This window comes from Amycolatopsis sp. NPDC024027 (genome assembly GCF_040638975.1).
Taxonomy (GTDB): domain Bacteria; phylum Actinomycetota; class Actinomycetes; order Mycobacteriales; family Pseudonocardiaceae; genus Amycolatopsis.
Window position 1 is genome coordinate 1 of record NZ_JBEZYY010000009.1, and the last position, 56,370, is coordinate 56,370.

Here is a 56,370-nt window from a genome sequence, read left to right on the forward strand (position 1 = left end):
GGCTCGGGCGACAACATGACGATCAACGGCGCGAAGATCCTGTGCGGCAACATCCCCACCAAGAACGCCACGGTCTTCGTGATCGACAAGGTGCTCACGCCGGGCACCAACAAGTAATCAGCGTCCCAGCAGCGGGCCGAGGCGTTCCGCGATGTCGGTGAGGATCTGCACGTAGTCTTCGTGTTCAAAGGTGAACGGCAGAGCGAAAGCCACCTCGTCGATCTCGCGGAACGCCTTGTGTGCGTGCAGCCGCTCGGCGATTTCCGCGGAGGTGCCGACGAAGTCGGGCGAGAACAGCATCCGCGCGGGCCCCTGGGGTTCCGCGGTGCGGGGCAGCCGTTTTTCGGCGTAGGCCTCGTACTTCGCCCGCTGCTGCGGCGTCGCGCTGTCGGTGGGGATCACGACCAGGCCTTGCGAGATGCGGCCGGCGGGGTGGTGCTCGCGGAACGTCCGGACGTGCGAGAGCTGGATCTCGGCGAAGTCGGTGCTTTCGCCTTCGGCCTTGACCACGCTGCTGGTCAGGAAGTTCATCCGGTGCCGGCCGGCCCACTCCGCCGAGCGCAGGCTCGCACCGCCGTACCACAGGCGGTCGCCGAGCCCGGGGGCCTGCGGCTGGACCCGGTCGGAGAACACCTCGAAGCCCGCGGTGCCGCTGAACTCCGTCGCCGGCTCGCCGCGCACGAAGTCCAGCAGCCGTTGCACGCGGTCGTAGGAGAAGTCCTCGGCGTCGGCGGTGTCCGGATAGAGGGCGTGCTTGACTTCGTCCCAGCGCATCGGCGGGCCGACGCTGAGGCCCGGGTTGAGCCGGCCACCGGAGAGCAGGTCGACGGTGGCGAGGTCCTCGGCCAGCCGCAGCGGGTTCTCCCAGCCGAGCGGGATCACGGCGGTGCCGAGCTCGATCCGGCTGGTCCGCTGCGAGGCGGCGGCCAGCACGGCGACCGGCGAAGAGATGCCGTACTGCAGGTGCCGGTGGCGCACCCAGGCGCTGTCGAACCCGAGCCGTTCGCCCAGCTCGATGATCTCCAGCGTCGACTCGTGGCCCCGGCGCGGGTCGGCCGCGTCGAACAGGCCGATGGTCAGGAAGCCCAGCTTCCGCAGTGGTCGTGACACGGTGCCGATTCTGCCCCCGCGCACGCCCGGGTCCCACCTGGTGGGCTACTGCGCCCGCAGCCGGTCCAGGCCGTCGAGGATGACGTCGAGGCCGAATTCGAACTCGGCCTGGTCGTCGCACCAGCCCAGCGTCGAGTGCGGGTCCTCGTGGGCGATCTCGGTGAGCATCCCCACCAGGTTCGGCAGCTGCCAGATCAGGTCCACCGGCACGTCCGCCGACTCGCCGGCACTCGGGTCGAACAGCTCCTGGCTGAACCCGAGCGCGCGGCTGCCGAGGGCGTGCAGCGCGTGGTGCACGAGGTCGTAGGAGAACCCGCCTTCGCGCATCAGCCCGACCAGCGCGTCGTAGTAGCGCAGGACTTCGGTGCTCGTCGACGACCGCGTCTCGAACAGTTCCGGCGCCCAGCGGTGCCGGAGGAACACCTGCCGCGCGGCCAGGATCCGCTCCCGCACGGCCGCCTTCCAGTCCGGGGACGGCTCGACGCGGCCGACGGCGTCGTTGATCTCGCCGGCCACGACGTCGACGATGCCGTCGAGCACGTCTTCCTTCTTGGCCACGTGGTAGTAGAGCGACATCGCTTCGGCGCCGAGCTCTTCGGCGAGACGGCGCATCGTCAGCGCCCGCAGCCCGTGTTCGTCGGCCAGGCCGACCGCCGCGCGCAGGACGCGCTCGCGGCTGAGGGGCATCCGCGCGTCGGTCGTCACCCACAAGATCGTACAAGGTAAGGCGAGGTTGACGTTCTTACGTTGTACGACGTACCTTACAACGTACGACTTACGTCGTAAGAATCGCGGGAGGCGACGATGAAAGCCCTGGTCCAGCACGTGTACGGCGCGGCTTCGAGCCTGATCCTCGAGGACGTGCCGGATCCCGTACCCGGTAAAGGTGAGGTGCTGGTCCGGGTGCGCGCGACATCGGTCAACCCGTACGACTGGCACTTCATGAGAGGCGAGCCGTACGTGGCCCGCCTGATGACCGGGGGCTTCGGCCTGCGCCGTCCACCCGTGGGCGTCCTCGGGTGCGACCTGGCCGGCCGGGTCGAGACCGCCGGAACCAGGTTCGCGCCGGGCGACGACGTCTACGCGCTCCTGCCGCGGGGTGCGCACGCCGAGTACGTCTGCGTGCGCGAGGACCTGCTGGCGCCGATGCCGGCGAACCTCACGTACGAGCAGGCGGCGGCGATGCCGATGGCAGCCGTGACGGCGCTGGTGGCCTTGCGAGGAGTCGTCGCCGGGCAGCGGGTGCTGGTCAACGGCGCTTCCGGCGGCGTCGGCACGTTCGCCGTCCAGCTGGCGAAGGCGCTGGGTGCCGAGGTAGATGCGGTGTGCAGCGCGGCCAACGCCGAGGTGGCGCGCTCACTCGGGGCGGCCCACGTCTTCGACTACCGCGCGGGGGACTTCACACGCAGCGGCCGCCGCTACGACGTCCTGCTGGACATCGCCGGCGGCCGGTCGCTGTTCGCCTGCCGAAGGGTGCTCGCGCGCGACGGCACGTTCGTCGCCGTCGGCGGCCCGGCGGGGCGGTGGGTGCAGCCCGCGGGGCATGTCTTCGCCGCCCTGGCGTCCGGTCCGTTGGCGAGGAGGCGCGTGGTTTTGGCGGACGCTGTGGCCTGCCCGGACAAGGCGTCGGCCCTCGGCGAGCTGGCGGGCCTGGTGGAGCGCGGCGCGGTCACACCGGTGATCGACCGGAGCTACCCGTTCGACGACCTGCGTGAGGCGTTCGCCTACCAGGAAGCCGGGCACGCCAAGGGAAAGGTGGTGGTGACCGTCGGCGCGCCTTCCTGAGCGGCGGGCTGGATTGGTGGGCCGCGGCTCGATCGAGGGACGAGGTGAGCCGGGCCCCGTGGCTTGGCTCAGGTACTGGCCTGTGGGGGGCGTTGGCTCTGGCTGTCCGGCTTCGGGGCTCGGAGCATGCGGCTCAAGCCCCGGCCTCGGCCGCCCGGCTTCGCAGCCCGCAACCGACCCGCACACCCAGGAGGCCGGTGCGGTTGTCCGATCCGCACCGGCCCCGGAAGCCCTCGTTCGTCCTAGCCGTTGTGCGGGCAGTTGCCGCGGTAGTCCGAAATGGACAGGTCGGTCCTCGGGATGGGGCAGAGGAACTGTTCGTAGCGGGTGTCGTTGTCGATGAACCGCTTGAGCCACGACAGTGTGTACTTCGCGATCGTCGTGTTCGGCGAGTTCGGGGCGAAGTGGCTGGCCCCGCGCAGCTCCAGGTACGCGCGGTCCAAACTGGACGGGAGGCTGGTGTAGAACGGGATCGAGTGCGACGCCACCGGCGCGACGGTGTCCGATTGCGCCCCGACGACGAGCGTCGGCACCTGCAGTGCCGACCAGTTCTTCGTCAGGTTCCAGCCGGTCAGCGGCACCGCGGCCTGCAGCGACGGCCGCGAGCGCGCCGCTTCGAGGGTGCCGCCGCCACCCATGGAGTGCCCGACGACGCCGAGCCGGCTGCTGTCGATGCGCGACCGCACCGAGCTCTGCTGCGTCAGGTAGTCCAGCGAGGCCAGCAGCTGCCGGCCGCGGCTGTCGGGCTGGTCGCTGGTGGTCAGCGTGTCGATGGTGAACACCACGAAGCCCTGCGACGCCAGGCGCGGGCCCAGCCAGGCGATGCTCGACTGGGTCGCGGTGAAGCCGGGCGCGATGGAGAGGGCGCCGAACGTGCCGGCGGTGGTGGTCGTCGGGTAGTAGATGGTGCCGCCGCCGAAGCCGGAGACGGCCAGCCGCGACACCGTCACGGTGCTCGTCGCGAACGAGCCGCGGGTGGCTTCGATGCTGGCGGTGGTCGGGTCGGGACCCCGCTCGTAGGGGTTCGCGGCGGCGGGCGCCGGCGCGGCGAACCCGGTGGTCAGCGCCAGGGCGGCCACCACCACACCGGCGGCCTTGGCGCGCCACCCACGGCGGCGGGAAATTTTCTCACCCAAGCCGGACAGCGTCGGCGGGCTGGTGAGTGCGGACATGGATCGCTCTCTTTCCCCGGGCAGGCGAAAGCTCGCCCGGACACAGACGGGCGGATCGGCAGAACTGGTGCACGGCAACGGAAAGGGGTGCCGCGGGCGGGTGCGGGGTAACCGCTTTCCCGTCGCCTATGAAACACCTTGGGGAAATGTTCCACATCCTCCGAATGGGGGAGTGGTCTGACGAACTGGGCGGTCGCTCAGTGAACGCGGACCGGCTCCAGGGCCCCGCGCACGAGGGTGTCGACCAGGGTCGTCGCGACGGTCAGGTCCACCGAGCGGGCGGCGAGGACGTCGGAGTAGAGGAAGGACTCACCGAGCCGGACCACCGCGAAGGCCAGGTCCGGCAGCTCGACCAGCGGGGCCAGCCCGGCGGCGTCGGCGTCGGCGTGGAACAGCTCGACGTGCGCGTCGACCAGCCCGGGCTGCACAGCGCCGCGCGGGTCGGTCAGCACCCGCAGGGCGACCGCCGACTCCGCCTCGATCAGCTTGCGCATGCCGTCGCTGCCGGCGACCTCGCGGCGGTACTCCTCCATGACCCACAGGCAGCGCAGCCGGCCTTCCGGCGTGCGGGCCGCGTCGCCGTGCTCGGCGCGCCAGCCGTCGAGCGCCCGCTGCCAGGTCCGGTCGGAGAGCAGCCGCAGCCCGGCGCCCATGAGGTCGTCGCGATTGCCGACGCGCCGGAAGAAGGTGGTGCGCGAAATCCCGAGCTCGGCCGCCATCCGGCCGAGGTCGAGGCGGGTCCCGGCCATCAGCAGCCGGGCCGCGTGCCGGACGATGTCGTCGGTCGAGACGGTCACCGGCCCACCCTAGCTTCGGCGCCGGACGTCCCGGCTTCTTTCGGGGGTTCCGGGTGGCGGAGCCCCCGGATGTCACTGTCCGCAGGTGGCCGCCGGTTACCTTGAAGTGCGCGGCGCCCCTTCGGTTAGCGTGGTTTCGTGCGCGTAGACATCTGGTCCGATCTGGTCTGTCCCTGGTGCTATCTCGGCAAACGCCGCTTCGAGCGGGCGGTGGCCGAAACCGGCGTCGACGTCGAGGTGGTGCACCACTCGTTCCAGCTCGACCCGTCGTTCCCCCGCGGCACTTCCCGGCCGACCCGCGAGGTGCTGGCCGAGAAGTACGGCCGGACGCTGGAAGAAGCGGACGCGATGGAAGCCCAGATGGAGGAGCGCGCGGCCGCCGACGGCCTCGAGTACCACCTCGACGGCGTCCACATGGGCAACACCGTCGACGGCCACCGCCTGGTCCACCTCGCGGAGGAGCGCGGAGTGGCCGACGCGGTCATCGACCGGTTCTACCGAGCGCACTTCACCGAGCGACGCTCGCTGTTCGACCACGATTCCCTGGTGGAACTGGCGGCCGAAGCAGGCCTGGACGCCGACGAGGCGCGAGCCGTGCTCGAGTCCGACGCGTACGAAGCAGAAGTAGCGGCGGACGGCGAGCAGGCCCGCGCCCTCGGCGCGTCCGGAGTGCCGTTCTTCGTGATCGACGAGCGGTACGGCGTGTCGGGAGCTCAGTCGCCGGAGGTGTTCGCGCAGGTGCTGAGGCGAGTCAGCGACGGCGCCGCCGCCGGGTGAACCGCGAACGGTCGGTGGCCACCCCGGCCAGGTGCAGGGCAACGCACAGCAGCCCGGCGGTGGTGAGGGTCCCGGTGGTGATCACCGGGCCCAGCCCGAACCCGGCCAGCTCCATGAGCAGGGCAAGCCCGAAGAGCACGGCGGCGAGAATGGCGAGCATGACTGCCTCGTTTCCGTGGGTGCGGCCGAATGGTCCACACCACTGCGACGTTCGCGGTACCGGAGATCCCGGCTTGGTGGCCGGTAATTCCCCCGCCCCGCCCGCCTGAAACGACCTTTCGCGCGCATCTCACTCCCGACCTACCCAGGCACCCGCGCGCCCACCTGTTCACCGCCGCTTCGCGCATCCGGCCGGGCGCCTGGCTCGCTTGCCGCTCGGTTCGCGTCCCCGCCCGCCCCGGCCCACTCGCCGCCCGGTTCGCGCCCCGCCCGACCGCCCCGGCCCACTTGCCGCTCGCTTCGGGCACGTGGCCAGGCGTCTCGTCCACTTGCCGCTCGCTTCGCGCACGTGGCCGGTCGCCCGCTTGCCGATCGCTTCGCACCCCATCCGGCCGCCCCGCGTGCTCACCGCCTGCTGCGCCTACCAAAGCTGCATCGCCTACCTGCCGCCAGCTTCGCCCACCAGCTGCCTCGCCGGCTCGCGGTCCGTTTCGCGCTCCCACTCGGCCGTCTCGTCTGCTTGCCGGTCGCTTCGCAGCCCACCCGGCCGCCCAGTCCACTCGCCGCTGGTTGCGCACCCTCGGCCGCTTGGCTCACCTGAACCGCGCGCATCCCTTGCACCGGCCAAGTCGGCTCACCCGCGCGAAGCGGCCCTCGCCGCGCCGGTCATTCGGCTCGCGTGCCCGCCCCATCGGCCCCCTCGAAAGCCGCCGCGCACGCCCGCTCCTCGTTCCCGGCCTTGGTCGCGTACCCAACCGGTCGGCCGGCGTACCCAGAGGGTCGGTCCGCGTACCTGAACGGTCGGTTCGCCCCTCGGACGCGAGCGATGGCCGACCGGGCACGGGTGAAGCCCCGTCCAGACACGACAACCGGCAACGGCGACCAATGACCCCGGCCCGCGGGGGCGCCCCCGTTTTCCACGCTATCAGCGGGCACCGACAATTCCGGCTCAAGCGCGAGGCGGGGCGGTGCTCGACCGGATGACCAGCTCCGTCGGGAGCAGCACCGGCTCCCCGGCCTCGGCGCCGGTCTCGATTTCGGTCAGCAGGGCCTCCACCGCGTGGCGGCCCACCGCCTCGAAGGACTGGCGGATCGTCGTCAGCGGGGGCCAGAAGTGGGCCGACTCCTCCATGTCGTCGAAGCCGACCACGCTCACCTCCGACGGCACCCCGCGACCGGTCTCGTGAAGCGCGCGCAGCAGGCCCAGCGCCATCTGGTCGTTGGCCGCGAACACCGCCGTCACCGCCGGGTCCGCCGCCAGGCGCAAGCCCGCCTGGTAGCCCGATTCCGGCGACCAATCCCCGACCACGACCGGGGGTACCGTGCGGCCCGCCCGCTCCAAAGTGGCCTGCCACGACTTTCGGCGGCGCTCGGCCGAATAGGACTGCGGCGGGCCCGCGATGTGCCAGACCGTCGAGTGTCCCAGCGAAAGCAGGTGGCTGGTCGCCCTGGCGGCTCCGTCGGCCTGGTCGTTGTCCACCACCGGGTAGTCGTAGCGGGCGCTGGAATCGATCACCACCACCGGGAGCCCGTGCGGCAGTTCGATCTCGCTTTGGTCGAGCTGGTGCTGCTCGATCAAGATGATGACGCCGTCGACGGCCTGCTCGTTCAACGTGCTGAACGCCCCCGTCACCTCGCCCTGCGTCGGGCGCGTCACCGGCATCAAGATGATCGAGAAGCCCTCCGGGACGACCGCGGCCGCGATGGCGTCGAGCGTGCGGCTGTTGCCGAACGTCGGCAGCGCCGAAATGATCACGCCGATGCTGCGGAACTGGCCGTTGCGCAGGGCGCGGGCGGCGCTGTTCGGCCGGTAGCCGACCCGGCGCATGGCGGCCAGGACGCGCTCGCGCGTGGCGTCGTCGACGTTCGTCTTCCCGTTGGCGACCCGGGAAACCGTCTGGCCCGACACACCCGCCTCGCGGGCCACGTCCGCCATCGACGGCCCCCGGCGCCGGGCGGCGTGGCCGGATGCGGACGAGGTCGCTGTCTGGCGCGGCACGGTCACTCCTCGGTGTCCTGGACATGTTTACGTCAACAAGTTACTCTGCGGCCGTTCAATGTTGACGTAAACATCCCGCCGGGTCCAGTGCCCGGCGCAGCGATCACTCGGAGAGACGATGACGTCCACAGCGGCTCCGCCCGCCCCGGTGCCGGCGCGCCGGGCGCCCGCGGCCCGCCGGCCGCGGCGGAAATGGCGGGGCTGGCTCTTCGTCGCCCCGTTCATGCTGGTGTTCGCGCTGACCTTCATCGCGCCGGTCGTGTACGCGTTCGTGCTCAGCCTTTTCCGCGATCAAGCCTTCTTCGGCGGCACCGTGTTCGTCGGCGCCGACAACTACGTCCAGGTCTTCGGCGACCCGAAGTTCTGGGAGGCCTTCCGGCGGGTGCTGGTGTTCCTCGCCGTGCAGGTGCCGATCATGCTGGTGCTCGCGCTGATCGCGGCGCTGGCGATCGACAGCGCCCGGCTGCACGCCGCCGGGTTCTTCCGGATCGTGATCTTCCTGCCGTACGCGGTCCCCGCCGTGGTCGCCGCGCTGATGTGGGGCTTCATCTACGGTGACCACTTCGGACTCGCCGCCGACCTGAACCACCTGCTGGGCACCGCTGTCCAGCCGTTGTCGCCGAGCTGGCTGCTCACGTCGATCGGCAACATCGTCACGTGGGAGTTCGTGGGCTACAACATGCTCATCTTCTACTCCGCGCTGAAGGTGATCCCCAAGGAGCTGTTCGAGGCGGCCGCGATCGACGGCGCCGGGACGTTCCGCACGATCGTGTCGGTCAAGCTCCCCGCGATCCGGGGCGCCATCGTGGTCGCGACGATCTTCTCGATCATCGGCAGCTTCCAGCTGTTCAACGAGCCGAACATCATGCGCAACCTGGTGCCGAACACGATCGGCACCTTCTACACGCCGAACATGTACGCCTACAACCTCTCCTTCAACGGGCAGCAGTACAACTACTCCGCCACCGTCGCGATCGTGATGGGCGTGATCACCGCGGTCATCGCCTACGTCGTGCAGCTGCGCGGCTCCCGGAAGGAGATGTGACGTGGCCGCATTCTCGGTGACCAACCCCCGCAAGTCGCGTGTCCTCACCGGCTTCATGGCGCTCTACCTGCTCTACACCCTGGTTCCCCTGGTGTGGCTGGTGATCAACGCGAGCAAGACCCAGCCGGCGCTGTTCTCGACGTCGGGGCTGTCCCTCGGCGGCACCTTCGCGCTGTTCGACAACATCGGCCAGACGTTCACCTACAACGGCGGGATCTTCTTCCGCTGGCTCGGGAACACCCTGCTCTACGTCGTGGTCGGGGCCGGCGGCGCGACGATCCTCGCCACGGCCGCGGGCTACGGGCTGGCCAAGTACCGCTTCCCCGGCCGCCGCTCGGTGTTCGCCGTCGTCCTCGGGGCCGTGGCCGTGCCGCCGACGGCGCTGGCCGTGCCGACGTTCCTGATGTTCAGCAAGGTCGGGCTGACCAACACGCCGTGGGCGGTGCTCATCCCGTCGCTGATCAGCCCGTTCGGGCTGTACCTGATCTGGGTCTACGCCGCCGACGCCATCCCGGACGAGCTGCTGGAAGCCGCGCGGATCGACGGCGCCGGGGAGATCCGGATCTTCCTCACCGTGACGCTGCGCCAGCTGGTCCCCGGGATCATCACCGTCGCGCTGTTCACGATGGTGCAGACGTGGAACAACTACTTCCTGCCGCTGATCATGCTCAGCGAGCCGAAGTGGTACCCGCTGACCGTCGGGCTCAACCAGTGGAGCGCCCAGGCGAACGGCGCCGGCGCGCAGCCGATCTTCAACCTGGTCCTCACCGGGTCGTTGCTCACCATCATCCCCCTAGTCGTCGCTTTCCTGCTCATGCAACGGTTCTGGCAGTCCGGGCTGAGCGCCGGCAGCGTCAAGCAGTAAGAAATCCGCCGTCACACCGCCGTGAAGGGACATTCGATGTCAAGATTCCGCACCCGCGCCAAGGTGGCCGCGGCCATCGCGCTGGCCGCCGCACTGGCGGTGGGCTGTTCGTCCGGGGGCGGCTCGTCCTCCGCGCCCGCCGCCGCCACCGGCACCCAGGACTCCGTCGACGCCGCCCTGAAGGCCGGCGGCGAGATCACGTACTGGAGCTGGACCCCGTCGGCCAAGGACCAGGTGGCCGCGTTCCAGAAGGAATACCCGAACGTCAAGGTCAACTACGTCAACGCGGGGACCAACAAGGAGGAGTACACCAAGCTCCAGAACGCGATCAAGGCCGGCTCGGGTGCCCCCGACGTCGCCCAGATCGAGTACTACGCCCTCCCGCAGTTCGCCTTGACCGATTCGCTGGCCGACCTCAACCAGTTCGGCTTCGGCTCGTTCGAAAAGGACTACAGCGCCTCGACGTGGGCGCAGGTCAAGAACGGCAACGGGATCTACGGCCTCCCGCAGGACTCCGGCCCGATGGCCCTGTTCTACAACAAGGAGGTCTTCGACAAGAACGGCATCGCCGTGCCGAAGACCTGGGCCGAGTACATCGAGGCGGCGAAGAAGCTGCACACCGCCGACCCCACCAAGTACATCACCTCGGACACCGGTGACCCCGGGGCCGTGCTGAGCATGATCTGGCAGGCCGGCGGGCACCCGTTCACCGTCGACGGCCGGAACGTGAAGGTCAACCTCGCCGACGCGGGCGCCAAGAAGTGGACCGCGATGTGGGACCAGCTGATCCAGGGCAAGCTGCTCGCCCCGGTCAAGGAGTGGTCCGACGACTGGTTCCGCGCCCTCGGTGACGGCACCATCTCGTCCCTGGTCACCGGGGCCTGGATGCCGGGCAACTTCATCTCCTCGGTGCCCGGCGGCAGCGGCAAGTGGGCCGTCGCGCCGATGCCGACCTACGACGGCAAGCCGGTGACCTCGGAGAACGGCGGCAGCGCCCAGTCCGTGGTCAAGCAGAGCAAGAACCCGGCCCTGGCCGCGGGTTTCGTGCGCTGGCTCAACCACGCCGGCGGTGTCCAGCCGTTCATCAAGAGCGGCGGCTTCCCGTCCACCACGGCCGACCTGACCTCGCCCGCCTTCGTCGACGAGGCCGTGCCGTACTTCGGGGGCCAGAAGATCAACCAGGTGCTGACCCAGGCGTCGAAGGACGTCGCCCCGGGCTGGACCTACCTGCCGTACCAGACCTACGCCAACAGTGTCTTCAGCGACACCGCCGGCAAGGCCTACCTGAACGCCACTCCGCTCGACGCGGGGCTGGCGGCCTGGCAGCAGGCCATCGTCGACTACGGCAACCAGCAGGGCTTCACGGTCAGCGCGGGATGACCGTCCACATCGAAGGCGACGCGGGCCAGGTCATCGGCCCGGTCCCGCGTCGCCTCTTCGGCTCGTTCGTCGAGCACATGGGCCGGTCCGTCTACACCGGACTGTACGAGCCGGGCCACGCCACCGCCGACGAGCGCGGGTTCCGCGCCGACGTGCTGGAGCTGGTGCGGGAGCTCGGTCCCACCGTGCTCCGCTACCCCGGTGGCAACTTCGTCTCCAGCTACCGCTGGGAAGACGGCGTCGGACCGGCCGGAACCCGGCCGGTCCGGTTGGACCCGGCGTGGCACAGCGTGGAATCCAACCGCTTCGGCCTGCACGAATTCGTCGCGTGGGCCGAAGCCGCGGGTGCCGAGGTGATGTACGCCGTCAACCTCGGCACCCGCGGCATCCAGGAAGCGGCCGACGTCCTGGAGTACTGCAACCACGCCGGCGGCACGGAACTGAGCGAGCGGCGGCGCGCGAACGGCGCCGACCGCCCGTTCGGCTTCAAGCTGTGGTGCCTGGGCAACGAGATGGACGGCCCGTGGCAGATCGGCCACAAGACGGCCGACGAGTACGGCCGCCTGGCCGCCGAGACCGCCCGCCTCATGCGGATGATCGACCCGGGCGTCGAGCTGGTCGTCGCGGGCAGCTCGCACGCCGACATGCCGACGTTCGGCTCCTGGGAGCGCACGGTGCTGCGCCACACCGCGGAGCTGGTCGACCACATCTCGCTGCACGCCTACTACCAGGAGCTGCACGGCGACACCGACAGCTACCTGGCCAGCGCGGCCGCGCTGGACAACTACATCGCCACGACGGCCGGGGTCATCGACGAAACCCTCGACGAGCTGGGGCTCGACAAGAAGATCGGGATCAGCGTCGACGAGTGGAACGTCTGGGACCTGCGCCGCTGGAACGAGGTCGACCAGGCGGAACTCGCCGCGGGCGGCTGGCGGGAGCACCCGCGGATCATCGAGGACACCTACACCGTCACCGACGCGGTCGTCGTCGGCTCGCTGCTGAGCTCCCTGCTGCGCAACGTCGACCGCGTCACCATGGCGAACCAGGCCCAGCTGGTGAACGTCATCGCGCCGATCCGCTCCGAGCCCGGCGGCCCGGCGTGGCGGCAGACGACGTTCCACCCGTTCCGGCAGGTCGCCACGCTGGCCGGCGGGGCGAGCCTGCGCCTGGCCGTCGAAGGCGAGCGGCTGCGCACCGCGCAGCACGGCGAAGTCGACCTCGTCGACGCCGCCGCGACGGTCGAGGAGTCCGGGCGCGGCGCGGTGTTCCTGACCAACCGCGCCACGGCGTCCCCGACCGAAGTCCGGATCCGCCTGCGCGGCGCCCGGTTCGGCGTCTACGCCGCCGAAACCCTGACCACACCGGACGGCGAGAACCGCCACACCGTGAACACCGCCGACGCACAACCGGTCCGGCCGGTGCCGCTACCCGGCACGGTCGCGACGTCCGATCCCGGGGGGACCACCATCACCGTGACACTGCCACCCTTGTCCTGGACCGTGCTCCAGCTGACCCCGCAGGCGGCCCCGAATGCCTGAGTTCGCCATCGGGGAGCACGACTTCCTGCTCGACGGGCGCCCGTTCCGCATCCTGTCCGGTGCCCTGCACTACTTCCGGGTGCACCCGGACCTGTGGGCCGACCGGATCGACAAGGCCCGGCGGATGGGGCTCAACACCATCGAGACGTACGTGGCGTGGAACGCGCACGCCCCCGAACCCGGCGCGTTCGACCTGTCGGGCGGCCTCGACCTCGACCGCTTCCTGCGGCTCGTCGCCGACGCCGGGATGTACGCGATCGTGCGGCCCGGCCCGTACATCTGCGCCGAGTGGGACAACGGCGGGCTGCCGGCGTGGCTGTTCCGCGACCCGTCGGTCGGGGTGCGCCGGTACGAGCCGAAGTACCTGGACGCCGTCCGCGAGTACCTGACGAAGGTCTACGAGGTCGTCGTCCCGCACCAGATCGACCGCGGCGGCCCGGTGCTGCTGGTCCAGGTGGAAAACGAATACGGTGCGTTCGGCGACGACAAGCGCTACCTGAAAGCGCTTGCCGAGCACACGCGCGACTCCGGCGTCACCGTGCCGCTGACCACAGTGGACCAGCCGACGCCGGAGATGCTGGAAGCGGGCAGCCTCGACGGGCTGCACCGCACCGCGTCGTTCGGCTCCGGCGCGCAGGCGCGGCTGGCGATCCTGCGCGCGCACCAGCCGACCGGGCCGCTGATGTGCAGCGAGTTCTGGAACGGCTGGTTCGACCACTGGGGCGCGCACCACCACACGACCTCGGCCGCGGACTCGGCGGCGGAGCTCGACGCGCTGCTCGCCGCGGGCGCGTCGGTCAACCTCTACATGTTCCACGGCGGCACCAACTTCGGCCTCACCAACGGCGCCAACGACAAGGGCGTCTACCAGCCGCTGATCACGTCCTACGACTACGATGCGCCGCTGGACGAAGCCGGTGACCCGACGCCGAAGTACCACGCCTTCCGCGACGTGATCGCCCGCTACCACAAGGTCCCGGACACCGTCCCGCCGCCGGCCCGGCCCGCGCCGACGCCGCAAGGGATCCTCCGCGACCCCGTCCGGCTGCTAGACGCGCCGGACCGCTGGGGCACCTGGGAGTTCCACGAGGACCTGCCCGCGTTCGACGACCTGACGCCGATGCCGCAGCTCGCGCTGCTGCGCACGACCGTCGAGGGGGAGCGGCCCGGTGTGCTGACCTTCGGCGAGGTCCGCGACCGCGCCACGGTGTTCTTCGACGGCGACCTGGTGGGCACGCTCAGCCGGGACCACCACGAGCGCGCGATCCCGCTGCCGCGCGCCCGCGGCGAGCTGCTGGTGCTGGTCGAGGACCAGGGCCGCGTCGACTACGGCCCGCGCATCGGCGAGGCGAAGGGCATCATCGGCGGGGCGGCGCTGCACGGCGAGCCGCTGACCGGCTGGGACGTGCTGCCGCTCGACCTGGCCGCGCTGCCGTCACTGCGGCCTTCGTCGCCGGAGTCCGTGGTGGGCCCGGTGGCCGGGCCGGTGGTGCTGCGCGCCGAGATCGATGTCGACGAGCCCGCCGACCTCTTCCTCGACACGGGGGAGTGGGGCAAGGGCGTCGCGTGGCTCAACGGGTTCGCGCTCGGCCGGTACTGGCGGCGTGGTCCGCAACGGACGTTGTACGTGCCGCGCCCGGTGGTCCGGGCCGGTGCCAACGAACTCGTCGTGCTCGAACTCGGCACGATGCTCGACCCCGCGGCCCGGTTCGTGCCGCGGCCGCTGCTCGGCCACACCGAGGCCTGAGAAAAGTCCCCACCGCACCGAAGGGCAGTTTCGACGATGAACCTGCGGCGTTTGCTCACCGTCCTTTGTGTACCAATCGTGACGACCGGGCTGGCGGTCGCGCCGGCGGAAGCGGCCACCGGAGTGACGGTCAAGCCGGACCCGACCTACCGGCAGCAGCCGTTCGACGGCTGGGGTGCCAGCCTGGCGTGGATGGCCGAGGCGACTGGCGGCTACCCCGACGCCGTCCGGAACAAGCTGGCGGACCTGGTCTTCGGGCCCGACGGGCTGAACCTGAACATCGCCCGGTTCAACGTCGGCGGCGGCAACGCCCCCGACGTCCCGTCGTACCTGCGTCCGGGCGCCGCGGTCCCCGGCTGGTGGAAGGCGCCGGCCGGCACCACCCGTGCCGACAAGGACTGGTGGACTCCCGGCAACGCCGCCGAGTTCGACCCGAAGGCCGACCCGAACCAGCGCTGGTGGGTCGACAAGATCAAGAACCGCGTCACGAAGTGGGAGGCGTTCAGCAACTCGCCGCCGTACTTCCAGACCGTCTCCGGGTACGTCTCGGGCGGCTTCAACGCCACCGACGAGCAGCTGCGGCCCGACAAGATCGGCGATTTCACGGCCTACCTGACGCAGGTCGTGCGGACCCTCGAACGCGCGCACGGCATCAAGTTCGCGTCGGTGAACCCGTTGAACGAGCCCAACACGAACTACTGGAAGACCACGCTCGGCGCCGACGGCAACCCGACCGGCGGGCGGCAGGAAGGCGCGCACATCGGGCCGTCGGTCCAGTCGCAGCTGATCCCGGCCATGGCCGGGGCCCTCAAGGCGGCCGGCTCGCGGGCGATCGTCTCCGCACCCGACGAGACCAACCCGGACATCTTCGCCGCGGACTGGGCCGGCTGGTCGGCCGACGCCCGCGCGGCGGCGGGCCGGCTCAACGTGCACACCTACGGCACCGGCAACCGGCCGGTCCCGCGGGACCTCGCCAAGGGCGGCGACAAGCCGTTGTGGATGAGCGAGGTCGGCGGCAGCTGGCTGGACCGGCAGGACTTCACGGACATGGACCCGGGCCTCGGCATGGCCAAGCAGATCACGGATGACCTGCGGCTGCTCGAGCCGAGCGCGTGGGTCAGCTGGCAGCCGATCGAGGACTACAACAACATGAAGCCGGGCGGGGAGTCCGCGGCCGGGATGAACTGGGGCGAGATCCAGGTCCCGTTCGACTGCCCGAAGACCGCCACCCTGCGGACCTGCCAGGTCAAGACCAACACGAAGTTCAACACCATGCGCAACTTCACCCACTACATCCGGCCGGGTGACCGCCTGGTCGGGGTGAACGACACCGCGTCGACGGCCGCGATGCGCGGCGACGACCTGGCGACGGTCGTGCACACCAACGCGGACACCACCGACCAGGACGTCACGCTGGACCTGTCGGGCTTCCGCAACGTCCGGAACGGCGCTTCGGTGACGCCGGTCGTCACCGACGTCACCGGGGCGCTGAAGCGGGGCAAGCCGGTGCGGGTGACCGCGGGCAAGGCGACGCTGCGGGTGCCGGCGCGTTCGGTGACGAGCTTCCTCGTCGACGGCGTCTCTTCGGCGGCGCCCGGCACGGGCCTCGGCTCGGGCAAGCCGGTCACCTTCGCCGGCGTGCAGAGCGGCAAGGCGCTGTCGGCGGAGAACGGCTCGCTGGTCCAGCGCACGACGGACGCCTCGGCGCCGGCGCAGCGCTGGACGCTCACCGACCGCACGGGCCGCTACGGCAACCGCGACCGGTTCACCATCACCAACGCGGGCACGGGCCAGGTGCTCGCCACGGCGGGCGGCGCGGTGACGCTGGCCGCGGCGGGCACGTGCGACCCGGCGGCGCAGTGGACCCTGTCCACGACCGGTGACGGCACCTGGACGTTCGTCAACGCGGCGAGCGGGCAGCTGCTCGACGTCACGAGCGAGTCCCGTGCGGACGGCGCCCGGATCGGCCTGTACAAGCCGACGAACGGGCCCAACCAGCGCTGGCAGGCCATCGCCGGCTGACCGGGGAACCGCTGGAGGCCACCATCGGCTGCCGATGGTGGCCTTCGGCGCGTTCGGGTCAGGCCGGCTTGAGCGGGTCGTGGCCCAGCGACATCAGGCGGTGGCGCCAGTGGGCCTCGCCGGCGGTGGGCTCCAGGTCGGCGCGGCGCTCGGAGTGCACCCGGTCGACCACCTTGCGCATCACGTCCGCGTCGCGGTCGTCCACGTCGGACCGCCGCTTGCGCAGGACACTCAGCACCTGGTGGCCCGTCGGCGGGCCCGCCTCGTCGGGGAGCGGCTCGGTCTCCGGGCCCGCGTCGCGCGTGCGCAGCCAGTCCTCCAGCTCGCGCGAGGTCATGTTCACCACCCGGTGGAACTCCGCCCACAGCTCGTCGTCAACAACGGGATTGTCCATTCTCCCGGCCTACCCGGCGCGGCCGACGTCAAACCGCCGCCGGTGGCCGGTAGAATTCCTCCGGACCCGTTGAAACGCCAGCGGTGGTCTCTGTTGACGCTGCTGGCGAGCTCGATCCCGTGCTCGCCGCTTGACGCATGGGAGGGGTGGGCCTTGCCGACCACTGGCGACGGCATGGCGGAGCGGGTCGACGAGCTGAACGCCGTGCTGGCCGATCTTGTCGGGGTCCTCGAATCGATGTCCGACACGCCCGGGCTGCTCGACGCGGTCTGCGGCGAGGCGGTCCGGGTGGTCCCGGACGCGGACCTGGCCAGCATCCTGGTGGTCCGCGACGGCGTGACCCAGACCGCGGCCTTCACGGACGAGCGAGCCCGGCGCATCGACGACGTCCAGTACGCGGCGGGCGACGGTCCCGGCCTGCTCGCGGCGCTGACGGGCGAAGTCGTGCGGGTGGCGGTCGCGGAGACGGGCGATCAGTGGCCCGAATTCGTGGCGGCGGCCAAGGAACTCGGCGTGGGCAGCTACCTGGCGGTCCCGCTGCGGGTGGACGACACCCTGGTGGGCGCGATCACGCTGTTCGGCTTCGAGGCCCACGGCTACCACGAGTTCGACACGAAGGTGTTGCGGCTGTTCACGTTGTGCGTGGAGACGGTGCTGCGGCTGACCCGCCGCTACCGCGAAGCCCGGCGCCTGGCGGACGAGCTGCGCAACGCGATGGAGACGCGCGCGGTGATCGAGCAGGCCAAGGGCATGCTGATGCTGATCCACCGGGTCACCGAGGACGCGGCGATGCACCGCCTGATCGTGGAGTCCCAGCACACGAACATCAAGCTCCGAGACGTGGCGGCCCGCTTCACGAAGCGGATGAGTTCGGCCGACGGGGGCACGGCTCGCCACTGAACAGCGTCCCAGACCGCTCTGTGCCGGCGTGGCCCCGATCGCGTCCCACACGGTGACCGCGGTCGCCGTGAGCACGGGCTTCCCCCGCCGCCCGTCCAGTTCGGCGAGGTGGGCAGAGCGGTCTCGGGGACGAGAAAGGCGGCGAAGGCGTGCTCGGTGAGCGCCCGAGCCTGGTCGCGGGCGCCGTCGAGGCCGCGGGTGAAACCGCAGCTGGAACGCGCCCAGCCGGCGACGTCCAGAGTGGCGGCAGCCGGTCGGCGGCGGGGTCGAGCCAGCGGCAGAGGGCGGCTCGACCCCGCCGCAGTCTCGGGTCGGTACAACAGGCCGCTACGCATGACCTGGGTTACCCCGAGGTGCCGGTGCAGCAGGTCGGCGGCGTCCGGCCGGCACCGGAGCTCATCGGGAGCCCAGGCCGCCGAGCTCGCCGCGCCGAACACCACGAACCAGCCCGCGCGTCTGCGGTCGAGGCGCCACTCCATGCCGGTGATGGCCGTGAGCGCGCCCAGCGGCCGTCCGGTGATCAGCCACACGCAGGCCGCGACCGCGGCCGGTTCGGCGGGCTCGTGACCGACGAGGGTGGTCTCGCCGCGGCGGTCGCCGAGCAGCAGCCCGGCCGAGCCGATCGGGACCGCGGCCAGGGTGAGCCCGGGAAGCCGGTCGAAGAGCCCGGCCACCGCGGCTCGTCCACCGGCTTCGCGGCGACGGGCCGGCGCGATCACCGCGTCGGCGAGGGTGACCCGGTCGCCGGGAGTGCCGGTGACCACCGTGCCTTCGCGGTGGCCGCAGGTGTAGTGCCACGTCGTGAGTGTCATGCCGGCACCGGATTCGGCAGCGCCACCGGGGCGACCGGCACGGCGTGCGCGGGTTCGGGAAGGCCCAGCAGCCGGTACAAGGTGCGGCGCAAGATGGGGCCGGCCTCGCCGGGCCGGGACGTCAAGAGGCGGTGGATGGTGCCGGGCAGACGAGCGGCGTCGCGGGCCGCGGCGGCGGCGCGCAGCTGGGGAACCAGTGGCCGGCCGGGCCGCCAGCGGGGCACGTGCCGGGCGAGGACCTCGGCCGGGGTGCCGCTCAGGAGCGGCTGGCCGGGGTTGTCGTCGAGAAGGATCGACGCGCCGGTGGCCGCGCCGTAGCCGGTAACGGACCCGTAGTCCCCGAGCACGTGGTCGGCGGCGACCAAAGCGGCACGCCATCCTTCTTCGGGCGGCACGAGGACGAGTCCGGCACGGAGGGCCGTCGCGAGCCAGGAGCGGACCTGCCGGGTTCCGTGGTGCGCCCAGATCGCGGGGTGCAGCGCACCGACGACCCGGTAGCCCTCCCGCGGGAGGGTGGCCAGGACGCGGTCGAACAGATCGGGGTGACGGCCGAACGCCGACCGCGGTGACCAGGTCGAGGTGACCACGACGACCTGCTGGCCGCCGGTGGCGCCGAGGGCGTGCCGGTACCGGTCGCGGTAAGGCAGGCTGGCGGTGATGCGGTCGAGGGCGATGTCGCCCGCGACGACCGCGGCGGGGAGCGCTTGCGGGCAGGCCCGGGCGAGGAGGTCGCGCTCGTGGTCGTGGACCAGCACGATCGCGTCGGCGCGGACCCGGCCTTCGCGCACCAGCTGGCCGGGGCCGAGACCGAGCTCGGGGTGGTGCGGCCGGGTGGTGGCGGGAGGGCGCCAGGGCCGGTACTGCGCGAGGCCGCCACCGTGCGGGACCAGCAGGGCCGGCGCGGTCAGGTCGTCGAGGCCGCGGGTGCTGCCGGCGAGGACGAGGTCGACGTCGCTGCGGCGAGCTTGGGCCCACGGCAGCACCGGGCCGCCCTGTGCGCGCAGGAAATCGTGCGTGGCCTGCCAGTTTTCGCCGGATTCGGGATCGGTGAACACGACCTGGACGCGGTGGTCGGCTTCGAGGAGGGGGAGCAGGTCCAGCAGCCGCGTGGCGGCGACGACGTGCGGCACCAGCACCAGGACGGATTTCGTTCCGCACCGGGTGGCCCAGTGGGCATCGGCGCGCTCGATGGGGCTGCGAACCCAGGTGGCGGCGGCCATCGCGGTCCTCCTCGTGATTGTCCAGTTGTTGTCACGAAGGTGGAGGACGGGGGTCACAAAAGGCTTTCGGCCTGCGGTTTCGTTGGTTGACAATCGATCAACAATCGCCATTTCCGGGCCGCCGAACCGGCGCTGACGTGGTCTTTTGCGGGCAACAATGGAAAAATACCGGCGGTGGGGCGGTCGGCTGGTGGCCGAAGCTGTGGCGGAGGGGGTTTGCATGGAAATCGCGCTCGGAATTCTCGGGCAAACGGCCATGCTGCTGCACGGGAAAGTGGATGTGAAGTGGGCTCACCCGCGCTCGAGGCAGGTGCTCGCCGCCTTGCTGACTTCCCCGAACCGGCGGTTCCCGGTCGACGCGGTCGTGGACTGGGTGTGGGCGGAGCACGAGAACGCGCCGCGAGGAGCGCTGGCCACCCTGCACCAGAACGCCGTGCACCTCCGGCAAGCGCTGCAGAAGAGCGGAATCCCGGCCCGCGTCGGGGTCGGGAAGAACGGCTGTATCGTGGAAATCGACGAGGCACTGGTCGATCACCGCCTGTTCGCCCGGGGGATGGCGCGGGCGCGTGAGCTGCGTGATCGCGGCGACCACCGTCGCGCGCAGATCGAGGCGCAGGCGGCGGTGCGGCTGTGGCGGGACGATCCGCTCGCCGACTTGCCGACGCAGCGGGCCGACGACTGGCGTGTGCAGTGGATGCGCAGCCATTGGCTGCCCGCCAACGCTTTCCTGGTCGCCGAGCTGCTCGCCGTCGGTCATGGCGACGTGGCACTCGGGAGGCTGCTGGAACTCGAACACGCGCATCCGCTGGAACTCGGCCTGGCGAAACTGCGCTTGCGCGCCCTGGCCGCGACGGACCGCCCGGACGAGGTGACCGAGTTCTACTTCGCCAAGCGCCGCCAGTACCTCGACGTCGGCGAACTGCGCGCCGCGGACGAACTGCGGGCGGTGCACGACGAGGTGATCAGCGGCGACGGTGATTTCCCCCGCCAGGTCGTGCGGATTCGCGCAGTGGACGTCGAAGAGCCGGCCGGCCGGCCGGTCTGGCACGTGCCTCCGGACTGCGACGGGATCGAAGGACGGGCCGAGCTGCTGGCGGAACTCGACGCGTTCACCTCCGATTCGAGCGGCGCCTCCCGGCGCGGGGTGGTCGTGGTGACCGGTGGACCGGGCGTGGGCAAGTCCACGGCGGTCGTGCGGTGGGTGCACCGGGCCCGGCGCCGGTTTCCGCACGGCGCCGTCCTGCTCGACCTGCGAGGGGACGGTCAAGCGACCTCCGCGAACAGCGGGGAGGTCGTGGACACGTTGTTGTCCCTGCTGGATTTCCCGGTCGGCCAGGTGGTGAGTCCCGTGGCGAGAGCGGCGAAGCTCTCGGCGCTCCTGCAACGGCGGCCGGTGCTGGTGGTTCTCGACAACGTCGACAGCCGCGAGCAGATCGCCCCGTTGCTCGGTGTGCTCGACGCCTGCACGGTTCTGGTGGTTTCGCGGTGGCGGCTGCCTTCGCTGGCCGCGACGGTTTCCCCGCCGGTGGTGACCGTGCCGCCGCTGACCGAGCGGGACGCGACCGCGCTGCTCGACCGCCGGATCGGCCGGCGGGCCCGGGAAGATCGCGACGGCGTGGCCGAACTGGTGCGGGTCTGCCAGGGGAATCCGCTGGCGCTCACGTTGGTGGCCGACCGCGCCGCGGCGCGGACCGGCCTGCTCCTGTCGACCTTGGCCGGGCAGCTGGGGGACGCGGACATGCTGCTGGACCTCGGGTACGAGGGAGATGCCCTCCAGCGGAGCCTGCGTGCGGCGTTCACGGCGTCCTACCAGGTGCTGGGGCCGGGTGAGCGACGCGCGTTCGCGGTGATCGGGATGCACCCGGGAGCGGAAGTGACGACCGAAGCGGTGGCGGCCGGGGACGGGCGGCCGCTGCCTGCCGTGCGCCGTTCGCTCGACGTCCTGGTGGCGGCGCACCTGCTCGAGCACCCGAGCGATCTGGATCGCTACCGCGTCCACGACCTTTTGCACGCTTACGCCGCCTCGGTCGCCGAGCAATTGGCCGACGTCGCGGCCGTGCGGTGCCGGCTGTTCGATTTCCACCTGCAGATGGCCTATGAGGCGCATCGTCTGGTTTTCCCGTACAAACCGCCGCCGCAGCTGCCGGCGACCCGGACGCGGCCGGTGGCCGGTTTCGGCAGCGCGGCACTGGCTCGGCAGTGGGTGGTCCGGGAAAAGAACGTGCTGCTGGAAATCGCCGCTGCCGGTGGCGGTGAAAGCGCTTACCTGCCCGCGTTGTTCGCCGAGCTGATCACGGAAATGGGTTTTTACGCCGACGCGATCAACTGCCTCACCGTGGCGATCCGCCGTGTCGAAGAGGTGCTCGCCGAAGGTGGTGACTCCGCGCCGCAGCTGCGTCAGGTACTCGGGTCACACCTGAACGACCTCGCGGTCGTGTTGATGCACATGGGCGAAGAGCCGCGGGCGGAGCACCACCTCCGGCGGGCGTTGGCGCTCGCCGAGGCCGACGGGTTTCCGCTGGGCCGGCTCGTTTCGACGCTGAACCTGGCCCGGTGGCACCTGCGGGTCGGCCGGGCGCCGGAGGCCGCGGTGCTGTGCCGATTGGCGCTGCAGCTGGCCGATGAGCTGAACGAGCCGTCGTTGTGTGCCGCCGCGGCCCACCGGCTGGCGAACGCGCTGGTCGCGGCCGGCGGGTTCGAGCAGGAGGCGCTGGACCTCTACGCCGAGGCGCTGGAACACCTGTGGGAATCCGGCGACCGGACGGCGCGGTTGCAGATCCACACCGCGCTGGGTGCGCTGCTCACCGACCTCGGGCGCCTGAACGAGGCTGACGAGCAGTGCCGGCGCGCTGCGGAGCTGACCCCGGCGTGCCTCAACCTGCCGGCGGTGATGAAGCTGAACACCGTGCTGGCCCGGTTGCGGCACCAGCAGGGCAATGCCCGGGCGGCGTTGTGGTACGCGCACCGCGCGGTCGAGCTGGCCGACCGGACCCGTCACGCCACCGGCCAGGCCAGGGCGTTGTCGACGCTGGCGGTGATCCTGCGCGACCACGGGAACCGGGAAGACGCACGAGCGTTGTGGGTGCAAGCGGCGGAGCTCTACCGGGGGCGGGCGCGGACCAGGCGTGCGGCGGAGATCGATGAGCTGCTCGCCGAGCTGGATGCCTCGGAGCCGGTCATCCCGGCGGCCCGCGACGGTGAGCGGGACACCGTGGCGATGCTGCCACCGCGGTTGCGGCGAAACCGTTAGACGTCACCCGATACGGCATTTCCCTTCTCGTGACCGGCGCGGATCCGCTACAGAAGACGCGCGAAATCGTTGGCAGGGAACGTCTTTCGGCGCACGATCGTCCACAGTGGCTGACACCTCAGCCGGCCGCACCGGCTGAGCGTTGGCGGGCTCCGGGAGCGGCAACCATGCTGGGTGCATGCGCCTGATCCGCCCGAGCCGACAATTCGGCTTTTCGGGCGCGCGTGTAACGACCGTCATACCTGTGCCCACCAACGTCACGATCGTCGGACCTGGTGGTCCAACTCATGGACAGGCACACCGCACGGGGAGCGGAACCAGCCATGAGCGCATGTGACGAACGACGGCCACTCGGTTGGCGGTGTACCCGCCGACATCGATGTCGTTGGGTGGATGTGGACCGCGTGACACGCGAGCCAGCGACCGGGGCCGCGTTCCCACGCACACGGATCAGCTGGTCGGGGCGGCGATGATCTGGTGAGCGACGATCACAGAGACACGGGTCCTCCCGGGCCGGTTCCCGCCGAGATCCCGGCCGAACTCGTCCAGGCCCTCGTGGAGCGCTACGCCGCCGGGGAAACGATCGAAAGCCTGGTCGCGCGGCACCCCTACAGCTACCGCAAGATCCGGGTCGCCCTGCTCGACGCCGGCGTCACCCTGCGCCCACCGCGGATCCCGCTGCCGCCCACCCCGCCCGGGCTGGTCAACGCCTACCTCGACGGGCGTTCGATCCGCCAGCTCGCCACCACCTACGGCATGTCCTACAACCAGACTCGCAACGTCCTCCTCGCAGAAGGTGTCGAACTCCGCCGCCGGGGGCAGCCGTGACGCCGGTTGCGCCGGGTTTCGCGGCTTCGGCCGCGAGACCCGGCGCACCTAGCACCCAGTAGGGTGGTTTCAGGCGTTCAGGCCGCCATGATGATCCACCAAAGCGGCATCAGGTGCGTCAACGACTTCTCCTTCCATCGATCAGGACCGGGAGCCGCACGCTCCGCAGGTGGACGAGGTACCATCTTTGCTCCCGTGCGGAGTGCGGTGACCAAGGCGTGAGCCTCGTTCGGTGGTCATTCGGTTGGGTGGCACAAACCATATCTGTGCCGGATCAGGTCCAATCACCGGGGGTGCGATTTGGTCGTGCACCACTTTCGAGGAAAACTGCGCGATTGCCTGACCAGGCGAATTCGCTCCGAATTCGACGGGCTGTGGCACTTTCCGCAGTCTACTGTAGAGCTTCGGCGGAGGCTGGATCGGGTGCACGGCAACGCATTCGAGGAGCTGTCGTCCGGTTACATCGCTCCTCGGCCTGTAACTCACGAAAGGAAAACTGAAATAATTTCACTCGAAAGAGTGGCGCTGCCGCTACCAGTTCCGGACCGCCGGCGCGTACCCCGCCGGCTTGTCGCCGATCTTCAGGTCCGGGCTGACGATCCAGTTCTGGTACGCCGGGGTGAACATGCGGTACACCGACTCCGGCGGGACCGCGCTCGCCTCGTCGAGCAGGATGCGGAGCTCGGCCGGGATTTCGAAGTCGAGGGCCGCCATGCTCTTGCCGAGCTGGGCGGCGCTGCTCGCGCCGACGATCGCCGCCGCGATGCCCGGCTGGGTGGCCACCCAGTTGATCGCCACCTGGGCCATCGTGACGCCCAGCTTGTTCGCGACCTCTTCGAGGGGTGCGAGCACCTGAGGGGTGCGCTCGGTCCAGGCGGGCCCGTCGCTGAGCCGTCCCGCGCCGCCGTCGCGGTACTTGCCGGTGAGGACGCCGCCGGCCAGGGGGCTCCACGCCGTGACGCCGAGGCCGAGGTGCTGGGCCATCGGGACGTGCTCGGTCTCGATCTGCCGCTCGACCAGCGAATACGGCAGCTGCAGGTTGACCATCGGCGCCAGCGAGTGCGCCTCGGTGAGGCTCTGCGCCCGCGCCGCGTACCAGCTCGGCACGTCGGACAGGCCGGGGTAGCGGATCTTGCCCGCGCGGACGAGGTCGTCGAACGTGCGCACGACCTCCTCGACCGGGGTGTTCCGGTCCCAGGTGTGCAGCAGGTAGACGTCGACGTAGTCGGTGCCCAGCCGGCGCAGCGACGCGTCGAGGGCGCGGATCAGGTGCTTGCGCCCGTTGCCGCCGGCGTTGGGGTCGGCCGGGTCGACGGTGTTGGTGAACTTGGTGGTGAGCACCAGCCGGTCGCGGGAGTGCGTTTCGGCGATGAGCCGGCCGAGGATCGTCTCGCTCTCGCCTGCGGTGTAGAAGTCCGCCGTATCCACGAAGTTGCCGCCCTCTTCGACGTACTTCCGGAAGGTCGGGCGGACTTCGTCCTGGGTTTTGCCGTAGGCGGCGTGGAAACCGCCGGTGCCGAAGTTCATCGTGCCGAGGGCGAGCCGGCTGACGCGCAGCCCGGAACGGCCGAGGAGGTAGTACTGGTCGAGTGCCATGACTTCAGCGTGCCGAGCCATTTTTGGACCCGCAAGTCCAGTCCGCGAGCGCCGCGATCGGCGCTCGCGGACCGGGCTCAGCGGCAGCGGTAGCTCGACGCCGTGGCCGGGTCGCCGCCGGTGTAGCGCGAAACCCGCGGGTACGGGCACAGGTTGCGCGTCTTCCCGTCCGCGGACGCCGCCGCGAGGGTGGCCGGCGCCTTGCCGTGCTCGACCCAGTCGACGAGCGCGCCCAGCGCGTTCGTCGGCTCCGGGCCGCCACCGCCGAAGCAGTGTTCGACACCCGGCGCGAGGAACAGCCGGTAGAAGTCGTTCACCCGCTGCGGGCCGCCCATCGTGCGTTCCACCTGGGTGCGGTAGGACAGCGTGCCGCCCGGCGGGATGAGCTGGTCGTTCGCGCCGACGAACGTGATCAGCTTGCCGCCGGCGCGGCGGAACGCCGACAGGTCGGGGTCGGACGTGCCGATGACGTCGTCGTACTCAAGCACCGACTGGCGGAACAAGGCGGTGAACTGCGCGTAGGTGAGCTTCGAGGTGTCGAAGCCGGCCTGCTTCTCCAGGAACGACTGCACCCACTTGACGGCGACCGGGAAGCCCGGCGCGGTCAGCGTGCCGTCGGGGCCGGGCTGGGTGCCGGCCAGCCACGTGAAGTCCGCGCCCTTCGGCAGCCCCGCCCACAGCCGGCGGCCGCGCTCGTCCGTGGGGCCGGCCCAGATCTTGCGCACGACCTCGGCGTCCGCGGCCGTGACGGTCACCTCGTGGCCGTCGCAGACCACCTTCGTCCCGACGAGGCCGCGCGGGTCGTAGCCGCACTCGTCCGGCCGGTCGACGATGCCGTTGGTCACGCCGTCCTGCGCGTCGCACGCCTGGACCGCGGCCGTGCGGAACGCCGAAAGCACGCAGGGGCTGGGGAAGTCGTGGCCGGAGTTCATCACGATCTGCGGCCAGAGGGTCGCGACCGCGAACTGCGTCCAGTCGACGGCGGGGGCGTTGGCCAGGACGCCGTCGAAGTCCGTGGGGTAGTTCTGGGCTTCGGAGTAGCCCTGGCGGCCGCCGGTCGAGCAGCCGGTCCAGTAGGAGTACGAGATCGGCCGCTGGTAGTACCGCTGCGTGACGGCCTTGCCGAGGACGGCTTCTTCGTGCACCGAGCGGGTGGCGAAGTTGGTCAGGAGCGTCTGGTCGACCTGGCCGTCTTTGAGCGCCCAGGACGTGTCGAGGCCGTCCAGGGACACGCCCGCGTCGGTCGTCACGGCGCTGTAGCCGTCCTTGACCGCTTGCGGGAGCGCGTCGAAGTTGCCGGCGGCGTAGGCGCTGCCGCCGAGGGCCTGGAGCCGGCCGTTCCACCCGGTGTCCGGCAGGGCCACGGCGACCTTGACGTGGTCGGCGCCGGTGTGGGTGAGCGTGACGGTGATCAGGCAGTACGCCGGCTGGGGCGCGGCCTGCACCGACTCGATCTTCGCGCCGGGCGGGGCGGGCACCGCGACGGCGGCGCACGGGGTGGGGGTTGCTGCCGAGGCGGCCGGCTGCGTGACGGTGGTCAGCAGGAGCGGCACGGCGGCGGCGAGAAGGAGGCGTTTCATCGGTCTCTCCGGTCGCTGGTCATTTCGGCGGTGACGGTAGGTGCGGGGCGGCGGGCCCGGCGCCCGTCGGATGACGCTGCTGCCGTACGTCACTTCGGCCGTGAGCTGCGGAAACAGGGGGTGGGTAAGGTCGTTTCCATGGCGCTGAGCGGACGGGACACCGAGCTGAAGGAGCTGGGCGAGCTCGTCGACGGCCCGGAGGACCACAGCGGCGTCCTCCTCCGCGGGGAAGCCGGCATCGGGAAGTCCGCCCTGGTGGCTTCGACGGCCGCGGCGGCATCGGTCGCGGGGTTGCGGGTGCTGCGCACGACCGGGGCGGAGGCCGAGCGGAACCTGGCTTATGCCGGGCTGCACCAGCTGCTGTACCCGGTGCGCGCCGGGGTGGCGGAGCTGCCCGCCCCGCAGCGCGACGCCCTGCGGACGGCGCTGGGACTGGCAGACGGCCCTTCGCCGAGTGCGTACTTGATCGGGCTGGCAGCGTTGACGCTGCTGGCCGAGGAGGCGGCGGCCAAGCCGTTGCTGCTGGTCGCGGAGGACGTGCACTGGCTGGACCGGGCGAGCGCGGACGTCCTGGCGTTCGTGGCGCGGCGGATCGAGGCCGAGCCGATCGTGCTGCTGGCGACCCTGCGAGACGGCGCGGAGTCCCCGCTGCTCGAGGCGGGGTTGCCGTCGATGGTGCTGGACCGCCTCCCGGCGGACGCGGCGGCCGAGCTGCTGGACTCGGTGGCGCCGCGGCTGGCGCCGGCGGTCCGGACGCGGCTGCTGGCGGAGGCGGCGGGGTTGCCGCTGGCGTTGACGGAGCTGCCCTTGGCGGTGGGCGAGCTCGACGGGCTGGATCCGGTGCTGCCGCTGACGGAGCGCTTGGAGCGCACGTTCACGGCCCGGGTGGCGGCGCTGCCGGAGGTGACCCGCACCGCGTTGCTGGTGGCGGCGCTGAACGAGACGACCTCGCCGGCGGAGACGCTGGCAGCGACAGGTGCCCTGCTCGGGGTGACCGCCGATCCCGCAGTCCTCGCCCCCGCCGTCGAGGGCCGCCTGATCGAACTCTTCGCGGGGGCCGTCACCTTCCGGCACCCCCTCATGCGGTCCGCCATCCTCGCCTCCGCGACCCCGCTCGACCGCCGGCACGCCCACCTCGCCCTCGTCGAAGCCCTCCGCGACCAGCCCGACCGCCGTGCCTGGCACCAGGCCGCCGCCACCGCCGGGCCCGACGAAGCCGTCGCCGCCGAACTCGAACGCACCGCCGAGCGGGCGCGGTTCCGGGGCGGGGCCGCCGCGGCCATCGCCGCTCTCGAACAGGCCGCGCGGCTGAGCCCGAACGCCGAGGACCAGGCCGACCGGCTCCTCAAGGCCGCCGAACTGGCCGTCGAGTCCGGGCGGCGGGAAACCGCCGAACGCCTGGTCCACGCCGCCAACCCCGCCGACCCCCGCCGCCGGGCCACCGCCGGGCGGCTGCTCAGCGAGTTCGAAGACGGCGTCCGCGAAGACCCCGCCCGCGTCGCGGAACTGGCCCGCACCGCCGCCTCCGTCGCCGCCGACGGGCAGCACGACGCCGCCATGCGGATCCTCTGGAGCGCCGCCATGCGGTGCTTCTGGACCGAACCCGGTCCGGAAGCGAGACAAGACCTCCTGGACGTCGCCGATCGGCTGCCCATCCCCGGAAACGACCCGCGGATCGTCGCCGTCACCGCGTACGTCGCGCCCTTCGAACGCGGCCAAGCCGTCCTGGCGCACCTGCGGGAGCTGGTCGCCAAGACCGGCGCCGATCCCGAGGTCGACCGGTACCTGGGCAGCGCCGCGCTGCAGGTCGGGGCCTTCGACCTCGCCGCCCGGTTCTCGGCCGCCGCCGCTCCCGGCCTGCGGGCCCAGGGCCGGCTCGGCCTGTTGCCGCGGGCGCTGGCCGTCCAGGCGTGGAGCCGCGTGCGGCTCGGTGACCTGGCCGGGGCCGTGCCGGCCGCGGCGGAGGCGGCCCGGTTCGCGCGGGAGACCGGCCAGCCGTTCATGGCCGGGCTCGCCACCGCGGTCCAGGCCGAAATCGCCGCCCTGCGCGGCGAGCACAAGCAGGCGAAGGCGCTGGCCGACGAGGCCGAACGCGCCGGGCTCGCGGCCGGCGCCCGGCCCGTGCTGGCCACCGTGCAGCTCACCCGCGGGCTGACCGGCCTGAGCGAGGGCCGGTTCGAGGACGCGTTCGCCGACCTGCGGCGGCTGCTCGACCCGGCCGACCCCGCCTACCAGCTGGCCTTGCGCACGTACTGCGTCGCGGAACTCACCGAGGCCGCGGTGCGGGCCGGGCGGACGGACGCGCTGCGGGACGTCCTCGCCGAACTCGAGCCGCTCGCGGCGAAGACGCCGTCACCCGCCCTGCACATCGGCCTCCGCTACGCGCGAGCCGTGCTCGACCCGGACGACGAGCGGTTCGCCGAAGCGCTGCGAGCCGACCTGGCCGGCTGGCCCGCCGAACGCGGCCGCGTCCACCTGGCCTTCGGGGAGTGGCTGCGGCGGCAGCGGCGGGTCGTCGAATCGCGGACGCACCTTCGTACCGCCCGCAAGACCTTCGACGCGCTCGGCATGGCCGCCTGGGCCGACCGGGCGCGCCGCGAGCTGCGCAGCGCGGGCGAGTCGAGCCCGAACCGCGGGCCGGACGCCCGGGACAAGCTGACCCCGCACGAGCTGAGCATCGCGCAGCTGGCCGCCGAGGGGCTGACGAACCGGGAGATCGGGCAGCGGCTGTACCTTTCGCACCGGACCGTCGGCACCCACCTGCACCGGATCTTCCCCAAGCTGGGCGTGAGCTCCCGCGCCGATCTCGCCGGGAAGCTGAAGACCCTCGGCGGATGACGTACACCGGCTGCGTCACCTGACGGGCGCGCGGTTCACCGGACAGCTCCTAACGTGGTGAAAGTCCCACGGTCTTTCGCACAGGAGCAGCAGATGATCAGCAGGAGAAGGTTCGGGCAGGCGTTCGCGGCCGGGCTCGCGGCGACGTCCTTGGCGGCCTGCTCGTCGGGCACTCCCGCCGCCGTCCCCGCTTCGGCGCCCGACCTGCGGGCGGGGTCGGGGGAGCACACCTCGCTCGGGCCGGTCAAGCAGGCCGACGCCGGGGTGCTCACCATGGCCTACCACGAGTTCGGGCCGGCGACCGGGCAGCCGGTGGTGCTGCTGCACGGCTGGCCCTACGACCCGTACAGCTACGTCGACGTCGCGCCGATCCTGGCCGGCGCCGGCTACCGGGTGATCGTCCCCTACCTGCGTGGCTACGGCCCGACGTCGTTCAAGTCCGCCGAGACCGTCCGCAACGGCCAGCAGACGGCCGTGGCGCTGGACGTCATCGCGCTGCTGGACGCCCTCAAGATCGACAAGGCCGTCTTCGGCGGCTACGACTGGGGCGGCCGGACCGTCGACATCATCGCCGCGCTGTGGCCGCGGCGCTGCAAGGCGATCGTCGCGGTCAGCGGGTACATCGTCACGAACCTCAAGGCGAACCAGCAGCCGTTGGCGCCCCAAGCCGAGCTCGGCTGGTGGTACCAGTACTACTTCGCGACCGAGCGCGGCCGCGCCGGCTACGCGGCGAACCGCCACGACTTCAACAAGCTGATCTGGAAGACCGCGTCCCCGGCCTGGCACTTCGACGACGCGACCTACGACCGCAGCGCGGCGGCGTTCGGCAACCCCGACCACGTCGCCATCGTCATCCACAACTACCGCTGGCGCCTGAGCCTCGCCCCGGGCGAGCCGCAGTACGAGGCGTACGAAGAGAAGCTGGCCGCCGGCGCGACCATCGGCGTCCCGTCGATCACGATCGGCAGCGACTTCGACGGCGCGGCCAAGGACGGCCAGGCGTACCGCGCGAAGTTCACCGGCAAGTACGAGCACCGGATCTTCGACGGCATCGGCCACAACGTGCCGCAGGAAGCGCCGCGGCCGTTCGCCCAGGCGGTCTTGGACGCCGACCGGATGTGAAAAGGGGCCCGGTCTCCCGGGCCCCTTTCAGCGCGTCGCGCGGTGGATGACGTCGACGACGGCTTCCGGGGCCGCCGAGGCGATCGCGTGCGGCGAGTCCACCTCGGTGATCGACGCGTGGGCGCGCCGGGCCTCGAACCGTTCCGCGGCCGGGGGAATCGCCTGGTCGCGGGTCGCGACCAGGACATACTTCCGGATCCTCGCCGGTGCGGTGGCGGTGGTCTTCTCGTCGAAGGCCGCCGCCAGGATCGGGCGTTGGCCCGCCGCCGCGACGGCCGTGTCGAGAGCCGGGAGACCCGCGGCGAACAGCGAGGGGTAGCTCGCCGCGTTCACGAACAGCTCCGGGCCCACGGCGTGCGTCGTCGACGGGCCGATGAGCGACCCCGGGAACTGCGCGTTCAGCTGCCCGGCCGTCTCACCCGCTTCCGGGAGGAACGCCGCCGCGTAGACCAGCGCCCGCACGTCGGCCGTCCGGCCCGCCAGCTCGCTGATCAGCAGGCCGCCGTACGAATGCCCGACCAGGATCTTCGGTCCCTTGACCGCGTCGAGCACCCCTTGCAGCGAAGCGACGTCCGCGGCGACCCCGCGCAGCGGAACCGCGGGCGCGATGACCGGGTAGTGCTCGGCCAGCAGCCGCCGGGTGACCGGCGCCCACGCGGACGCGTCCTCGAACGCGCCGTGCACCAGTACGACCGTCGGTTTCACGGGCGCGGGCACGCCGGCGGCGCCGGGGGAGGCGGCGGTGACGACGCCCGCCCCGGCGACCGCCACTGCCGCCAGCGCCGTGATGGCCCGCTTCATCAGGCGACCGTCGCGTCGAGGGTGACCTCGATGTTGCCGCGCGTGGCCTTCGAGTACGGGCAGACCTGGTGCGCGCCCCGGACGAGCTCGTCGGCCGTGGCCTGGTCGATGCCCGTCGCCTCCAGGTGCAGCACGGCGCTGAGCCCGAACTCGCCGGCCTCGGTGTCGTGGTGCAGGGTCACCTCGGCGACCACGGCGAGGTCGTTCAGCGGCACCTTCTTCGCGCCCGCGACCCGGCGCACGGCTCCGACGAAGCAGGACGCCCAGCCCGCCGCGAACAGCTGCTCCGGGTTGGTGCCGTCGCCGGCGCCGCCGAAGGCCTTGGGCACGGCGAGGGTGACGTCGAGCGCGCCGTCGTCGGAGGTCGCGCGGCCGCCGTTGCGGCCCTCCGCGGTGGAGGTGGCGACGGCGGTGTAGGTCACTTCGGACATGGGTTTCCTTTCAGCGGGTGACTTCACCACGCTAGGAATCCCGGCGGGCCCGCGGCGACCGTCGTCCGACGTCAGCCGTGTACGTCACCGCAGCCGGCCGTCCTCGAGCCGCAGCCACCGGTCGATCCCGATCTCGGCGAGGAAGCGTTCGTCGTGGCTGACGACGACGAACGCGCCGCGGAACGCCGTCAGCGCGCTGACCAGCTGCCCGGTACCGACCAGGTCCAGGTTGTTCGTCGGCTCGTCCAGCAACAGCAGCTGGGGCGCCGGTTCGGCGAACAGGACGCAGGCGAGCGTGGCGCGCAGCCGTTCCCCGCCGGAGAGCACCCCGGCCGGCAGGTGCACCCGGGAGCCGCGGAACAGGAAGCGGGCCAGCAGGTTCATCCGCTGTGGGGCGGGCAGCGCCGGCGCGGCCGTCGCCAGGTTCTCGGCGACGCTGCGGTCGTCGTCCAGCAGGTCCAGGCGCTGGGACAGGAAGGCGATCCGGCCGTCGGCGCGGGTGAGGGTGCCGCCGTCGGGCTCGAGGTGGCCTTGCACCAGCCGGAGCAGCGTCGACTTCCCGGCACCGTTGGGGCCGGTGAGCGCGATCCGCTCGGGACCGCGGATCGCCAGGTCGGCGCCGTCGCCGAAGAGGCCCCGCACCCGCAGGCCCTCGCCGAGGAAGAGCGTCCGGCCCGCCGGGACCTCCGTCTGCGGCAGCTGCAGGCTGAGCTTCTGCTCGGGCCGCCGTTCGCGTTCCGCCTGGTCCAGCTTGGCTTTCGCGGCGCCGACGCGGGCGGCGTGCGTGCCGTCCGCCTTGGCCGCCGACTCCTGCGCGGTGCGCTTCATCGTGCCGGCGAAGATCTTGGGCAGCCCGGCGTTGCCGAGGTTGCGCGACGCGGTGCTCGCGCGGCGGGCGGCGCGCTCGCGGGCCTGCTGCATTTCCCGCTTCTCGCGCTTGACCTCCTGTTCGGCACTGCGAACGTGCTTCTCGGCGACTTCGCGAGCGGCCCGGACGGCTTCTTCGTAGGCGGTGAAGTTGCCGCCGTGGAACCGGATTTCGCCGCCGTGGAGCTCGGCGATCCGGTCCATCCGGTCGAGCAGCGCCCGGTCGTGGCTGACCACGAGCAGGCAGCCGGACCAGTCGTCGAGCACGGCGTAGAGCTTGCGGCGCGCTTCGGCGTCCAGGTTGTTGGTGGGCTCGTCGAGCAGCAGGACGTCCGGGCGCTTCAGCAGTTGCGCGGCGAGGCCCAGGGAAACGATCTGGCCGCCGCTGAGGGTGCTCAGCGTGCGGTCGAGGCCGATACCGGCGAGGCCGAGCCGGTCGAGCTGGGCGCGGGTGCGTTCTTCGACGTCCCAGTCGGTGCCGATGGTGGTGAAGTGCTCCTCGCCGACGTCCCCGGATTCGACGGCGGCGAGCGCGCGCAGAACCGGGGTGACACCGAGGATTTCGGCGACCGACGGCTCGCCGCTCAGCGGCAGGTCCTGCGGGAGGTAGCCGAGCGTGCCGTCGGTGGTGACACTGCCGGTGGTGGGCTTCAGGGCACCGGCGACGAGCTTCAGCAGCGTCGTCTTGCCGGACCCGTTCGGGGCGACGAGACCGGTGCGGCCGCTCGCGAAGGTGGCGGAGAGGTGGTCGAAGACGGGGGTGTCGTCCGGCCAGGAAAAGGACAGGCCGGACAGCACGATTTCGGACATGGCGAAGACCTCGAGGGGTGAGCGGAAATGGGGACGTCGACGGCGGCCCGCACCGGCACTGCCGGGGGCCTGCACACTCCGGAGCTACCCGGAGATGTCGACGTCACCTGCCACGACTGGTCTCCTCCGTGTGGATCTTCCCTTCGAAGATAGCAGGGTTGTCCGCCCGGACCCCGGGTAACCGGCCCGGATGCGCATCGTGGTGACCGGAGCGACCGGCAACATCGGGACCGGGGTCGTGCGCGCGTTGGGCGCGGACCCGCAGGTCGAGACCATCGTCAAGCTCGCCCGGCGGCCGGCCGAGGGGGTCGTCACGGCGGACGTCGAACGCGACGACCTCGTGCCGTTCTTGCGCGGCGCCGACGCGGTCGTGCACCTGGCGTGGCTGTTCCAGCCCACCCGGCGTCCCGAACGGACCTGGCGCGCGAACGTCCTCGGCTCGATGCGGGTGTTCGAGGCGGCGGCCACGGCGGGCGTCCCCAAGCTCGTCTACACGTCGTCGATCGGGGCCTACTCGCCGCGGCAGGACGACGAGCCGGTGACCGAGGACTGGCCGACGCACGGCTGGCCCGGGGCCGCCTACACGCGGGAAAAGGCTTATCTGGAGCGGTACCTCGACGCGTTCGAGGGCCGGCACCCGAAGCTCGACGTCGTCCGGATGCGGCCGGGGTTCGTCTTCCAGCGCAGTGCCGCGACGGAGCAGCGCCGCCTGTTCGCCGGGCCGTTCGTGCCGGGCTCGCTGGTGCGGCCGGGCCTGATCCCGGTGGTGCCGGACGTCCGCGGGTTGCGGTTCCAGATCGTGCACACGGACGATCTCGCCGACGCCGTCCGCCGCGCGGTGACGCGCCCGGTGCGCGGGGCGTTCAACATCGCGACCGGCCCGGTCGTGGACCCGCGGTTCGCGGCGGACCTGCTGGGCGCGCGCACGATCGGTGTCCCGGCGGCCGTGGTCCGCGCGGCGGTGGACGCGGCCTGGCGCCTGCACGCGATCCCGGCGTCACCGGGCTTGTTCGACGCGGTCATGCGGCTGCCGGTCATGGACACGAGCCGCGCGGAGTCCGAATTGGACTGGCGGCCGGGCCGGGACGCGGCGGCCACGCTGAAGGAGTTCCTCGCGGGACTGCGGGAAGGCGCCGGCGCGGACACGGCACCGCTGGCCCCGGACCGGCACCGGCTGCACGAGATTTCGACGGGAACGGGGCGCCGGCCCTGAAGTTCAGTGGCCCTGCTTCTCCGGCTCGGGGTACTGGCCACGGGCCCGGTCGGCGGCCGTCGTCGCGATGCCCGCGGCGGTCATCGCCAGGCCGAGGCCGAGGTGCAGCCAGTCGTCGGCGTTGTCGAGCGGGAGGAAGTTGGCCGGGCTGTGGCGGTCCATCGCGAGGCCGAACACCCACAGCAGCACGTAGATCCCGCCGCCGATCATCAGGAAGGCCCGCGAACTCCCGTTGGCGCGCGCGGCCAGCACGCCGAGCACGCCGAACAGCAGGTGGACCAGGTTGTGCAGCACCGAAACGGTGAACACGCCGAACAGCTGGGCGCCGGACTCGTGCCCGGCGAACTTCAGCGCGTCGTAGTCCGCGGTGATGCCCGGGACGAACCCCAGGACGCCGACGAGCAGGAACGCGATCCCGAACAGGAGGGCGGCGCCCCGGGCGGTGCTCCGCCGAGTTTCGACTTCCGTCATGGCGCCGGGCTACCCGGCGCCGGACCGGACAAACGGCTCGTCTCGGCTACGCGAGTTCGGCCGAGACGACCGAGGGCAGCTCGCGCAGCCGGTCGAGCAGGGGGCCGGTCTCGTCGGCCGACAGCAGGACGGCGCAGACCATGCTGCTCTCGCGGACACCGTCCTTGATGTCGACGGACAGTTCGTGCACCGGCCGGCCTTCGAGGGCACCGACCAGCGCGGAGATCTCGTCGGCCCCGCCGACGAAGTAGGTGGCGATCCGGCGGCGCAGCAGCATGGCCGAGCGGGGTGCGGGAACGGCGAAGGAGGTGGACATGGCGGATCTCCCTTGTGGAGGGCGGAATGAGATCGGGGCCAGGTCCCGGAAAAGGGCGATCGCCGACGCAGCGCACCGGCGACCTGGGTTCAGCCGGCGCGCCGGGTTACGAGTCGCGAGGACAGCGTGAGGCGCAGCACGGCGACAGGCTAACACGACCCCGGAACGCTGCGCACGGCTCGGTGGCCGGGTGGGGGTGCGCCGTTGGGCCGGGCTGGCGGGGGCGAGGCGTTGTGGCCGGTCGGCTCGGGCAGCGGGGCGGCGCCGGCGCTGCAGTGGTTGCAGTGAATGACTCATTCCTGGCATCCGGCGCCAGGAATGAGTCATTCACTGCATCTGTGGCCGGCCGCCCCTCAACTCGCTCGGATGATCCCCAGACCGAGCGGCGTGATCTCGTGGATCTGCGACTTCCCGGACCGGTTGCTGCTGATCAGCCCGCTGGCCCGCAGCACCGACGCGTGCTGGCTCGCCGTGGCCGGGGAGATGCCCGTCAGGTCGGCCAGCTCGCTCGTGTTGCACCTCGTCGTCGCGATCGTCACCAGGACCTTGGCCCTCGTTTGGCCCAGCAGCGCCGCCAGGGAGGGGCCCGGCTCCGCGTCGCTGTCGAACCTCGGGTGGCTGATCGAATAGACCAGCGCCGGGGGGAGGAGGGGGTCCTTGTACGTCGTCGGCATGCCGTGGGCGAAGAACGCCGGGATCAGCCTCAACCCGCGGCCGTCGAGGTGGAGCTCCTGGTCGATCGGGAAGCGCACCCGCAGCACCGGCGGGGACCACGTCACCTCCGGGTGCAACGTCGAAAGCAGCAGCTGCGGCCCGCCGCGGTCCAGGTTGGCCTGCAGCCGGTGGCGGTCGCGGGCGACCGCGCGGCGCACCGTCGCCCAGTCCGGCGCGACGCACTGGCGGTAGTAGTCGTGCAGGGCCGCGCCCAGCCGGCGCAGCTCGTGCGGCTCGCCGTCGCCGATGCGGCGCAGCCACGCCGGGACGTGGGTGCCTTGTGCCGCCAGCTCGCCGACGTCGGCGGCCAGCACCGGTGCGGGTGTCTCGAGCACCGCCGAGATCCCGTCGCCGATCGTGCGGGCGCCGGCCGGGGTGAGGAAGTCCGGGCAGTAGCCGTACGGCGGGACGGCGGACATCAGCAGCCGGCCGGACTGCGGGACCGCGGAGCGTGATCCCCGCCGCCAGCGGCCGAAGAACGGCTCACCCTCCGGCCGCCGGATGCGGTAACTGCTCATCAGCAGCTCCCACATCGGGTCGGCGTCCTCGGCGAGGGTCACCTTCGCCAAGTCCGCTTCGGTGAAGTGAATTTTCAACATCGACGCCGGCACCCCTTTCCCGGCCGAGGGTAACGGGCACCGCCAGGGCATCCGACAGGGGTCACGCGGCCGCCGGAAATTCACGTACCCGTCCCGAATTCCGTACGGTCCGGCGAGAAGTCTTCACCCTCCGCAAGGGTAAAAAGCCGCGCCGTGGCAGTTCACGCTGTGTGATTGGTGCGTACGGGGGAAACAACCGGCATTCCTTGACAACACCGCGGTCGTCGCGGTTACGTCGTCGGCTGAATTCCGTGGAAAAGGAACCGGAAATCGTTCTCGGGCCACCGGTACGAATCGAGCCACGCCACCGATGAAAGAAGATGAACCCTCGTCCCGCCGTTCCGTCGCCTCCTGGAATCCCGGTAGCTGGCGGTTGCGCACCAAGATCTCCGTAGTCCTGTTGCTGCCCGTCCTGGTCGCCCTCCTGCTGGCGGGTGGCCGGGTGCAGGCCGAACTCGCCCGGGCGGGCGGCCTCAGCGCGGTCCGCGACCAAATGCCGGTCGTGCAAGGGATTTCCGAACTCGCCGGGCTGGTCGACGACGAGATGATCCAGGACGGCGCGGCCGCCCAGACCGCGGCGGTCGACGAGAAAGCCGCCGCCGTCCGGCACGACGCCGCCTTTTCCCAGCTCAGCCCGGACCTGTCGCGGTCATTGGAAGATCAGCTGGGTAAATTGGCCGACCTGCGGCAGCAGACCGGTTCGCCGGCCGCGAAAACCGCCGCTTACCACGACTTCACGGTCGCGCTCAGCGAACTGATCGCCGGGATCGTCGAGCAGGCCGGGAATGGTGATCTCGGCGCTTTGGCCGCCACCGCCGAATCGTTGGTGCAGCTGAGGACCAGTCTCGCCGATCAACAGGCGCTGGCCGGCCGGTCGGAAGGCACTTCCTCGGCCGCCGCCGAGCGCGCCGCGGCCGAGGAAAACGTACTCACCGGACAGATCCGGCGCGCGCTGCCCGCCGGCGCCGCGGCCGCCCGGTTCGCCGCGGCGACCAGTGCCGGTGCGGGGGCCGCCGAGGCGAAGCGCACGGTGCTCGGCACCATCCTCGCCGAGCAGGTGAAAACGCTTTCGGACGCGGTCGGCGCGCAGACCAACACCGCGCGGTCCGACGCGCTGCGCGACGCCGCGCTGGTGATCGCCTCGCTCCTCGGCGCCCTCGCCATCGCCCTCGCCGTGGCCCGGTCGGTGGTCGCCCCGATCCGGCGGCTGCACGCCGCCGCGCTCGACACCGCGCAACGCCGCCTGCCCGGCACCATCGAACGCATCCGCGAAGGCGAGGAGGTCGACTGGCGGCGGACCGCGCCGATCCCGGTCGACTCCGATGAGGAGATCGGGCAGCTCGCCCGGGCCTTCGACGACATGCACCGGCAGGCGGTCCGCCTGGCCGTCGGCGAGCAGGCCGAGATGCGGATCCAGGTCAGCGAAATGTTCATGACGCTGTCCCGGCGCAGCCAGTCGCTGGTGGAGCTGCAGCTTTCGGTGATCGAGGACCTCGAAGCCGACGAACAGGACCCGCAGCGGCTGGCCGAGCTGTTCCAGATCGACCACATCGCCACCCGGCTGCGGCGCAACGGCGAGAACCTGCAGGTCCTCGCGGGCGGCAAGCCGGTGCGCCGCGACGTCGGGCCGGTCGCGACGGTCGAGCTGCTGCGGGCCGCGACGTCGGAGGTCAAGGACTACCAGCGCGTCTCGCTCGGCAACGCGCCGCGCGGATCAGTGCAGTCCGAGGCCGCGGCGGACGTCGTGCACATCCTCGCCGAGCTGCTGGAGAACGCCATCCGGTCGTCCCCGCCGGAGGAGCAGGTCGTGCTCACCGCCGACCGCGGCTTCGACGGCGGCCTGCTGATCGAGGTCGTCGACGTCGGGCTCGGGATGACCCGCGAAGACCTCGAAGCGGCGAACGCCCGGCTGGCCGCCGGGGCCGCGGTCAGCCCGGAGACCACCCGCCGGATGGGCCTGTTCGTGGTGAGCAGGCTGGCCGCGTCGCACGGGATCACCGTCCGGCTGCGGCCCACGACCACGCGGACCGCGAGCGCCGGCATCACCGCCAGCGTGCACGTCCCGGGCGTGCTGATCCTGGTCGACCTGCCGCCCCGGGCCGTCCCGCCCACGCTCGCCCCGGCGGTCAACGGTTCGGTCAACGGGGCGGTCAACGGCACCTCCCGGCACGAGCTCGAACCGCGGTGGCCCGCCGAAGAACCGCCGCCGGTGGCCGTGGCGGACCCGCCGACGCCGATCTTCGACCAGATGCTGTCGCACTGGTTCGCCGAAGCCCCGGCGACGCCGGCCCGGCCCGGCACCTGGGCGACACCGGCCGACCAGGTCCGCCAGGCCGCGGAAGCCGCGGTCGGCACCCTCGACGACAGCGAGTTCACCGACTCGGGGCTGCCGGCCCGGACACCCGGTGCGCAGCTCGCGCCGGGCTCGGTGACCCCGCGCGCGCCGCAGCCACCGGACCCGGCCTTCCGCGACCCGGCCGCGGTGCGGAACAACCTTTCCCGGCACTACAGCGGCATGCGCGCGGCCCGGCACCGGGTCGCGGGCGAGCCCGAGGCGGAGCAGCGATGAGCACCCGGCAGGAAGGAGCGGAAGTGGCCGAGAGGTCCCGGAACTGGCTGGTGTCGGCGTTCACCCAGGAGGTGCCCGGCGTCGCGCACGCCGCGCTGGTCTCGGCGGACGGCCTGCTCGTGGCGGCGGACGAAGCCCTGCCGCGCGACCGCGCCGACCAGCTCTCGGCGATCGCGTCCGGCCTCTCCAGCCTCGCGCTCGGCACCGCCGACCTGTTCACCGCGGGGCGGGTGGTGCAGTCGGTGATCGAGATGGAGCAGGGCTTCCTGCTGCTGATGAACGTCGGCGACGGCTCGAACCTGGTGGTGCTGGCCAACCCGGGTTGCGACATCGGGCTGGTGGGCTACGAGATGACATTGCTGGTGGACCGGGTCGGGAAGGTGGTCGAGACCCCGGCTCGGCCCGCGGCCGCGCCGGGAGCGGCCCGGTGACCGAAGGCCGGCGACGCGAGGGTGGGCGGCACGCGGCGTCGCTGGCCCGCCCCTACGCGTGGACCGCCGGTCGCACCCGGCCGACGGTCGACCTGGCGGTGGAAGCCCTCGTGGAGACGACGGCGGAGGGCCGCGTGGCGCCCTTCAGCCCGACCAACCCGCTGGCCGTGGTGACGCAGCTGTGCCTGCAGCAGCGGTCGGTGGCGGAGGTCGCCGCCCACCTGGGCGTGCCGCTCGGCGTGGCCAGGGTGCTCATCGGCGATCTGCTCATCGCCGGCCAGGTGTCGATCCGCGACACGCTCACCGCGGACGCCTCCTGGGACGAACGGAACGACCTGCTCGAAAGGGTCCTCAGTGGACTACGTGCGCTCTGACAGTGTTACGCAAAGCGGTGTTTCCCCTCGCGGTGCATCCCGAAGCAGCCGGATCACCTCGGCGAAGATCGTCGTGGCCGGCGGGTTCGGGGCCGGCAAGACGACGTTCGTCGGTGCCGTCTCGGAAATCGCCCCGCTGCGGACCGAAGCCCTCATGACGACCGCGTCCGTCGGGGTGGACCGGGCCGAAGCGGTGCCGGGGAAGTTCGCCACCACGGTCGCGATGGACTTCGGCCGGCTCACCCTGGCCGACGACCTGGTGCTCTACGTCTTCGGCACGCCCGGCCAGCACCGGTTCTGGTTCATGTGGGACGACCTCGTCTGCGGTGCGGTGGCGGCGATCGTCCTGGTGGACACGCGCCGGCTGGCGGACTGCTTCGCCTCGATCGACTTCTTCGAGTCGCGCGGCCTGCCGTTCCTGGTCGCCATCAACCAGTTCCAGGACACCCGCCAGCACGGGCCCGAACAGGTGCGCGAGGCCCTCAAGATCCCGGCCGCGGTGGAGGTCGTCACCTGCGACGCGCGCTCGCCGGAGTCGACGAAGAAGACCCTCATCGCCGCGGCCGAGCACGCGCTCGCCGAGCACCACGCCCCCAGATCACGGAAAGCTTGAAGGAGCCCGGAAAATGCCCATGGACCACGAAGACTTCGCGATGGGCAACTGGCTCGTCGTGCTCGCGTACCTCACCTCGGTGGTGGGCTGCGCCCTCGGCCTGGCCTGCACGCTGCAGGCGCGCTCGACCGACAGCCCGCGCACCCGGCTGATCTGGCTGGTGCTCGCGGCGGTGTCCATCGGCGGGGTCGGCATCTGGGTCATGCACTTCATCGCGATGCTCGGCTTTTCCACACCCGGCATGCCGGTGCGGTACGACATCCTCCGCACGGCGCTGTCGGCGATCCTGTCGGTGGTGGCGGTGTTCTGCGGGCTGCTGGTGTTCGGCGTCCGCAACCGGTTCGCGTGGAAGCGGCTGCTGCTCGGCGGGCTGCTGACCGGGCTCGCGGTGGCCGTCATGCACTACACCGGGATGTGGGCGGTGCAGGTCAAGGGCGTGATCGGCTACGACCCGACGCTGGTGGTGCTCTCGGTGATCATCGCCGTGGTCGCGGCCACGGCGGCGCTGTGGTTCACGGTCGGGCTGGACAAGCTCCTGCCCCGGCTGGCGGCGGGCCTGGTGATGGGCGCGGCGGTCACCGGCATGCACTACACCGGCATGGCGGCGGTGCGCCTGCACCTGGACCCGGGTGCGCCCGACCCGTCCGGCACGGAGGTGTTCTCGTTCCTGTTCCCGGTGTTCGTCCTGGCGGCGCTGGCGATGGCGGTCCCGATCTGCGCCGTCCTGATGGCGACGTCGAGTTCGGAGGCGCCGCGGCACACCACGCTCGTCCCGTGACCGCGGGGGCAGCCGGTGACGCAGTGAATGACTCATTCCTGACCTCCCAGGTAAGGAATGAGTCATTCACTGCGTCCGGGGGCGGCGGTGGGCACCGGGAACCGATCGGCGTTGAAGTGGACCAGGATCGCCGTCGCCGTGGCGCAGACGACGTCGCCCGCTCTGAGTTCGCCCGCCGCGTGGAGCTTGCGGCCGTCGCGGCGGACGAGGCGTCCTACGGCGGTGAGCGGCACGGCGTACGGCGTCCCGCGGTGGTAGTCGACGGTCAGGGACGCCGTCATGCCCGGGAAGCCGGCCGCGGCGGTGGCGCGGCCCAGCACGTGGTCCAGCACGGCGGCGACCCAGCCGCCGTGCACGCGTCCGGGCGGCCCTTCGTGCGCGGCGCCGAGGAGGACGTCGGCGCACACCGACTCCGGTCCCACCCGCACCCACGACAGCGGTGGCGCCAGCGGGTTCCCCGGCCCTTCCAGGGGGTTGTTGATGCTCAGGTGACCCCCGCCGTCGAGGGCGGTGAGCAGCAGCGGCTGCGCGCCGCCGGCCGCGCGCAGCGCCTCGGTGACGGCTTCGATCCGGCGGGCCGCGGCGGCGAGATCGGCTTCGTCGTCGCGCACCCGGACGGAGGCCTCGATCAGCTCGCGGATCCGGGAGCCGAGCAGCGCCCGCCCGGGCGGTACGCCGTCGACGATCGGAAACGGGTTTTCGGACATCGCGCTCCCCGGGCCCGGAACTAGAACACGTTTCACTCTAGCAGGGGGAAACCGCCGGCTGACGAGATCGGCACGGCGCCTCCGGCCACCGTCAGAGCTTCCCGCCCGCCACCGGTGGCATGTCCGGGGCGTCCGCGGGCTCCGTGGCCGCTTCGCGGAACAGGTGGTTCTCGACCTCGAACAGGTTGCCGCCGGCCCGCTCGACGACGGTGAGCAGCGTGGCCATCTCCGCCACCTCCTCCACCTGTTCCTTCAGGAACCAGTGCACGAACTGCTCGCCGAGGTAGTCCTCCTCCAGCCGCGCGGCCTTCGCCATCGCCTCGATGTCGGCGGTGACCGCGCGTTCCTGGGTCACCGCGAGCTCGATCGCTTCGTGCACGCTCGAGAAGTCGTTCCGCACTTCGTCGCTGCCCGGGATGGCGACCGGCTCGTCGCGGTCGAGCAGGTAGCGCACCATCGCCAGCGCGTGGTTGCGCTCCTCGATCGACTGCCGGTAGAAGCGCTTGGCCAGCCGAGGCAGGTCGCGGGCGTCGAACCAGACGGCCAGGGCGATGTACTGCTGGGCGGCGGTGAACTCGTGGCGGATCTGCGTCTGCAGCAGTTCGGCGAACTTCCGGGTTTTGGCCATGTCCGACAACCTACGACGGATCCGGGGCGCGCAGCTACGATCGGCCGGTGCCTCCCGCGCCCGGCCTGCCCGACCTGTCCGGCACGATCGCCTGCGTCACCGGCGCTTCCGGGGTGATCGGCCGCGGGATCGCGCTCCGGTTCGCCGAGGCGGGCGCGGCCGTGGCGGTGCACCACCGCCGTCCCGGGGCGGCCGGCGACGTCGTCGCGGCGATCGAAGCCGCCGGTGGGCGGGCCCGCGCCTTCGCCGCCGAACTCACCGAAGACCACGCCCTGCTCGACGCCGTCGCGGAGTGGGGCGGCCGGCTCGACGCGCTGGTGAACAACGCCGGCGTCCAGCCGGTCGAAGCGCTCGACGGGCTGACGGTCCAGCGCTGGCGGGTCATGCTGGAGGCCACCTTGACCAGCGCGTTCTCCTGCACCCAGGCCGCGGCCCGGCTGATGGGCGACGGCGGGAGCGTCACGCACATCGCGTCGATCGAGGCCCGGCAGCCGGCGCCCGGCCACGTCCACTACAGCGCGGCCAAGGCGGCGCTGGTCATGCACGCCCGCGGCGCGGCGCTGGAGTACGGGCCGCGCGGGATCCGCGTCAACACGGTGTCGCCCGGGCTGATCGCGCGGCCGGGGCTGGCCGGGGACTGGCCGGAGGGTGTCGATCGGTGGCACCGCGCGGCACCGCTGGGCCGGCTGGGCACGCCCGCCGACGTCGGCAACGCGTGCGTGTTCCTGGCCTCCCCGCTGGCGTCCTGGATCACCGGCCACGACCTCGTCGTCGACGGCGGCGTCACCACGCACCCGAACTGGTGATCCGGCCGGTATTGCGCTGCGTAGCCAACCGGTTGTCATCCGGTGCCGTGCGGGTTTAAGCTGTCGCCGACAATCGAATGTTATCGCTAACAGCAAAGCGAAAGTTTCGAGAATTCGCTGATTTTTCGGATCCGATGGCGAAACTTTCGGTCGCCACCCTTCGTTGCCACGCACGACATCGCCGCCTACTCGACCAACAGCGACATTTCGCACGCAGGCGGCTGGATCGCGCCGAATAAATTGTTGAGGAGGAGGGACGATGAAAAGATTCCTGGCCGCCGCGGCGGCCCTGGCGATCGCGTTCACCGGCCTGACCGGTGTCGCGAACGCGGAATCGAACGGCGGCGTGCGGATCATGCCGCTGGGCGACTCGATCACCTACGGCACCGGCGTGCCGGGCGGGTACCGGATCGGCCTGTGGCAGCGCCTGGCCGCGGGCCGCTACACCAACGACTTCGTCGGTTCGCAGTTCAACGGGCCCGCCAGCCTGTGGGACCACGACCACGAAGGGCACCCCGGCTGGCGCATCGACCAGATCGACGCGAACGTCACCGGCTGGATGCGGACGTACAACCCGCGCTCGGTGCTGCTGCACATCGGCACCAACGACGTGCTGCAGAACTACAACGTCGCCGGCGCACCCGGCCGGCTGTCCACGCTGATCGACCACATCACCGCCGCCGCGCCGAACGCCGACGTCTTCGTCGCGCAGCTCATCCCGATCGGGTGGGCGAGCGGGGACGCCGCCGTGCGGACGTTCAACAACGCGCTGCCCGGGATCGTGCAGGGCAAGGTGAACGCCGGCAAGCGCGTGCACCTGGTGAACATGCACAGCGCGGTGGCCACCGCCGAGCTCCCCGACGGCGTCCACCCGAACGCCGCCGGCTACGACAAGATGGCGGCCGTCTGGTACACCGCCCTGCGGTCGGTGCCGGGCAGCATCGGCAACCCGCGTGCCGCCGCGGCCACCGGGGAACTCGCCGCGGCGACCGCCGGTTCGTCGGCCCGGAAAACGAGCTGAAGCGGGACAAGCATTCCTAGTGCGGCGTGAGGGAGATCCAAGATGAAACGCATGCTCGGTGTCCTCCTGGCACTGGTGGTCATGGTCACCGGCCTGGCCTCGCCCGCCCAGGCGGCGGCACTGACCAGGGTGACGAACTTCGGCACCAACCCGACGAACCTGAACATGTACGTCTACGTCCCCGACCGGGTGGCGGCCAAGCCCGCCATGCTGGTGCTGGTGCACTACTGCGGCGGCTCGGCGAGCTCGATCTTCGGCTGGAACGGCAAGGACTACGTCACCGCGGCCGACCGGTACGGGTACGTCATCGTGCTGCCGGAGGCGACCCGGAGCGAAAAGTGCTTCGACGTCTCGACGCCGAACGCGTTGCGGCGGGGCGGCGGCGGGGACTCGACCGGGATCATGTCGATGGTCGCCTACGCCAAGTCCCGCTACAACGTCGATCCGGCGCGGGTCGTCGTCAGCGGGTTCTCGTCCGGGGCGATGATGACGAACGTGCTGGCCGCCCAGTACCCCGACGTGTTCTCGGCCGCTTCGGCGTTCTCCGGCGTTCCCGCCGGGTGCTTCGCCACCACGAACGGCTCGCTGTGGAACAGCACCTGCTCGGGCGGGAAGTCGATCAAGTCCGCGCAGCAGTGGGGCGATCTGGCCCGGTCGATGTACCCGGGCTACACCGGCCGCTACCCGCGGATGCAGCTGTGGCACGGCACCACCGACACGACGCTGTCGTACCCGAACTTCGGTGAAGAGATCAAGCAGTGGACCAACCTGAACGGGTTGAGCCAGACACCGGCGTTCACCGACCACCCGCAGTCGTCGTGGACGCGCACCCGGTACGGCACCACGAGTACCCAGGCCACGGTGGAGGGGGTCAGCGTCGCCGGCGTCGGGCACCAGCTGCCGTTGACCGGCCAGCTGGCGTACGCGATTTCGTTCCTCGGCCTCGACCACTGAAAGACCGGCGGAGACACGGCGGAAGCGGCACCCCCAGTGCCGCTTCCGCCGTGCCCTTTCACCGGCAGAACGAGATTTCGGGGTAACCCGGCTGGTCGAGCACCGGCCGTGACTCTCCCCGCAGGTGCTGGTCGAAGAACGCGTTGACGTACGTCCGCGTGATCTCCTGCGCCCGCACCGCCGCGTTCGGGCCGATGGGGACGCCGAACTCCTCGGCCAGCAACCCGACGTCGGTGAAGGACGCGTGCTGCGTGCCCGCCACCTCGACCCACCGCTTCCACCCGGTCATCTGCGCGTAGTCCCGTTCCCACGGCACGTTCCCCGGCGCGCACTTCGGCACCTGCTCGTGGTTGACGAACATGAACGGCCTCGACAGTCCCGGTGCGGTGAGCGGGAGCTCGGTCGTCCCGTCGATGTCGATGCCGGCCTTGATCCGGCTGTCGGCGACCATCGCGGGGATGGTGCTGGCGCCGCCCATCGAGTGCCCGGCCATGCCGATCCGGGAACTGTCGATCAGCGAAGCCCACTTCGAGTGCGTCAGCGAATCCAGCACGTAGGACACGTCCTTCGCGCGGCCCAGCTCCAGCTTCTGCCAGAACTCGCTCTGGTGCGGGACTTCGCAGGACGCACACCCGGCGAAGTGCCCGTCCGGGAAGCTCTGGCCGGCGTTCTCGTAGGTGTGGCCGACCACCGCGACGGCGTACCCGTGGCTCGCCAGGTCTTCGGCCAGCGCGCTGAGCGTGGCGCGAGGCTTCGTGTAGCCCGGTGACAGCACGATCAGCGGCAGCCCGCGCCCGGCGGGCCGGGCGTCGGCCACCGAGTTGGTCACCATCTTCGTGAGCAGGTCCGAGGGCACATCGAGGCCGCTGCCCTGCAGCAGCGCCGCCGACTCCTCCGCCGTCAGGTACTGCGTCTTGGGCCCCTTGGCCGAAGCGGCCGGGTAGAAGAGCGAGACCATCAGCTCCCGGTAGGGGACGGACGGCACCCACGGGTCGGGGCGTGAAGTGTCTTTCAGGTACACCGCTGTGCTGCCCACCGGCCGGTCCCCGGTCGGGGCGGGCAGGTACGGCGTCGACGTCCGGGCGAAGGCGACTTCCGGATACCGCGGGGACGGCTGGTCCAGCAACGGCTGCGGCTTGCCGCGCAGGTGCTGGTCGAAGAACGCCCGGACGTACGCCGCGGTGATGGCCTGGCCGCGCACGGCCGGGGTGGTCGCGCCGAAGTCGATGCCCAGCTGCTCGCCGACCAGGCCGATGTCGGTGAACGACGGGTGCTGCAGCCCGGCCGCGGTGAGCCAGCGCTTCCAGCCCTTCAGCTGTGCCCAGTCCCGTTGCCAGGACGCGGCTTCGTCGCCGGTGCCGGGGGTGTAGGTGTTCGCCCGGCCCAGGAACAGGAACGGCCGGTCGAGGCCGGGGGCGAGCAGCGGGTCGTCCGTGGTGCCGTCGACGTCGATCCCGGCCTTGATCCGGGGATCGGTCACCATGGTGTCGATCGTGCTCGCCCCGCCGACGGAGTGCCCGGCCATGCCGATCCGGGAGCTGTCGAGCAGCGGCGCCCACTGCGAGTGCGTCAGCGAGTCCAGGACGAACGACACGTCCTTCGCGCGGCCGCGCTGCAGCTTCTGCCAGAACTCGATGCTGTAGCTGCCGCAGGCCGCACAGCCGGTGACCCGGCCGTCCGGGAAGGTGGTGGCCACGTTCTCGTAGGTGTGGTCGACCAGGACCACCAGGTAGCCGTGGCTCGCCAGGTCTTCGGACAGCGACGTCAGCTCGGCGCGGGGCCGCTTGAAGCCGGGCGACAGGACGACGGCCGGTAGGCCGCGCCCGGCGGGGCGGGCGTCGACGACCGCGTCGGTGCGCACCGTGGTCAGCACGGACGGCGGGATGCCGGTGATGCCGGCTTCGTCGAAGACGGCCTTCGCCTCGGCCTCGGACATGAACTGCTTTTTCGGCCCGCTGGCCGGCGCTGCCGGGTAGAAGAGGGAAACCATCAGCTCGCGGTAGGGCACCGACGGCACCCACGGGTCGGGCCGCGAAGTGTCCTTGAGGTGCAGGGCGGTCGTGCCGACGGGCCGGTCACCGGTCGGTTTCGCCAGCGTGAGCGCCGGGTCCGCCGACGCGGACGGCGACGCCAACGCGAAGGTGAGTGCGGTAATGACCATGATGCTCTTGATTCTCATCCGATGAAGGTCACTTCCGGGTAAGCGGGCGAGGGCGCGGCCAGCAGCGGCTGCGGGCGGCAGCGCAGGTGCTGGTCGAAGAAAGCGCTTACGTAGGTCCGCGTGATCGCCAGCGCGCGGTAGGGGTCGATCGCGTCGCCGAGGTCGACGCCCAGCTGGTCGGCGAGCACGCCGAGGTCGGTGAACGAGTTGTGCACCGTGCCGGACACCATGAGCCAGCGCTTCCACCCGGTCAGGTGGGTCCAGTCGGTTTCCCAGTCGTCGTACGGACCCGGCACGCCCGGCGTGTAGTCGTCCATGCTGCCCACGAACATGAAGGGCCGGGAGAGCCCGGACGCCGGGATGGGGACGTGGACGCTGCCGTCCAGGTCGGCTCCGGCCCGGATGCGCGCGTCGGCCAGCATCGCCTGGGTGGTGATCGCTCCGCCCGCGGAGTGGCCGGTCATGCCGATCCGCTGCGGGTCGATCAGCGCGCCCCACTTCGAAGACAGCAGGGAATCGAGCACGAACGACGTGTCCTTCGACCGGACCTGCGCGAACTTCTCCCAGAACCCGGGCTGGTCGTCGACCTCACAGGCGGCGCAGCCGGTGACGTGCCCGTCGGGGAAGGTCGTCGCGCGGTTCTCGTAGGTGTGGTCGATCGCCGCCACGGCGTACCCGCGGCTGGCCAGCTCTTCGGCCAGCGCGGTGAGCGTTGCCCTGGGCTGGGTCCAGCCCGGGGACAGCACGACCAGCGGCAGGCTGTGCCACCGCCCGGCCGGCTTCGCGTCGACGACGGCGTTCGTCCGGACCGTGCTGAAGACGTCCAGCGGCAGGCCCGGGATGTTCTGCCGCTCGAGGTTGCGTTCCGACTCGAGCGGGGTCATGTACTGCTTCTTCGGCCCGTTCGCCGAGGTCGCCGGGTAGAAGACGGAGACCATCAGCTCCCGGTAGGGCACCGACGGCACCCACGGGTCAGGCCGCGAAGTGTCCTTCAAGGACAGTGAAGTGACGCCGACGGGCTGGTGGCCGGTCGGGCGGGGCAGGTAAGGCGTCGTGGCCGCCGAAGCGGGCGACGCGGTCAGCGTGAGTGTGAGTGCGGTGGCTACCGCGAGCGTGCGCATGATTCCCCCAGTCGGAATCGTCAGGACAGGTGGCGGAGGCGGCGGAAGCAGAACCAGGTGAGCAGGGCCGTCATGGCGAGGTAGAGCGCCAGTTCGAGCCACTGCAGCGGCCAGAACCGGGAGCCCGGCTGGAAGGTCAGGCGCTGCTGGTAGCCGTGGGCGCCCAGCTGGGCCATGCACGTTTCCATGGAGCCGTGTTCCGGCGGGCCCGCACCCGGCCGCGGTGCGCAGGTCTGCACGAAGTCCGGCAGCGGGTCGGCCACGTTGCCTGCCGGGTCCAGGGTTTCGTTCGCCAGCTCCCACGCGCCGGGCTGCTTCCGCACGCCGATCTCCAGGATCCCGTGGGTGTCGTCGCCGCTGATGTTCGTGATGTTCTCCCCGGTGATCGCGACCGTCTGGGTCTGCGGTGGCAGCAGGTACGGCCGCACGAAGCTGGGCACCAGGAGCAGCACGGCGGCGAGGGTGATGAGCGTGACGGCCATGGCGGCCACGGTCCGCTTCAGCAGCATCCCGACCGCGACGCCGAGCGCGAGGGCAAAGGCCGCGTAACCGATCGGGACGATCCCGCGCGCGCCGAACACCACCGGCGAGATGCGCGACATCATGCCGCGATCGGTCTGCGTGGCGGCGAGCGCGTCGATCGGGCTCGCCCACCACGACACCGCCCAGCCGAGCAACCCGGCCGCCACCATCGCGGCGAGCAGGCCGAAGCCGAGCTTGGTGGTGAGCCACCGCTTGCGCGTGACGGTCTGGTTCCACACCAGGCTGTGCGTGCCGCTCTCCAGCTCGCGCGTGATCATCGGGACGCCCCAGAAGACGGCGATGACCGCGGGCAGCAGGTACAGCGCCAGGATGGTCCCCTGGAGGAGGACATCCTGGTCGGAGAAGTTCGTGCGCCCGACCAGGTCCGGCCCGGTGATCGCGAGCACCACGGCGATCGCGATCAGGCCGGCGAACACCGACAGCGCGGGCATGCGGAACTGGCGCCAGGTCAGCCAGGTCATCGGAGGACCTCCAGGGCGGGGCGGGCGGCGGTGGGGTTGCTCATGTACTCGAGGACCAGGTCCTCCAGCCCGAGCTGCCCGACCGTCCAGGCGGGATCGAGGATCGGCGCTTCGGTGCGGACGAGGACGGTGGTCTGGCGATCGGTGTGCTTCGCGGAGACGACGTGCTGGTCCGCCGGGAGCGTCTCGACGTCGCGGCGCGGCCCGGAAAGCCGGTGGTGCGTGGCGAGCAGCGTCTCCACTTCACCGATCACCCGGACCTGCGAGTCCACCAGCACGACGAGGTGGTCGCAGACCCGTTCCAGGTCGTTGACCAGGTGCGAGGACATCACGACGGAGAGCCCGTGCTCGGCGACGGCTTCCATGAGGTCCTGCAGGAACTCCCGGCGCGCCAGCGGGTCCAGCGCCGCGACCGGCTCGTCGAGCAGCAGCAGTTCGGGACGCTTGGCGATGCCGATCGTGAGCGCCAGCTGGGCGCGCTGGCCGCCGGACAGCTTGCCGGCGTGCTGCTTCGGGTCCAGCCCGAGCCGTTCGATGCGCTTCTCGGCGAGCGAAGCGTCCCAGCCGGGGTTGAGGTGGGCGCCGAGCCTCAGGTGCTCCTCGATGGACAGTCCACTGTAGACCGGAGTGTTCTGGGCGACGTACCCGACCTTGGCCAGCTGCTCCGGGCCGCTGCCCGGCACCCCGCCGCACACCTCGATCGTGCCGGTCGTCGGCTCCAGCATGCCGGCCGCGATGTTCAGCAGCGTCGACTTGCCGGCCCCGTTCGGCCCGACGAGCCCGGTGACGTGGCCGGCTTCGATCTCGAGCGTGCAGCCGGCCAGCGCCTGCTTGCGCCCGTACTTCTTGCCCAGTCCCTGGGCTTTCAGGACAGTCACGCTATGTCCTCTCTGGCGGAGTCGCGAAACGTGGACATCAACAAGGCTTCGATGCTCTCCTCGTCGAGACCCGCCTTGCGGGCCTGGGAAAGCCAGCGGCGCAGGTCGCGCCGCAGCGGCCCGAGCACGGCGAACGACGCGCCGCCGTTCAACGTCGCCGTCACGAACGTGCCGACGCCGGGGCGGGCCGCGACCAGGCCGTCGTGCTCCAGCTCGCGGTAGGCCTTCAGCACGGTGTTCGGGTTGATCGCCAGGCTCGCGACCACGTCTTTGACCTTCGGGAGCTGGTCTCCCTCGTTCAGCAGGCCGAGGCGCAGCGCGTGCCGCACCTGCTGGACCAGCTGCTGGTACGGCGACAAGCCGGACCTCGCGTCCAGGTGGAACTCGATCATCGGCAACTCCATTTAACTAGTCTCCTAGTACTATAGCTACATGGTGTCACTGCCGCCAGTCCTCATCCGGGGCTCCGCCACCCCGGAACCCCGAAAGCCGCCAGTGATCTTTTTTGCCGACCGGAGTCAACCTCGGCGCCCCTCGCCCGTCTGTGGAGGCGAAGTGATCGTTTCCTCTCCGAAGGGACTATTCGTGCGTCGATTTTCTGGGGGAGGCATCGTGCGCGGCGTGGTCGTCGCACTCGGTGTCTCGATGGCCGTCGCGGCGGGCCCGGCGGTCGCGTCCGCGGCACCGGCCTCCATCGACAAGGTGCCGACGCCGCAGCTGAGCTGGGCCGACTGCGCCGACGGGTTCCAGTGCTCCAAGGCTTCCGTGCCGCTGGACTACGACCGGCCGGCCGGCACGAAGATCGACCTGGCGCTGATCAAGCTGCCCGCCACCGATCCCACGCACCGGATCGGCACGCTGTTCGTCAACTTCGGCGGGCCCGGCGCGTCCGGCCTGCAGCGGCTCCGGGAGCGCGGCAAGTGGCCGTGGCTGTTCTCCGACGAACTGCGCGCGCGGTTCGACCTGGTCTCGTGGGACCCGCGCGGGATCGCCAACAGCACGGCGGTCCGGTGCTTCGACACCCTGGCCGAGCAGCAGGACTTCTTCGGGTCGTTCCCGGAGATGCCGGGCGACCCGAGCGGCAACGCGGCCTTCTACGCCAAGTCGAAGGAGCTCGCCGACCGCTGCTCGGCGAAGGCCGGCCCGATCCTCGAGCACGTCTCGACGGCCAACACGGCCCGTGACCTGGAACTGCTCCGCCGCGCGGTCGGCGACCCCAAGCTGAACTACCACGGCATTTCCTACGGAACACAGCTCGGGGCGACCTACGCGAACCTGTTCCCGAACCGCATCCGGGCGATGGTGTTCGACGGCACCATGGACTTCACCGGCAACTCGACCGGGCAGAACGGCAACGGCAAGAGCGTCCCGCTGGACACCAGGCAGGACGTCGCGACCGGCATCGCGCAGACCTTCGAGCAGTTCCTGAGGCTGTGCACGGAAGCGGGCCCGAAGTGCGCCTTCTCGTCGGGTGACCCGAAGGCGAAGTGGGCGGCGCTCACGGCGCGCGCCAAGCAGGCCCCCATCGTCAGCGACGGCGAGACGTGGACCTACTCGGGCATCATCAACGCGGCGGCCGACCTGTCCGACTCGCGGGGCTGGGCGGACATCGCCGCGCTGCTGCAGCGGCTCTACGACGCGCCGGCCACGCCGGCCCTGCGTACGGCCGCCGCGGTGGCCGGTGAGCAGTACACCTCGAACCGGACCGAGTCGTTCAACGCCATCCAGTGCTCCGACAGCGACGTGCCCACCGACCCGGCGATCTACAGCCGCTACGCCGAGTCCGAGGACCAGCGCGTGCCGTACTTCGGGCGGATCGCCGTGCTGGACATGATGAGCTGCGCGTACTGGAAGGCGAAGGACGCCGACCGCTACACGGGCCCGTGGAACCGCCCGACGTCGGCGGAGATCCTCGTGCTGAACAACCGCTACGACCCGTCCACCCCGCTGCACGGCGCACAGGACGGCGCCGCGGAACTGGCGCGGGCGCGGGTGTTCGTGACCGAGGGCTACGGGCACTCGTCGATGTACGTGCCGAGCACGTGCACCGAGAAGGTCAAGCGGGACTACCTGATCTCGGGGACCTTCCCCGCGGCGGGCAAGACCTGCACGATCGACGCCAGCCCGTTCGCGGGCTGATCCTGATCGGGGCGGGCCGCACTGGTGACGGTGCGGCCCGCCGTCACGAAGGCCGGCTTTTCGGGGGTCCGGGTGGCGGAGCCCCCGGCCCGAGGCGAAGCCTCGGATGAAAAGGCGTCCCGCGGGTGCTGCACCGACGCCAGGCTGAGGATGTCGCGGCCGAACAGCGCCTGCGTCAACCACACCGCGAGCACCCGGACCTTGCGTTCCCAGGTGGGCACGGCGAGCACGTGGTAGCCGCGGTGCACCAGCCACGCCGGAAGTCCTTTGAGGACCAGGCGCTTGTACTGGAAGATCCCGCGGCCCAGGCCGAGCGTCGCGATGGCGCCCAGGCTGTGGTGCACGTACGGCTTCGGTTCCCGGCCGCGCAGCGTCGCGATGATGTTGCGGGCCAGCAGCTTTCCCTGCCGGTAGGCGTGCTGGGCGTTGGGCACGGTCCGCGTGCCCGGGACCGGCGAAGTGAGGTCGGGCACCGCGGCGTCGTCCCCGGCGGCCCAGGCGTCGGCCACACCCTGGACGCGCAAATCCGGCCGCACGACGACGAAGCCGCGTTCGTCGACCGGGAGGTCGGTGTGCCGGCCGATGACGGGGTTGGCGCCGTTGCCCGCGGTCCAGACGATCAGCTCCGAGTCGAATCCCTCGCCGGTCGAGAGCGTCACGTGACCGTTCTTCGCCGACGTCACCAGGGTGTTCAGGTGGATGTGGCCGCCCCGGCGTTCCAGCTCCCGCACGACCCAGCGGCCCGGCCGGTCGGTGACCTCGGGCAGGATCCGGGCCGACGCCTCGACGAGGTGGAACCGGAGTTCGTCGCGGTGCAGTTCCGGGTAGCGCTCGAGCAGCGCGGTCGCGAGCGACAGGAGTTCGCCGAAGCCCTCGACGCCCGAGAAACCGCCGCCGACGAAGGTGACGGTGAGCAGCTTCCGCCGCTGCGGGCCGTCGGGCAGCGCGGCGGCCCGGTCGAAGGCGGTGAGCAGCCGGTCCCGGATCGCGACGGCCTCTTCGACGTGCTTGAGGCCGATGGCCTGCTCGGCGATGCCCGGCACCGGCAGCGTCCGGGTGACCGCACCGGCGGTGACGACGAGCAGGTCGTAGCGTCGTTCGAAAGCTGCACCGTCGGCCGGCTGCACGGTGACGACGCGGTGGGCGTGGTCGATGGCGGTCACCTTCCCGGCGACGACCCGGGTGCGGCGCAGGTGCCGCCGCAGCGACACGGCGGCGTGCCGCGCCTCGACCGAACCGGCGACGACCTCGGGCAGGAACGGCTGGTAGGTGAGGTAGGGCCGCGGGTCGACGAGGGTGACTTCGGCCTCCCCACGACGCAGCTTCTTCTCGAGCTTCCAGGCGGCGTAGAAGCCCGCGTAACCACCGCCGACGATCAGGATCTGGCGCATTCGGTCCTCTTTTCTCGCTTCACCTCCTGGACGAGGCAGCGGACGAGGGTGTGACCGCGATGCGCGTCACAGCGGATCGGGCAGAATCACGTGGATGGCGCACACCGTCCGGCCCCTCGGCACCTCGACGTGGGCCGCGTTCGCGGAGCTCGTCGAACGGAACAACGGGGTCTTCGGCGGCTGCTGGTGCCTCGGGTTCCACCCGGAACGCGGGCAGCGGGGCCCGGTCCGCCGCACGCTCAAGGAAGACCGGGTCCGGACGGGCGGCGCGCACGCCGCGCTCGTGTTCGACGAGGACGGCGTCGCGCAAGGCTGGTGCCAGTACGGCGATCCCGGTGAGCTGCCCGGGATCAAGCACCGGCGGGCCTACGACAAGGACGCGCCGCCGCGGCCGGACTGGCGGATCACCTGCTTCTTCGTCGACAAGAAGCACCGGGGCCGTGGCGTCGCGCGCACGGCACTGGCCGGGGCGCTCGGCCTGATCGCGGAGGCCGGCGGCGGGCTCGTCGAGGCCGTCTCCGAGGTGACCGCCGGCCGGGACGCGCCGGGGAGATTTCTGTTCACCGGCACCGTGGAGCTGTTCGAAGAGTTCGGGTTCGCCCGGGGGCGGCAGCTCGGCACGCACGCGTGGATCGTGAGCCGGGTGGTCGGCCCGCGGCCACCGGAAGACGGGGGAGAGCATGGCTTCGAGCAGGCATGACGGCGACACCTGGGACCTGGCGTCCAGCGTCGGCGCGACCGCCACGATGGCCGCCGCGGCGCGGGCGATGGCGACCCGCGCGGATCCGTCGCTCATCGACGACCGGTTCGCCGAACCGCTCGTCCGGGCGGTCGGCGTCGACCTCCTCACCCGGCTGGCGAGCGGCGAAGCGGCGCCCGGCGACCTGGTCGAGCAGGTGTGGATCGACGTGGCCAAGGTGCGGACGAAGTTCTACGACGAGTTCTTCCGCGCGGCGGGTCTCCCGCAGGCCGTGATCCTGGCCTCGGGCCTGGATTCGCGCGCTTACCGGCTGCCGTGGCCCGCCGGGACCGTCGTGTACGAGGTCGACCGGCCGGAGGTCCTCGAATTCAAGACCCGCACCCTGGCCGGGCTGGGTGCCGAGCCCACCGCCGACCGGCGGGTGGTGGCGGCCGACCTGCGCGAGGACTGGGCCGCCGCCCTGCGCGCCGCCGGCTTCGACCCGGCGCGGCCGACCGCGTGGAGCGCCGAAGGCCTGCTCGGCTACCTGCCGCCCGAGGCGCAGGACCGGCTGCTCGACACCATCACCGGACTCAGCGCGCCGGGCAGCCGGGTGGCCACCGAGAACCGGCCCACCCCGCGACCGGGCGACGAGGCCAGGACGAAGGCAGGCCTGGACCGGCTCTCCGGACGCTGGCGCGAGCACAGCTTCGACACGGACATGGCGAGGTTGCGCTATTTCGGTGAACGCAACGAAGCGGCGCCCTACCTGGCCGCCCGTGGCTGGGAGCTGACCGGGAGCACCGTCCGGGAGCTGCTCGCGGCCCACGGTCTCGCCCCCCTGGAGGACGACGACCTGCGCACGGGCGACGTGCGTTACGTCAGCGGCGTCCTCCCCCCGATGCCGCGCCCGGCTTGACAGCGGGGCCGCCCGTCTCGCACTATGCGAACAAGT

50 protein-coding genes are annotated in these 56,370 nt (G+C 71.4%); 26 read left to right on the top strand and 24 right to left on the bottom strand.

Translation table 11 applies throughout. From position 1 onward, the window contains the following. Positions 1-117: fasciclin domain-containing protein (locus AB0F52_RS22350; protein WP_360175011.1), on the top strand; the 117-nt coding region annotated here is incomplete at its 5' end. Here AB0F52_RS22350 and AB0F52_RS22355 read toward each other — a convergent pair. Both AB0F52_RS22355 and AB0F52_RS22360 read right to left on the bottom strand, forming a co-directional pair. After that, on the bottom strand, positions 118-1,110 hold the full coding sequence (locus AB0F52_RS22355) for an LLM class flavin-dependent oxidoreductase (protein WP_360174041.1): 993 nt from the start codon (positions 1,108-1,110) through the stop codon (positions 118-120). A 45-nt stretch (positions 1,111-1,155) separates the two neighbouring features. Beyond that, on the bottom strand, positions 1,156-1,815 hold the full coding sequence (locus AB0F52_RS22360) for a TetR/AcrR family transcriptional regulator C-terminal domain-containing protein (RefSeq protein ID WP_360174044.1): 660 nt from the start codon (positions 1,813-1,815) through the stop codon (positions 1,156-1,158). Positions 1,816-1,914: 99 nt separating this feature from the next. Here AB0F52_RS22360 and AB0F52_RS22365 point away from each other — a divergent pair, with 99 nt between their 5' ends. Next, complete coding sequence (locus AB0F52_RS22365; RefSeq protein ID WP_360174047.1) at positions 1,915-2,895, top strand: NAD(P)-dependent alcohol dehydrogenase; 981 nt, start codon at positions 1,915-1,917, stop codon at positions 2,893-2,895. A 242-nt stretch (positions 2,896-3,137) separates the two neighbouring features. Here AB0F52_RS22365 and AB0F52_RS22370 read toward each other — a convergent pair whose 3' ends face one another. Together AB0F52_RS22370 and AB0F52_RS22375 are read right to left on the bottom strand one after the other, a co-directional pair. Beyond that, positions 3,138-4,067 (bottom strand): dienelactone hydrolase family protein, encoded by a 930-nt coding sequence (locus AB0F52_RS22370; protein ID WP_360174050.1) that lies wholly within the window; start codon positions 4,065-4,067, stop codon positions 3,138-3,140. A 197-nt stretch (positions 4,068-4,264) separates the two neighbouring features. After that, positions 4,265-4,864 carry a QsdR family transcriptional regulator gene (locus AB0F52_RS22375; RefSeq protein ID WP_360174053.1) on the bottom strand — a complete coding sequence of 200 codons (600 nt, stop codon included), beginning with the start codon at positions 4,862-4,864 and terminating at the stop codon, positions 4,265-4,267. 150 nt (positions 4,865-5,014) lie between these two features. Here AB0F52_RS22375 and AB0F52_RS22380 point away from each other — a divergent pair, with 150 nt between their 5' ends. Next, a complete protein-coding gene (locus AB0F52_RS22380; RefSeq protein WP_360175014.1) occupies positions 5,015-5,641 on the top strand; it encodes a DsbA family oxidoreductase in 627 nt (208 codons plus the stop codon). Here the strand turns inward: AB0F52_RS22380 and AB0F52_RS22385 are convergent. Together AB0F52_RS22385 and AB0F52_RS22390 are read right to left on the bottom strand one after the other, a co-directional pair. Next, positions 5,616-5,801 (bottom strand): hypothetical protein, encoded by a 186-nt coding sequence (locus tag AB0F52_RS22385; protein ID WP_013229246.1) that lies wholly within the window; start codon positions 5,799-5,801, stop codon positions 5,616-5,618. The two genes, AB0F52_RS22380 and AB0F52_RS22385, sit on opposite strands and share 26 nt — an antisense overlap. Positions 5,802-6,749: 948 nt before the next feature. Next, the gene (locus tag AB0F52_RS22390; protein ID WP_103341187.1) at positions 6,750-7,805 is read right to left on the bottom strand and encodes a LacI family DNA-binding transcriptional regulator; all 1,056 of its coding nucleotides are present in this window, start codon (positions 7,803-7,805) and stop codon (positions 6,750-6,752) included. A gap of 112 nt (positions 7,806-7,917) precedes the next feature. Between AB0F52_RS22390 and AB0F52_RS22395 the strand changes: the two genes are divergently transcribed. The 6 genes from AB0F52_RS22395 to AB0F52_RS22420 all read left to right on the top strand — a co-directional run bounded on the left by AB0F52_RS22395 (position 7,918) and on the right by AB0F52_RS22420 (position 16,399). Then, positions 7,918-8,844, top strand: a complete 927-nt coding sequence (locus tag AB0F52_RS22395; RefSeq protein WP_360174058.1) for a sugar ABC transporter permease — start codon at positions 7,918-7,920, stop codon at positions 8,842-8,844. A gap of 1 nt (position 8,845) precedes the next feature. After that, a complete protein-coding gene (locus tag AB0F52_RS22400; RefSeq protein ID WP_360174061.1) occupies positions 8,846-9,709 on the top strand; it encodes a carbohydrate ABC transporter permease in 864 nt (287 codons plus the stop codon). Between the two features lie 36 nt (positions 9,710-9,745). Next, positions 9,746-11,089, top strand: coding sequence for a sugar ABC transporter substrate-binding protein (locus tag AB0F52_RS22405; protein ID WP_360174064.1), 1,344 nt, complete (start codon positions 9,746-9,748; stop codon positions 11,087-11,089). After that, positions 11,086-12,630 (top strand): alpha-L-arabinofuranosidase C-terminal domain-containing protein, encoded by a 1,545-nt coding sequence (locus AB0F52_RS22410; RefSeq protein WP_360174067.1) that lies wholly within the window; start codon positions 11,086-11,088, stop codon positions 12,628-12,630. Before AB0F52_RS22405 ends, AB0F52_RS22410 begins: the two co-directional genes overlap by 4 nt. Continuing rightward, positions 12,623-14,377: a beta-galactosidase family protein gene (locus AB0F52_RS22415; RefSeq protein ID WP_360174070.1), complete on the top strand. Its 1,755-nt coding sequence runs from the start codon at positions 12,623-12,625 to the stop codon at positions 14,375-14,377. The genes AB0F52_RS22410 and AB0F52_RS22415 overlap by 8 nt, the downstream gene beginning before the upstream one ends. Positions 14,378-14,455: 78 nt before the next feature. Next, a complete protein-coding gene (locus AB0F52_RS22420; protein WP_360174073.1) occupies positions 14,456-16,399 on the top strand; it encodes an RICIN domain-containing protein in 1,944 nt (647 codons plus the stop codon). 58 nt (positions 16,400-16,457) lie between these two features. Here the strand turns inward: AB0F52_RS22420 and AB0F52_RS22425 are convergent, their stop codons facing one another. Next, positions 16,458-16,793 carry a DUF3140 domain-containing protein gene (locus AB0F52_RS22425; protein WP_360174076.1) on the bottom strand — a complete coding sequence of 112 codons (336 nt, stop codon included), beginning with the start codon at positions 16,791-16,793 and terminating at the stop codon, positions 16,458-16,460. Between the two features lie 174 nt (positions 16,794-16,967). On the opposite strand from AB0F52_RS22425, the gene AB0F52_RS22430 reads away from it, so the two are divergent. Then, on the top strand, positions 16,968-17,693 hold the full coding sequence (locus tag AB0F52_RS22430; RefSeq protein ID WP_360175017.1) for a GAF and ANTAR domain-containing protein: 726 nt from the start codon (positions 16,968-16,970) through the stop codon (positions 17,691-17,693). An 808-nt stretch (positions 17,694-18,501) separates the two neighbouring features. On the opposite strand, the gene AB0F52_RS22435 is transcribed toward AB0F52_RS22430, so the two are convergent. After that, the gene (locus AB0F52_RS22435; RefSeq protein WP_360174079.1) at positions 18,502-19,725 is read right to left on the bottom strand and encodes a hypothetical protein; all 1,224 of its coding nucleotides are present in this window, start codon (positions 19,723-19,725) and stop codon (positions 18,502-18,504) included. 220 nt (positions 19,726-19,945) lie between these two features. Between AB0F52_RS22435 and AB0F52_RS22440 the strand changes: the two genes are divergently transcribed. Together AB0F52_RS22440 and AB0F52_RS22445 are read left to right on the top strand one after the other, a co-directional pair. Continuing rightward, complete coding sequence (locus AB0F52_RS22440) at positions 19,946-22,975, top strand: BTAD domain-containing putative transcriptional regulator (protein WP_360174082.1); 3,030 nt, start codon at positions 19,946-19,948, stop codon at positions 22,973-22,975. 477 nt (positions 22,976-23,452) lie between these two features. Further along, a complete protein-coding gene (locus tag AB0F52_RS22445) occupies positions 23,453-23,803 on the top strand; it encodes a hypothetical protein (RefSeq protein WP_360174085.1) in 351 nt (116 codons plus the stop codon). A 531-nt stretch (positions 23,804-24,334) separates the two neighbouring features. Here AB0F52_RS22445 and AB0F52_RS22450 read toward each other — a convergent pair. Beyond that, the gene (locus tag AB0F52_RS22450; RefSeq protein ID WP_360174088.1) at positions 24,335-25,399 is read right to left on the bottom strand and encodes an aldo/keto reductase; all 1,065 of its coding nucleotides are present in this window, start codon (positions 25,397-25,399) and stop codon (positions 24,335-24,337) included. Between the two features lie 77 nt (positions 25,400-25,476). Continuing rightward, complete coding sequence (locus AB0F52_RS22455) at positions 25,477-26,979, bottom strand: tannase/feruloyl esterase family alpha/beta hydrolase (protein WP_360174091.1); 1,503 nt, start codon at positions 26,977-26,979, stop codon at positions 25,477-25,479. 138 nt (positions 26,980-27,117) lie between these two features. Here AB0F52_RS22455 and AB0F52_RS22460 point away from each other — a divergent pair, with 138 nt between their 5' ends. Together AB0F52_RS22460 and AB0F52_RS22465 are read left to right on the top strand one after the other, a co-directional pair. Next, complete coding sequence (locus tag AB0F52_RS22460; RefSeq protein ID WP_360174094.1) at positions 27,118-29,817, top strand: AAA family ATPase; 2,700 nt, start codon at positions 27,118-27,120, stop codon at positions 29,815-29,817. A 93-nt stretch (positions 29,818-29,910) separates the two neighbouring features. Continuing rightward, positions 29,911-30,939 (top strand): alpha/beta hydrolase, encoded by a 1,029-nt coding sequence (locus AB0F52_RS22465; RefSeq protein ID WP_360174097.1) that lies wholly within the window; start codon positions 29,911-29,913, stop codon positions 30,937-30,939. A gap of 27 nt (positions 30,940-30,966) precedes the next feature. Here the strand turns inward: AB0F52_RS22465 and AB0F52_RS22470 are convergent, their stop codons facing one another. The 3 genes from AB0F52_RS22470 to AB0F52_RS22480 form a co-directional block, all read right to left on the bottom strand. Beyond that, entirely contained in the window at positions 30,967-31,740 is a 774-nt protein-coding gene (locus AB0F52_RS22470) for an alpha/beta hydrolase (RefSeq protein ID WP_360174100.1), read from the bottom strand. Further along, a complete protein-coding gene (locus tag AB0F52_RS22475; protein WP_360174102.1) occupies positions 31,740-32,171 on the bottom strand; it encodes an organic hydroperoxide resistance protein in 432 nt (143 codons plus the stop codon). Before AB0F52_RS22475 ends, AB0F52_RS22470 begins: the two co-directional genes overlap by 1 nt. Before the next feature lie 84 nt (positions 32,172-32,255). Further along, complete coding sequence (locus AB0F52_RS22480) at positions 32,256-33,848, bottom strand: ABC-F family ATP-binding cassette domain-containing protein (protein WP_360174105.1); 1,593 nt, start codon at positions 33,846-33,848, stop codon at positions 32,256-32,258. A 190-nt stretch (positions 33,849-34,038) separates the two neighbouring features. On the opposite strand from AB0F52_RS22480, the gene AB0F52_RS22485 reads away from it, so the two are divergent. Further along, entirely contained in the window at positions 34,039-35,061 is a 1,023-nt protein-coding gene (locus AB0F52_RS22485) for an NAD-dependent epimerase/dehydratase family protein (protein WP_360174108.1), read from the top strand. 3 nt (positions 35,062-35,064) lie between these two features. Here the strand turns inward: AB0F52_RS22485 and AB0F52_RS22490 are convergent, their stop codons facing one another. From AB0F52_RS22490 to AB0F52_RS22500, 3 genes are all read right to left on the bottom strand, one after another. Next, positions 35,065-35,532, bottom strand: a complete 468-nt coding sequence (locus tag AB0F52_RS22490) for a DUF4383 domain-containing protein (protein WP_360174112.1) — start codon at positions 35,530-35,532, stop codon at positions 35,065-35,067. A 46-nt stretch (positions 35,533-35,578) separates the two neighbouring features. Continuing rightward, the gene (locus tag AB0F52_RS22495; protein ID WP_360174115.1) at positions 35,579-35,848 is read right to left on the bottom strand and encodes a hypothetical protein; all 270 of its coding nucleotides are present in this window, start codon (positions 35,846-35,848) and stop codon (positions 35,579-35,581) included. A 353-nt stretch (positions 35,849-36,201) separates the two neighbouring features. After that, entirely contained in the window at positions 36,202-37,161 is a 960-nt protein-coding gene (locus tag AB0F52_RS22500) for a winged helix-turn-helix domain-containing protein (protein WP_360174118.1), read from the bottom strand. 373 nt (positions 37,162-37,534) lie between these two features. On the opposite strand from AB0F52_RS22500, the gene AB0F52_RS22505 reads away from it, so the two are divergent. The 5 genes from AB0F52_RS22505 (at position 37,535) to AB0F52_RS22525 (ending at position 41,926) form a co-directional block, all read left to right on the top strand. Continuing rightward, complete coding sequence (locus AB0F52_RS22505) at positions 37,535-39,730, top strand: ATP-binding protein (protein ID WP_360174121.1); 2,196 nt, start codon at positions 37,535-37,537, stop codon at positions 39,728-39,730. Continuing rightward, positions 39,727-40,161 carry a roadblock/LC7 domain-containing protein gene (locus tag AB0F52_RS22510; RefSeq protein ID WP_014467633.1) on the top strand — a complete coding sequence of 145 codons (435 nt, stop codon included), beginning with the start codon at positions 39,727-39,729 and terminating at the stop codon, positions 40,159-40,161. Before AB0F52_RS22505 ends, AB0F52_RS22510 begins: the two co-directional genes overlap by 4 nt. Beyond that, complete coding sequence (locus AB0F52_RS22515; RefSeq protein ID WP_103341167.1) at positions 40,158-40,535, top strand: DUF742 domain-containing protein; 378 nt, start codon at positions 40,158-40,160, stop codon at positions 40,533-40,535. Before AB0F52_RS22510 ends, AB0F52_RS22515 begins: the two co-directional genes overlap by 4 nt. 73 nt (positions 40,536-40,608) lie before the next feature. After that, the gene (locus tag AB0F52_RS22520) at positions 40,609-41,148 is read left to right on the top strand and encodes an ATP/GTP-binding protein (protein ID WP_360174126.1); all 540 of its coding nucleotides are present in this window, start codon (positions 40,609-40,611) and stop codon (positions 41,146-41,148) included. 19 nt (positions 41,149-41,167) lie between these two features. Next, positions 41,168-41,926 carry an MHYT domain-containing protein gene (locus AB0F52_RS22525; protein WP_360175020.1) on the top strand — a complete coding sequence of 253 codons (759 nt, stop codon included), beginning with the start codon at positions 41,168-41,170 and terminating at the stop codon, positions 41,924-41,926. A 62-nt stretch (positions 41,927-41,988) separates the two neighbouring features. Here AB0F52_RS22525 and AB0F52_RS22530 read toward each other — a convergent pair whose 3' ends face one another. Then, positions 41,989-42,633 (bottom strand): PaaI family thioesterase, encoded by a 645-nt coding sequence (locus AB0F52_RS22530; RefSeq protein ID WP_360174129.1) that lies wholly within the window; start codon positions 42,631-42,633, stop codon positions 41,989-41,991. Positions 42,634-42,724: 91 nt separating this feature from the next. Continuing rightward, positions 42,725-43,261: a ferritin gene (locus AB0F52_RS22535; protein ID WP_360174132.1), complete on the bottom strand. Its 537-nt coding sequence runs from the start codon at positions 43,259-43,261 to the stop codon at positions 42,725-42,727. A gap of 47 nt (positions 43,262-43,308) precedes the next feature. On the opposite strand from AB0F52_RS22535, the gene AB0F52_RS22540 reads away from it, so the two are divergent. The 3 genes from AB0F52_RS22540 to AB0F52_RS22550 all read left to right on the top strand — a co-directional run bounded on the left by AB0F52_RS22540 (position 43,309) and on the right by AB0F52_RS22550 (position 46,042). Continuing rightward, positions 43,309-44,067 carry an SDR family oxidoreductase gene (locus tag AB0F52_RS22540; protein ID WP_360174135.1) on the top strand — a complete coding sequence of 253 codons (759 nt, stop codon included), beginning with the start codon at positions 43,309-43,311 and terminating at the stop codon, positions 44,065-44,067. Positions 44,068-44,326: 259 nt separating this feature from the next. Next, entirely contained in the window at positions 44,327-45,088 is a 762-nt protein-coding gene (locus AB0F52_RS22545) for an SGNH/GDSL hydrolase family protein (RefSeq protein ID WP_360174139.1), read from the top strand. Positions 45,089-45,130: 42 nt separating this feature from the next. Next, on the top strand, positions 45,131-46,042 hold the full coding sequence (locus AB0F52_RS22550; protein WP_360174142.1) for a PHB depolymerase family esterase: 912 nt from the start codon (positions 45,131-45,133) through the stop codon (positions 46,040-46,042). 58 nt (positions 46,043-46,100) lie between these two features. Here the strand turns inward: AB0F52_RS22550 and AB0F52_RS22555 are convergent, their stop codons facing one another. The 5 genes from AB0F52_RS22555 to AB0F52_RS22575 are packed head-to-tail and all read right to left on the bottom strand — an operon-like array spanning position 46,101 to position 51,598. Next, a complete protein-coding gene (locus AB0F52_RS22555; RefSeq protein WP_360174145.1) occupies positions 46,101-48,221 on the bottom strand; it encodes an esterase in 2,121 nt (706 codons plus the stop codon). Continuing rightward, the gene (locus AB0F52_RS22560; protein WP_360174148.1) at positions 48,218-49,324 is read right to left on the bottom strand and encodes an alpha/beta hydrolase; all 1,107 of its coding nucleotides are present in this window, start codon (positions 49,322-49,324) and stop codon (positions 48,218-48,220) included. Before AB0F52_RS22560 ends, AB0F52_RS22555 begins: the two co-directional genes overlap by 4 nt. Before the next feature lie 20 nt (positions 49,325-49,344). Continuing rightward, a complete protein-coding gene (locus tag AB0F52_RS22565; protein ID WP_360174151.1) occupies positions 49,345-50,328 on the bottom strand; it encodes a transporter in 984 nt (327 codons plus the stop codon). Further along, positions 50,325-51,206 (bottom strand): ABC transporter ATP-binding protein, encoded by an 882-nt coding sequence (locus AB0F52_RS22570; protein WP_360174154.1) that lies wholly within the window; start codon positions 51,204-51,206, stop codon positions 50,325-50,327. The genes AB0F52_RS22565 and AB0F52_RS22570 overlap by 4 nt, the downstream gene beginning before the upstream one ends. Then, positions 51,203-51,598 carry a GntR family transcriptional regulator gene (locus AB0F52_RS22575; protein WP_285985611.1) on the bottom strand — a complete coding sequence of 132 codons (396 nt, stop codon included), beginning with the start codon at positions 51,596-51,598 and terminating at the stop codon, positions 51,203-51,205. Before AB0F52_RS22575 ends, AB0F52_RS22570 begins: the two co-directional genes overlap by 4 nt. A gap of 220 nt (positions 51,599-51,818) precedes the next feature. On the opposite strand from AB0F52_RS22575, the gene AB0F52_RS22580 reads away from it, so the two are divergent. Next, positions 51,819-53,345, top strand: coding sequence for an alpha/beta hydrolase (locus tag AB0F52_RS22580; protein ID WP_360174157.1), 1,527 nt, complete (start codon positions 51,819-51,821; stop codon positions 53,343-53,345). Here the strand turns inward: AB0F52_RS22580 and AB0F52_RS22585 are convergent. Then, on the bottom strand, positions 53,273-54,736 hold the full coding sequence (locus tag AB0F52_RS22585) for an NAD(P)/FAD-dependent oxidoreductase (protein ID WP_360174160.1): 1,464 nt from the start codon (positions 54,734-54,736) through the stop codon (positions 53,273-53,275). The genes AB0F52_RS22580 and AB0F52_RS22585 overlap by 73 nt on opposite strands. A gap of 94 nt (positions 54,737-54,830) precedes the next feature. On the opposite strand from AB0F52_RS22585, the gene AB0F52_RS22590 reads away from it, so the two are divergent. Both AB0F52_RS22590 and AB0F52_RS22595 read left to right on the top strand, forming a co-directional pair. Beyond that, positions 54,831-55,436 (top strand): GNAT family N-acetyltransferase, encoded by a 606-nt coding sequence (locus AB0F52_RS22590; RefSeq protein WP_360174163.1) that lies wholly within the window; start codon positions 54,831-54,833, stop codon positions 55,434-55,436. Then, the gene (locus tag AB0F52_RS22595; RefSeq protein WP_360174166.1) at positions 55,417-56,334 is read left to right on the top strand and encodes a class I SAM-dependent methyltransferase; all 918 of its coding nucleotides are present in this window, start codon (positions 55,417-55,419) and stop codon (positions 56,332-56,334) included. Before AB0F52_RS22590 ends, AB0F52_RS22595 begins: the two co-directional genes overlap by 20 nt. Positions 56,335-56,370 lie beyond the last annotated feature (36 nt).

What these genes read in the sequence shown, in the direction of transcription:
- AB0F52_RS22365 (WP_360174047.1), top strand. Translation starts at nt 1,915, where the DNA reads ATGAAAGCCCTGGTCCAGCACGTGTACGGCGCGGCTTCGAGCCTGATC.
- AB0F52_RS22370 (WP_360174050.1), bottom strand. Translation starts at nt 4,067, where the DNA reads ATGTCCGCACTCACCAGCCCGCCGACGCTGTCCGGCTTGGGTGAGAAA.
- AB0F52_RS22385 (WP_013229246.1), bottom strand. Translation starts at nt 5,801, where the DNA reads ATGCTCGCCATTCTCGCCGCCGTGCTCTTCGGGCTTGCCCTGCTCATG.
- AB0F52_RS22395 (WP_360174058.1), top strand. Translation starts at nt 7,918, where the DNA reads ATGACGTCCACAGCGGCTCCGCCCGCCCCGGTGCCGGCGCGCCGGGCG.
- AB0F52_RS22405 (WP_360174064.1), top strand. Translation starts at nt 9,746, where the DNA reads ATGTCAAGATTCCGCACCCGCGCCAAGGTGGCCGCGGCCATCGCGCTG.
- AB0F52_RS22410 (WP_360174067.1), top strand. Translation starts at nt 11,086, where the DNA reads ATGACCGTCCACATCGAAGGCGACGCGGGCCAGGTCATCGGCCCGGTC.
- AB0F52_RS22415 (WP_360174070.1), top strand. Translation starts at nt 12,623, where the DNA reads ATGCCTGAGTTCGCCATCGGGGAGCACGACTTCCTGCTCGACGGGCGC.
- AB0F52_RS22425 (WP_360174076.1), bottom strand. Translation starts at nt 16,793, where the DNA reads ATGGACAATCCCGTTGTTGACGACGAGCTGTGGGCGGAGTTCCACCGG.
- AB0F52_RS22430 (WP_360175017.1), top strand. Translation starts at nt 16,968, where the DNA reads ATGGCGGAGCGGGTCGACGAGCTGAACGCCGTGCTGGCCGATCTTGTC.
- AB0F52_RS22435 (WP_360174079.1), bottom strand. Translation starts at nt 19,725, where the DNA reads ATGGCCGCCGCCACCTGGGTTCGCAGCCCCATCGAGCGCGCCGATGCC.
- AB0F52_RS22440 (WP_360174082.1), top strand. Translation starts at nt 19,946, where the DNA reads ATGGAAATCGCGCTCGGAATTCTCGGGCAAACGGCCATGCTGCTGCAC.
- AB0F52_RS22450 (WP_360174088.1), bottom strand. Translation starts at nt 25,399, where the DNA reads ATGGCACTCGACCAGTACTACCTCCTCGGCCGTTCCGGGCTGCGCGTC.
- AB0F52_RS22455 (WP_360174091.1), bottom strand. Translation starts at nt 26,979, where the DNA reads ATGAAACGCCTCCTTCTCGCCGCCGCCGTGCCGCTCCTGCTGACCACC.
- AB0F52_RS22460 (WP_360174094.1), top strand. Translation starts at nt 27,118, where the DNA reads ATGGCGCTGAGCGGACGGGACACCGAGCTGAAGGAGCTGGGCGAGCTC.
- AB0F52_RS22465 (WP_360174097.1), top strand. Translation starts at nt 29,911, where the DNA reads ATGATCAGCAGGAGAAGGTTCGGGCAGGCGTTCGCGGCCGGGCTCGCG.
- AB0F52_RS22470 (WP_360174100.1), bottom strand. Translation starts at nt 31,740, where the DNA reads ATGAAGCGGGCCATCACGGCGCTGGCGGCAGTGGCGGTCGCCGGGGCG.
- AB0F52_RS22475 (WP_360174102.1), bottom strand. Translation starts at nt 32,171, where the DNA reads ATGTCCGAAGTGACCTACACCGCCGTCGCCACCTCCACCGCGGAGGGC.
- AB0F52_RS22480 (WP_360174105.1), bottom strand. Translation starts at nt 33,848, where the DNA reads ATGTCCGAAATCGTGCTGTCCGGCCTGTCCTTTTCCTGGCCGGACGAC.
- AB0F52_RS22485 (WP_360174108.1), top strand. Translation starts at nt 34,039, where the DNA reads ATGCGCATCGTGGTGACCGGAGCGACCGGCAACATCGGGACCGGGGTC.
- AB0F52_RS22490 (WP_360174112.1), bottom strand. Translation starts at nt 35,532, where the DNA reads ATGACGGAAGTCGAAACTCGGCGGAGCACCGCCCGGGGCGCCGCCCTC.
- AB0F52_RS22495 (WP_360174115.1), bottom strand. Translation starts at nt 35,848, where the DNA reads ATGTCCACCTCCTTCGCCGTTCCCGCACCCCGCTCGGCCATGCTGCTG.
- AB0F52_RS22500 (WP_360174118.1), bottom strand. Translation starts at nt 37,161, where the DNA reads ATGTTGAAAATTCACTTCACCGAAGCGGACTTGGCGAAGGTGACCCTC.
- AB0F52_RS22510 (WP_014467633.1), top strand. Translation starts at nt 39,727, where the DNA reads ATGAGCACCCGGCAGGAAGGAGCGGAAGTGGCCGAGAGGTCCCGGAAC.
- AB0F52_RS22525 (WP_360175020.1), top strand. Translation starts at nt 41,168, where the DNA reads ATGGACCACGAAGACTTCGCGATGGGCAACTGGCTCGTCGTGCTCGCG.
- AB0F52_RS22530 (WP_360174129.1), bottom strand. Translation starts at nt 42,633, where the DNA reads ATGTCCGAAAACCCGTTTCCGATCGTCGACGGCGTACCGCCCGGGCGG.
- AB0F52_RS22535 (WP_360174132.1), bottom strand. Translation starts at nt 43,261, where the DNA reads ATGGCCAAAACCCGGAAGTTCGCCGAACTGCTGCAGACGCAGATCCGC.
- AB0F52_RS22545 (WP_360174139.1), top strand. Translation starts at nt 44,327, where the DNA reads ATGAAAAGATTCCTGGCCGCCGCGGCGGCCCTGGCGATCGCGTTCACC.
- AB0F52_RS22550 (WP_360174142.1), top strand. Translation starts at nt 45,131, where the DNA reads ATGAAACGCATGCTCGGTGTCCTCCTGGCACTGGTGGTCATGGTCACC.
- AB0F52_RS22555 (WP_360174145.1), bottom strand. Translation starts at nt 48,221, where the DNA reads ATGAGAATCAAGAGCATCATGGTCATTACCGCACTCACCTTCGCGTTG.
- AB0F52_RS22560 (WP_360174148.1), bottom strand. Translation starts at nt 49,324, where the DNA reads ATGCGCACGCTCGCGGTAGCCACCGCACTCACACTCACGCTGACCGCG.
- AB0F52_RS22565 (WP_360174151.1), bottom strand. Translation starts at nt 50,328, where the DNA reads ATGACCTGGCTGACCTGGCGCCAGTTCCGCATGCCCGCGCTGTCGGTG.
- AB0F52_RS22575 (WP_285985611.1), bottom strand. Translation starts at nt 51,598, where the DNA reads ATGATCGAGTTCCACCTGGACGCGAGGTCCGGCTTGTCGCCGTACCAG.
- AB0F52_RS22585 (WP_360174160.1), bottom strand. Translation starts at nt 54,736, where the DNA reads ATGCGCCAGATCCTGATCGTCGGCGGTGGTTACGCGGGCTTCTACGCC.
- AB0F52_RS22590 (WP_360174163.1), top strand. Translation starts at nt 54,831, where the DNA reads ATGGCGCACACCGTCCGGCCCCTCGGCACCTCGACGTGGGCCGCGTTC.
- AB0F52_RS22595 (WP_360174166.1), top strand. Translation starts at nt 55,417, where the DNA reads ATGGCTTCGAGCAGGCATGACGGCGACACCTGGGACCTGGCGTCCAGC.